The sequence below is a fragment of the Salinivibrio proteolyticus genome (genome assembly GCF_027286365.1).
Taxonomy (GTDB): domain Bacteria; phylum Pseudomonadota; class Gammaproteobacteria; order Enterobacterales; family Vibrionaceae; genus Salinivibrio; species Salinivibrio proteolyticus.
The window spans coordinates 403518-461188 of the sequence record NZ_CP114585.1 but is presented as its reverse complement, the minus strand read 5'-3'; the positions used below and the strand labels follow the sequence as shown (position 1 = coordinate 461188).

Sequence of the window (57671 nt, the reverse complement as noted above, 5' to 3'; positions counted from 1 at the left end):
CGGGTCAGTCGTCACCGCGACTATTTTGACATGGGCGAAATGATTTATGAGGCCTTGCCGTTGATGGGTCGACTACTCACTTACATAAAAGCGAGGTTAGGACAATGAAACAGGTTGTGATTACTGGCGCGACATCGGGGATTGGCGAGCAATTAGCGCGAGACTATGCACGCCAAGGGTGGCGCGTCATTGCGTGTGGCCGTAACCAAGACAAGCTAGATGCGATGCAGCGCGATCATGCTTCTCTCGAGCCGTTAGTGTTTGATGCCACAGACAGGGATCAAACCCACCAAGCGCTCGGTGCCTTATCAGCAAGCTCTGATTTGGTGATCCTAAATGCCGGTACCTGTGAATACATCGACTACGGAAAAATCGATGTACCCTTGTTTAAACGCGTATTCGATATCAACGTGTTTGGCGTCCTTAATTGTATCGAAGCCTTGCAGGCAAGCTTTGTGCCGGGCACCCATTTGGCGATCGTTGGTTCCTCGGCGAGTTACATGCCTTTACCTCGCGCAGAGGCATATGGCGCATCTAAAGCTGCTATCAGCTATCTAGCCAATACGTTATCGGTTGATCTCGCCCATCAAGGGGTGACGGTGTCACTCATTTCGCCTGGGTTTGTTAAAACGCCACTAACAGATAAAAACGATTTCGCCATGCCGATGCGCGTGACTGTCGAGCAAGCGTCGGCGGCCATTCAAGCAGGGCTTGAGAAACGCAAAGCAGAAGTTCACTTTCCGCGTAAGTTTACCTATTTCCTGAAAATTATCGCCTTACTCCCTACATCATGGCAGATCGCCATTGCTCGACGCATGACAAGGAAACAAGCATGAAAATTGCGATTATCGGCTCCGGTATTGCGGGCCTGACATGTGCCCATTATTTAAATAAGCGTCATGACATTCAGCTCTTTGAAGCCAACGACTATCTCGGTGGTCACACGGCTACCGTTGACGTAGAGGTTGAGAGTGGACGCTATGCGATCGACACGGGCTTTATCGTGTTTAACGATCGTACTTACCCGAATTATGAACGTTTACTGGAAGAAATCGGGGTAGGTCGACAGCCTTCTGAGATGAGTTTTAGTGTGCGTAACGATGAAAATGGTCTGGAATACAACGGACATAGCTTAGCGTCGCTGTTCGCGCAAAAACGTAATGTGGTGAATGTTCGGTTTTACCGTTTCTTAGCCGAGATTATGCGTTTTAACCGTTTGGCGCGTGAGGCTCATCAGCGCGGCCAAGCGTCAGATACATTGGCTATGCACACCTTGGGGGAGTTCCTTAACCAGCACGGATTTAGCGACTATTTTTGTCAAAACTATATCTTACCGATGGGGGCGGCAATATGGTCCTCCACACTTTCAGATATGCGCGGATTTCCTCTGGCATTTTTTCTCCGTTTTTTCCAAAACCACGGCTTGCTGGATATTACGAATCGCCCGCAGTGGTACGTCATTCCGGGTGGCTCGCGTGAATATGTTAGAAAGCTCATCCCAGCGTTTGCTGAAAAGATCCAATTAAACACCCCCGTTAGGCAAGTAACACGTCACCAGCACGGCGTTGTGCTCACCACAGAGAGTGGCGAGTATCAGTTCGATCATGTCATTTTTGCTTGCCATAGCGATCAAGCCCTGTCGATGCTAGCCGATCCTTCAACAGCTGAACGTGAAGTGTTAGGCGCAATTCCGTATCAAGATAACGAGGTGGTGCTCCATACCGATACCTCATTACTTCCCACTCGCAAAGGGGCATGGGCGAGCTGGAACTATCATCTGCCCGTGTCAGAAGATATAGACACGCAACCTGCAGCTTTGACCTACAATATGAATATATTGCAGTCAATTCAGGCGCCTGAAACCTTCTGTGTCACGCTAAATCAAACGGATCGAATCGAACCGAGTAAGATTTTACGGCAGTTTGTGTATGCGCATCCGGTATTTAATACCGAAAGCGTCGCCGCGCAGCAACAGCGCCATCGAATTAATGGCCAGCAACGAAGCTGGTTCTGTGGCGCCTACTGGTACAACGGCTTCCATGAAGATGGTGTGCGCAGTGCGCTCGATGTAGTTGAGGAAATGAGTTAGTGAGTACAGTGGCAGAATCACTTCAAAGCGGGCTTTATGTCGGCCAAGTTCGACACCGACGCTTTACGCCGATCAAACACGCCTTTAATTATCCCGTGTTTATGCCGCTGATTGATTTGGATGAGCTAAGCACACTGGCGGCGCGTGTGCGCGGCTTTCGACTCGGGAAGTGGGGGTTCGCCGCCTTTCATCATGCCGACTATTTCGCGGGGGAGTCGGACACCAAAGCGGCTTGTCTCGATAAACTCTATGCGCTAACCGGTGAGCGCATTACCGGCAAAGTCTACGCATTGTGCCAACTTCGCTATTTGGGCGTGTACTTTAGTCCCGTGAACCTTTATTACATCTATGACACAGATAATCAGTGGCGGTATGTATTGGCTGAGGTGAGCAATACCCCTTGGGGAGAAAAGCATTTTTATGCGATACCAGCGGGGAAGCGCTGGCAGCATGATAAAGCCTTTCATGTCTCGCCATTCAACCCGATTGAGCAACGGTATCACTGGCGACTCAAGCCGCTAGGTGAACGTGTGCATGTACATTTAGAAGCGCACCGAGATGATCGAGAGTTTGATGCCACGTTAGGCATGAAGCGGCGCCCCTTTACCACGCAAACCCTCAATAAACTATTGATCCGAACCCCGATCGAGACAGTAAAAGTTCTCATTGGTATTTATTGGCAGGCGCTCAAATTATGGATAAAGGGCGCACCGTTTTATCCGCACCCAGGTGCGAAGAAGGAGTAATTATGTCTGCGACGGACGTTTCTCAAACTCAACGCACGCTGACACGCAAAGAGCATTATGCTAAGCAGTTGGTTTACACGTTACTGGCACATGTTAAAGATGCCTGTATTTCTTTGGTCGACGAGCAGGGGCAAACCTTACAATGTGGTGATCCACAAGCTAGTCTTCATGCCTCTGTGCTCGTCCACGATCCGCGCTTTTACACACGTATGTTGACCGGTGGAAGTATTGCCGCCGCTGAAGCGTACGTCGATGGTTGGTGGGAATCTCCCAATCTGACCGATGTGATCCGAGTCTTTGCTCGCAACCTACCTGCCATCGATCGCATTGAAAAACACACCGGTTGGTTGGTGAATCTTGGCAACAAGCTGGCACACTGGCGAAACCGCAATGAAAAAGACACCGCACGTCGTAATATTTCAGCGCATTACGATTTGGGTAATGATCTCTACCGTCACTTTCTTGATGAGCAGATGCTCTATTCTAGCGCTATCTATACCGAGAACACCGTGGGCTTGGAAGCGGCACAAGTGGAGAAAATGGACCGCCTTTGTCGGCAACTCAAGCTCAAACCATCGGATCACTTAATTGAGATTGGGTCGGGCTGGGGAGCAATGGCGATCTATGCTGCCAAAGAGTATGGTTGCCGCGTCACCACTACGACGATTTCGGAAGAGCAGTATGCTTGGGCAAAAGCTCGGATCGAACAAGCGGGCCTGCAAAACCAAATCACTTTGCTAAAAGAAGATTACCGCGATCTTGACGGTGAGTACGATAAGCTCGTTTCGATTGAAATGATCGAAGCGGTAGGTAAAGAGTATCTCGATACCTTTGTGAAAAAGTGTCAATCGTTACTCAAACCTGAGGGATTGATGGCCATTCAAGCCATCACCATTGCCGATCAGCGCTATGAGCACTACAGCCGGAATGTGGACTTTATCCAAAAGCACATTTTTCCTGGTGGCTTCTTACCATCAGTGAATGTATTGCTGGATCATTTTACCGCGCAGACCGATTTTGTGATGCGTGATTTAAAAGATATTGGTATCGATTACGCCAATACACTCGCCGACTGGCATCAGCGCTTTAACCAAAACGCAGATACGCTACAAACCTTTGGCTATGATGAACGCTTTGCGCGTTTGTGGCGATACTACTTCTGCTACTGCGAGGGGGGATTCCGCGAGCGCACCATCAGCGCTGTGCAGTTGCTGTTTAGTCGCCCCGCTTGGCGTGAGGCCTAACATCATGCGCTTTGTGGTGATCTCTCTGCTTTTTAACGTGTTTTGGTTCACGGCGGCGTTGGGGCAAAGTAGCACCCAGTGGTTGCTAGTCGCCATGCTTGCCGCGGCGATTTTCTATCAGCGCGATGTCCTTTGGGCGATCATCACCTTAACGCCGATAGGCCTTGTCGGTGATAACCTGTTAATCCATTTTGGCTGGCTTGCCACTGAACCTGCATCAGCGTGGATGCCGGTGTGGCTGGTTCTACTTTGGTGCGGGTTCTGCGCATTCGTTTGGTTGTTGCGTAAGATCATTCTCGCCCATTCTCTATGGGCGATGAGTCTGATTGGCGCTTTGGGTGGCGCGAGCAGTTATGTTGCTGGAGAACGGCTTGGCGCGATTGTTTTTCCGCAACCTTGGCTCACCACAAGTCTCGTTCTAGTCGCAGTCTGGGCGGTGTACAGTGTGATTCTTATCCACCTAATGCGTTGGCTAGTGGATAAAACACAGCCAACGACGTTGGCCTCGGGAGGTGAGTGATGAAAGCTATTCTGCTCGTGGGCTGGCTTACCTTAATCCTCTCGTGGCCGGGTTCTGCCGAGACGGCATCTCCTAAGATGGAGAATGCATGGCAATCTTGGCCCCAAGTTGGTAAGGCAACACTCACATGGGGCTGGTGGACGATCTATCGCTCCGAGTTGCGTGCGCCTGACGGAGAGTATCAACCACAACAGCCACATGCATTGGTGATTACCTATGCTCGAGATATCAGCGACAAACGGCTGATGGAAGCGACGGACGATCAGTGGCAGCACCTTGGGTTCTCTGCATCGCAACGCGCAGTGTGGCTGGAAACAATCTCGCCAGCTTGGGGCGATATCAAGGAGAACGATCGTCTCGCTTTTGTCCGTACTCGGACCGGCGGTACATTTTATTACCAACGCGCGGACCAAAACTGGCAGCTAACACTTAACCTAACCGATACGGCATTGGCCGACGCCTTCTTGGCCATTTGGTTATCAGAAAATACCGATTACCCCGATCACCGTAAAGCATTATTAGGAGATCCATCATGACTCTACCGACGAGGCAGATCCGGCAGCGTATTCAGTGGGCCTTGCTCGCCGTAGCGGCGCTATTGTTGACGGCGTGTTCAGCGGACATTGAGGACTACAAAGCGCGTACTCCTGCGTTTGACTTGTTTGAGTATTTTGAAGGACACACAAAAGCGTGGGGTATGGTGCAAGATTTTTCTGGTGAGCAACGCCGGCGTTTTGAGGTAGATATCATTGGCACTGTGGACGGCGATACACTGACACTCGACGAGTCCTTTGTGTATGACGATGGCGAGACCCAAACGCGTGTTTGGACGATTACCCGCCACTCAGAAGGGACCTATTCAGGAACCGCCGGTGATATCGTGGGCACTGCGACAGGCGTTGTTGAAGGGAATGCGTTAAATTGGCGCTATGATTTGGTTGTGCCTGTTGGTGACAGCGAGTATCAGCTGCACTTTGACGACTGGATGTTCCGACAAGATTCAGACCATTTATTTAATGTCACCTCGATGCGCAAATGGGGGGTTGAAGTCGGGAAAGTGACGCTGTTTTTCCAACGTGTAAACAAGGAGGGCTAATTAGCCCATCCCTCTGGCTAAGCCGATCGCGCGTTGCAAGATCCACCGGAGCAACTTAGGGATCGGCGCTTTCAATTCATTCTCGGTATAGGCGATGATCGCGAGCGCGGCATCGGGTTTGGCATAACGCTTGAGTGCCTTAGTAATGATGCGCCTGTCATTCATGTGAGGCTGTTGGCTTGTCATCCCAGCCATATCTCGGAACAAAGGCTCATAGCCGTTGTTATACAAGAAATGCTCAATATCTTTATCCGGCAAGACGGTAAGCCTGACGCCCTCCGGCTGATTCTCAATCTGTCCGCGTGCTGTGGCGGCATACTTCTTCCCGGCCATATCACCATCGGCGACGAGGTGCCATTCAATCCCCAAGGCTTTGGCGGTTTTGATTAATGGACGTAGACCGCTTTGTGCAAATTCAATTAAGTGGACGCCTTCGGCAGCGAGGTCATAACCTTGCAAGCGAGCGAGCTCATTAAATAGCCAAATCTCCGTCTCGCCTTCAACCAACAGCCAGCAGCGCGCAAACAAGGCACTGGGGCGATGAAAGCGGACATGAAAGGTAACGCGACGGCGTTCATCTTTACTTAACAGCTGTGAGGGAACTTGGTGGCTGCGTGTCTCGGTCGGATGGCGTACCAATCTTCGGATATGATCAAGTTGAACCCCCGCCAAAAGATCACCGCTATTAGTGGTCAGTATTTTTTGCATCGGCATCAATTGGATCAGGCGCCAAGCTTGATTCAATAAGGTGGGGTGCAGGCGACCTTCGGGATCCTCAAACACCATGATCGGTCGCGCATTGCGCTTAAGCTGCTTTGGCCCTCGCGCTCGCACAAATGCGCTTAATAATCCCATCAGGATAAGGTCGCTTTGATTGGAGGTATTGTTAGCCACCGCCTCTAAGGGATGCATTTGATTATGGGTAAACGCTAACGCTCCGGGGGCATTGATGGGGTAAGGGGGGCGATCGTGCTCTTGTACGGCAAAGTAATGATCCAGCAGTTGCCGCATCGCATGTAGCCCGCTCTTAATCTCTCCTTTATTAACGTGGCCGGGCATCATTAACAATCGGCGATAGGTATTGTCGAGCCGTTGCTCAAGGCGGGTATTGTCTTTAGTTACTGTTTGTCCGGGGACCCGCATGCGTCTTGCATCGCGTACCCGAACCACAGGGTGGATCTGCATGAGATGCTGTGCCAGCACATCGCTCTCGATATCTTGAATGACATCGCCCTGACTGGATAGAAACTCGCGACGTACATGGACTTTGCTTTCTTCTGTGGTGGCGCTCAAGCGATAATCGAGAGTACGGCAACCCTCATGCTCGCCATTCCACACCGGCTTAAAGCGTCGATAGCGGCGTGCTTTGTGTTCGCCAGCAAAGCTTTCTTGCCAACGCAGTACGATTTGAAATTGTTGTTCAGGGGCAATCCCTAGGGTGTGGTCAACATGAAAGTCCGAGCGTTTGAAGCTGGGACGATCACCACTAGGATGCAAAGCGATTTCCAATGCGTCGAGCAAGGAAGATTTACCCCACGCGTTTTCACCGATTAGAACGGTGAGTTCATCAACTTGTAGTGACAGGCGCTTGATGCCACGAAAGCCTGCTATTTCAATCCGGTCTAGTCTCATCGTCACCTCTCATTTACTGTATGACAGTTCTTGTTGAAAGGAAATAAACCCGGTGACGATTTTGTGCTATATCGCTGATTTATTGTCTTTATCTTATCAACTGATAGTCGTTTTAAATTGGCTTTTGAAGTAGGAGTGCACTGAAAACCCTGCTAAAGTGTTAAGACTTTATAGGTCCCCATTTGCGTCGCACGTCGTCAGCTCCTTACGACGTTCCGTGATGTAGGTTAAGAGAAGCACTATGTTGTCGTTTGAAGCGTTACAGGTTTTAGATGCCATTGAGCGAAAAGGCAGTTTTGCCGCCGCAGCGGAGTCACTTAATCGAGCCCCTTCCTCACTGAGCTATCAAGTTCAAAAGCTGGAAGATGAGCTTGGACTAGTGATCTTTGATCGGTCCGGTCACCGCGCGACATTTACCGACGCCGGCCATTTATTGGTAGAGCGTGGACGCTTATTACTGAACGCGGCCGATGAGATGATTGCCGATGCGGCGTCGTTAGCTCATGGGTGGGAGCTCGAAATTCGGCTTGCCTACGACGGTTTGTTTAAAAGTGCGTTCTTTTTCCCGCTCATTGAGCGTCTTGCCAATAAAAGCAGCACGCGTTTGAAACTGTCAGAAGAAATTCTTGCCGGGTGCTGGGAATCTCTCGCGCAAGATAGAGCAGATGTGCTGATTGCGCCGATCCCAGCGTCAGTTCCTCAAGGGATCAAGGTACAGCCTTTGGGAGAAATGAGTGCGTACTGGGTTGCCACGCCTGACCATCCCATTCATAAAGAAGCGCGACCTGTCGATCCAGACATTCGGGCTGGTTATCGGGGAGTCGCGGTTGCCGATACCGCACGCGGCATGCAGCCGATTACCTATAATGTCTTGGAAGATCAACCGCGTTTAACCGTCAGCTCGATGCATGATAAGTATCAAGCGATATTGGCAGGTCAGGGGATTGGTACTTTACCGTGGTTTTGGATTCAAGATGACTTGAAAGCGGGTCGCCTCAAGCTATTGAAGGGCAGCACACCTTTCGAGTTAAAGATGGGACTCGCGTGGAAGCGCAACCGTATGGGCAATGCGAAATCTTGGTTGGTGCGGCAAGTCCCTAAGCTGCTTGCGCCCTATTTGCAAGCCGGTGACATTCCGATTGATACGCCGTAGTCGGTTATGCATCTTGGTTTTTATGTAGTGGCAGCAGCATATCCACCACGCCGTCTGCCATTTGCACATCAATACTAAAACCGCACTTTTGTGCTAATCCAATCATGCCTCGGTTCGCTGGCATCGTCATACCGGTAATGCGAGACAGGCCGGCCTGTTTGGCGTAATCGATGATCGCAGTCATCAAGATACTGCCAAGGCCAACGCCTTTTAAATCCGAGCGCACTAGCACGGCGAACTCGGCTTCTGTATTTTCAGGATCGGCCAATAAACGGACCACTCCCCAGATTTCTTCTTGTCCAGAAGGGGAGGTATAGGTCGCTACCAGTGCCATTTCTCGGTCATAGTCAATCTGAGTGAGGTTGGCCAGGGCCTCATGGTTGAGTTCACCCACGTCAGAGAAGAATCGCCGATAAAGATCCTCCTCCGATACTTGCTCTACAAACGCTTTGTGGGTTGGCTCATCTTCGGGAAGAATCGGACGTAATAGCAATGTATCGCCATTTTTTAAGGTGACCTGTTGCTCGAGTTCTTTAGGATAGGGGCGTATCGCCAAACGTTGATGCTGACTACCGGCGTAATCACGCAGTTGTAGGGAGGCGTCTAATACGGTGAGCTCGTCGCCCGCGACTAATAGTGGGTGAATATCCAGTTCGTCAATTTCAGGGCAATCAATAATCATCTGTGACAGTGTCACTAAAAAGCGGCACAAGCTGGGCACATCAATGGAAACGGGGAAGCCGCGCTGTTTGATTTTGCCAGACTTGATCGCGCCAATTACCAAATAGCGTGCTAACGCCATATTTAGCGGAGGGATCGCCACCGCAGCATCTTTGGTCACGTCCCAGTCCGAACCACCTTCACCCAGTAAGATAATGGTGCCAAACACGGGATCATTAGTGATTGTCACTCTTAACTCTTGCGCGCCGGCGCGGGGAGCCATGGATTGAATCAGTAAGCCTTGAATGCGTGCGTTTGGATACGTCATAGACACGCGGTCCAAAATGGCTTGTGAAGCATTCGCCACTTCAGCGGCTGTGCGCAAATTGAGCATCACGCCTTGTACATCCGATTTATGCTGGATATCTGGCGATCTCAGTTTTACTGCAACCGGATAGCCCACTTGCTCGGCAATTTGCGCCGCTTCGACCGGATCACTCGCCAGCCAGGTGGACATGACGTGCAAGCCATACGCTTCAAGAAGAGGACGGACTTCATGTGTGGTGAGAGTGAGGTGCTTAATATCTTCGGCTTGATCGATAAAGGCGCGAACTGCCGGCAAGTCGTAGTCTGTTTGTCCGGTGGACGTGGGCGTTTCCATCAACTGCTTTTGGTTACGCCGGTACTCTACCAAATGCATGTAGGCGGTAACGGCGCTTTCTGGCGTACGATAGGTCGGGTAGCCAGCATGGGTAAATGCTAGTCGAGCAACGGTGGCGTCATCGCCTTCGCCTTGCCAGTTGGTGAGAATATTAAAACGCCGCGCGCGCGGATTTTCCTTGAGAGCAGCGATAATGGCTTTCGCGGTAGCTAGCCCCGGCGCCGTGACGGAGGGTGAATGCATGATAAGTAGTGCATCGGCATCATCACTCGTCAAGAGAATATCAATGGCATCTTGGTATCGTTGTGTGTCCGCATCGCCCACGATATCGATCGGGTTGGTACGCGACCAACTTGCGGGTAATACCTGATTCAACGCTTCAATAGTTTTCTCACTAAGAGACGCCAATTTACCGCCCGAATCCATCAGTGTATCGACTGCCATGACAGCAGGGCCGCCGCCATTGGTAATAATGGCCAAACGCTCGCCACGTAAAGGAACGGAGTGCGACAAGGTTTCGACTGCGGCAAATAGCTCGTGAGTGTTATTTACGCGCAGCATCCCCGAGCGACGAATGGCTGCGTCATAGGCGGCATCGAGGCCCATGTTGGTATGGCTCAGTTGTTCCAAGGCCACCGAGCCACCGCGAGTGCGGCCACTTTTTAGCACCAAAATACGTCGGTTACGTGCCGCGGCGCGAGCAGCGGAAATAAACCGTCTCGCATCACGGATTGAGTCGACATAGAGCAGAATGGCATCGGTTTTACTGTCACGACACAGATAATCCAATAATTCGGGGAAGTCGATGTCGCAGGCTTCGCCGAGTGAAATAAAGGTCGAGAAGCCGATTCGCTTATTTTTGGCCCAGTCTAAAATCGTGGTACAGACAGCGGCGGATTGAGAAATAAAGGCAATGTTTCCTTTATTAGCAGACACAGGTGCAAACGACGCATTCAAATTCAGCCAAGGCAGAATCATCCCCAGACTGTTTGGTCCAAGCACCCGCATGGTGTAGCGCGCCGCAATGGCCTGCATGCGCGAAAAGTGACTTTCGCCTTGCTCATTAAATTGCCCGCGCATGCCCGCAGCTAGCACGATCACTAACTTGACGCCACGTTCGCCCAGCTGTTCGATGAGGCTAAGATTGTACTCGCCACGGGTACACAGGATAGCTAAGTCAGGCACTAATGGCAGTGCTTCGATGGTTTTGTAGGCCAGTATCCCCGCAACCGCTTGATATTTCGGCGTGACGGGCATGATTGGGCCTTGAAATCCCCCCGATTGCAGATTGCGAGTCACCACATACCCAGCGCGGTTAGCTCGGTCTGAGGCTCCAACAACCGCGATTGATTTGGGCTTAAGTAACTGATCAATCCCTGACATAACGCTCCCCCTTTGCGTGGCATGATAAGCCGAGAAACAGGACAGATTGTCAGCCAGTGTATCTATTCATGCTTGAATTCAGCGGTTTTTTTTAACGCAATGTGATCTGTGCGGAGCAGAATTTATTCAACACGATACACTGAAAAACAGGCAGGGGTGGCCATCTGTGAGCTGCAGCCGAAACCTTACGCCGCCACCTAAGTTTTTATTGAATGGTTGTTAGGTCGGGGGCACAATGACACAAACTTGGATAACTGACAGAATTGCAATGAAAAAATTGGCCTTATTGGCTGTTGCCGCGCTCTTGACGGGATGCAGCGGTGGCGGCGTCACTACCGAAATTTATAGTCAGACCATTGAGTCGACCGATACCCGTGCGACCGAACAGCCAGAGATGGCGAAAGCGGAGCCGATGCCACAAGCTCAGCCAAAGCCTGCGCCTAAAAAGCAAACGGTAAAACCCGCGAAACAAGGGCCGGGCTATACCATTCAAGTTGTGGCACTGAGTCACGATCGTGGATTTAGCGATTACGCTAAACGCTTACCCAGCGATCAGCCGCTTTGGAGCAATAAAAAAATGGTCGATGGTTTGCCTTGGTACACCTTGCTTTATGGCGAATACCCAACCCGAGATGCAGCCAAGCAAGCGATTCAGGCGCTTCCACAAACAGTGCGCCAATATGGACCATTTGTTCGCTCCATTGCGGATATCAAACGGTCGTCCAACCCACAAATGGTGCGCGTTAACTAAGCGCGGCCCATTTGCTGAACAGGCCGGCGATTTGCCGGCTTTTTTGTTTGTGGTGGGTAACGCATAGTTGAGCGCCTGATGTTCCGCACTCACTTGTATAATTGACAAGCAATCGGCTATCAAAGCGGACATAAAAGCTGTTTGGATAATGAAAGCTAGCGAACAATTGTCTACTATGGCTTAAAAGTCAGCAAAATACGTGCATGGCACGTCTTGTGAGAAAATGATGAGTAAAATAAACCTTCTTTTGCTGTGTGGTGGCGGTGGTGCTGAACATGCGATTTCTTTGATTTCGGCTCAGTACCTTGAGTCACAACTGGCAAAAATGCCGCGAGTGAAAGTCCATAAAGTGGAAATGACCGATCAAGGTTGGCATTTAGCGGATGGCATGCGCTGCCATTTGGATACCGATGGCATGCTGTGTAGCAAGGTAGAACACACCCAAATCCATTATGTGGTGCCTTGTATTCACGGCTTTCCCGGTGAGACAGGCGATATTCAATCATTATTAGAAATCACAGGTTTGCCGTATCTCGGCTGCGGACCTGAAGCGAGCCGAGTGTGCTTTAATAAAATCACCTCCAAGTTATGGTTTGACGCCCTCGGGATTCCGAACACACCTTATGTATTTTTAACCGATCAGAGCCCAAGTAGCTTGACTCGGGCACGTACTTTTTATGACGAGCAAGGGGCGGTTTTTGTAAAAGCGGCAAGTCAGGGATCCAGCGTGGGCTGCTACCGTGTGGCGAAAGAAGATGAGCTAGACGCGCGAATTGCAGATGCGTTTACGTTTTCAGACCAAGTACTTATCGAGAAAGCGATTAAACCACGTGAGCTTGAAGTCGCTGCATTCCACATGGGAGAGGATGTGATTGTCACCCCACCGGGCGAAATCAGCTGCCCAGAGGACACCTTCTACACCTACGAGGAAAAGTACAGCGACGGCAGTCACAGCAATACGCACATTGAAGCGGCAAACCTCACGAATGAACAAATAGAGGCGATTCAGCAGTATGCGCGTCAAGCGTTTGTGCACCTACGCTTAAAAGATTTGTCTCGTATTGACTTCTTTTTGAGCGACGATAACCAAATCTTACTTAATGAAATCAATACCTTTCCAGGAATGACCCCGATTTCGATGTTCCCCAAACTGGTAGAACATCATGGTTATCCTTTCCACGAATACCTCGCCCAATGTATTAGCAAGGCAACAGGCAAACGGGTGAGTTAGGCGCTACTCTGTAGACTTTTTATGTCGGTAACGTGCTTTGGCTTGCTCACTGGCTTCGCGGTTGCCGACATATTGCGCCGGCATAGCCGGACTTTTCCAACGGCCCAGATGTTGGATTTGCTTGATACTTAATCCCTGCTTTGCCAGAGCTTTACTGGCTCCCACGCGGGGAGATTGTCCAGAAAACACCACTGATTCCCCTAACACGTCACTGGCGCGGCGAAAAACGCGATAAATTGAAGAGGGGTCTAACGGCGTGTCGCCTAAGTGGCCATGCTTGTTAATTCGTCGCAGTAGGGGGCCTTGATGGATCCCACTGTACTTGAGCCAAATGGCGAGCGTCACTGCGGTTTGTTCAGAGAGCACAACCCGTTGCTCTCCAATCATCACATAGGCCTTTTCGCCGTCATAAAGAACATCTTCTGCGGCGAGTGCAGCGAGTTCACTGCGTTTGAGTAAGCCCTCGTAACACAATGACCAAATCAAAAGATCACGAATATCGCGTAGTCGGTTACTTGATTGGAAATGCTCTCTAAGTGCTGACAGGTGTCTTTTTCTAAATGGCGCGGCTTCTTTTGCTTCTGGGAGTTTCGCGGCAAGTAACCGCGCCATGGCATATTTCACTTCGCGATGCTTACTCGGATCTCGCTGACGGTGTAAGCGATGCACCAAGCCTACAGTGACAATAATTCGGCGAATCGCCGATACTTTTCGCTGTTGGGAGGTGAGTTCCGCAAATCGACGCAGCGTTGTCACTGCGCAGGGTAACGCCGTGACATGTTGGCTTTGGCAAAAAGAAACAAAAACTTGCCAGTCATTTCGATAGCTCAGTAGTGAGTTTCGACTATATCGAGATTCTGTCACGCTATCCCAATCTTCAATGGATAGTACGCCCTGATTGAACTTTTGAATGCTCGCACTTAAATGATTGTTATCAATGGGATTAATCTTTTTCATAATGCACTATAACTTTAATTGTATAGTCCTATATTATCATCAACCACAGAGTGAAACTTGAAACATATCGCACTTTATATACTCACCTGTCTGTCAAGGTCTGAAAATAAGTGAAAATCCTCGAACTCAACGTGATAATAGTCTAAAAATTTAATAGGTTCGTAACTCATAATAGGTATGATTGCTGTTGTGGGAACGGCATCAGGAGGAAACTATGACCCAACGCCTTTTTCACCGTGGTTACACCATTGAGAAAGTAGAAGGCTCTGGTGATATCCAAGAGGTGTATCGTGCGCGGATAGGCGGTAAAGTTGTGTCTGGCAGCTTAACTGGCGTCAAAAAGTCGATTGAGTGGTGGGTCGATACCAGCATGGTGACTGATCCTGCCGAGTTTGATGCGCTTGCTCGTAAACAAACCCGCCAAGTTGAAGAGTACAAAGGGTTTCGCCTGATGAATGACGATCCCGAGAAAGACGAAAAGGGCTGGTACATGATGGTTCGGGGAAATCTGATGAAAGGAACCTTACCCGCCCTCAAACTTTATATTGATCGCAACGGCGAAAAACTGCGCGCCTAATACACGCAATGTATACCAACCAATAAGATAAGCGGCTTTATCTGCAAAGCCGCTTTTTGTTTTGGTATAGTCTCACCAAGGTTTTCACATTACGTATACACCATGTCTGACAACAACCGATTAGTTTATTCTACCGAAACCGGTCGCATCAAAGAGGCACCGGAAAAGCCAGTTCGCCCAAAGGGAGATGGCATCGTTCGTATTCAGCGCCAAACAAAAGGGCGCAAAGGGAAGGGCGTTAGCTTAGTAACAGGGCTGGACCTTGAAGACGCGGCATTAAAACTACTCGCCGCCGAGCTTAAAAAGGTATGCGGCTGTGGTGGCGCGATTAAAGACGGCGTTATCGAGATCCAAGGGGATAAACGCGATCAAATCAAAGCCCACCTTGAGAAAAAAGGCCACACCGTCAAACTCGCCGGTGGATAAAAAACGGGCAGCGTATGCTGCCCATTGTCAGTGATTTGTCGTACAGCATGCTGACTAAGGATTACTCTCCGGATCAATCAACACGTCAAAGCGCTCATTACCGTGAAGTGATTCAAAATCAGCTTCCTCACGAGCCGCCTCACGCAGAGAGGCACTTTCCGCCACGGCGACTTCCAAGTCAGAGATCGCTTGCTCTTCCGCACCAAGACGCGCATAGGCACAAGCACGCTGGAAGAGGGCGTTGGCATTTTTGTCATCCACCTCTAAAACACGATTACTAATACTCAACGCCCAGTGGTATTCACCCATTTCCATCGCGGCATCCGCTTTATGAGTGAGGGCTTCTAGATCACCAGGGCGAATTTTTAAAATCTCATTGTAGATTTCCATCCGTTGTTCTGGCGTTTGTGAATGCTGTGCGCGTAACCAAAGGTTATGGATCTCATTAATCCGTTCAATTTCTTTGTTATTCTCGGCGATGATACGTGTTTTACGTTTCAAATCGCGCTCTAGCGCTTGGAACTTTCGCTCATATTGTTCAGCAATTTCCGATAACTGTTGATCAGCGAGTTCTTTTGTATTGTTCTTGATATCACGCAGCGATTGCCAACCAACTAGAGCGATCAATGATGCTGCGCCCGCAATCAAATAGAAAAAGTAGGTGACGGTGACATTGGCATAGTTAAGTGATTTGTCCGCCACGTCCAATTCACGGTCGGTAATCTCAACCACCATACGCTTTTCAAGAGCCTGGAAGTCTGTTCTGAGATTACGAATCTCATCCATAACATAGCGTTCCATCAATGGCTTGTCATAAATACTTTGTTCCGCATACGACTTAGGTTGTGCGGGGGCTTGTTTGGCTTCGCCTTCATCCTCGGCAGACACACTGAAGCTGGTCAATGCGACTAACAGCCAAGCCACTATTTGAGCTCTCATTTTTTCCCTTATTTAACGGTTCGCGTACAAACTAGCAAAACTGTAGCAAACCTTGCAGCACCTAAAAAGGTCAACAGGCGGAAACTGCTGAGATAACACTAAATATACCCATAAAAGATGATCATTTAGCTTATCACTGCGAGATTGAAGCACCTTAGGTCAAGCGGAGCATTTGAACTGAGTGGATTAAAGAAAGTGGTGATTAGCTATTTTATGGTAAATACACAATTACGTTGAATAGTCGCGTAAACACAGTGAAGGGGACAAAACGTATCGACGAGGAATGCAGGCGCTTGTCTTATTGATGCCGATCTTGATCTGAGGGATATGTTATTTAACATAAGATAGATAATGCGCACTTGATGTGTATTATAGTTCAACAGTGTCCGGCTTGAGCACTTTTAAAATAACGACACATCCGCGTCTCCCTAATACGTTCAGTATTGATTGCACTAGCATAATCGATGTTGTCGAGCGCGCCAATTGATCATCCTTGAGGTTTTCTATAGGGTTTAGGCAAACACCGTCCATTTTGGGTTTACTCATGATTAAAACCGCATTGGTTGGCTTCGGCTTTTCTGCCAACACATTCCATCTTCCTTTTCTTAACGCGATGTCGCAGTTTGATATTACGGCCGTTGTCTCCAGTAAGCCCGAGAACGTCAGGCTACATTTACCCCAAGCGACATGCTACGCAGATCTCAATACGCTGCTTGAGCATGAAAGTCCTGATTTGGTCGTCATTACCACACCCAATCATCTGCATTATGAGCACGCACGCCAATCACTCGAAGCCGGTTGCCATGTTCTGGTGGAAAAGCCATTTGTCACGCGCAGTGAAGACGGCCTTGCCCTGGCAAAATTGGCGGATGAAAAAGGCCTAACCCTCTGTCCTTACCATAATCGCCGTTGGGATGGCGACTTTCTGACTCTCCAATCACTGATAGAAAACGATGAGCTTGGTGATATTAAAGTCATGCATTCAAGCATTAACCGCTATCGCCCAGAAGTAAGGCAACGTTGGCGAGAACTGCCTGGCGAAGGGGCTGGTATTCTTTTCGATTTAGGTTCGCACCTGATTGATCAAGCACTAACCCTGCTTGGAGACCCAAACGCTATTTCGGCACAATGTCGCGCTTTGCGCCCGGGCTGCCAAACAACTGACTATTTTCAGCTCACGTTGCATTACCCAGATAGCGAAGTGATATTGAACTCTAGCCCATATCGGTCAGGTACCACAGAGCGCTTTACGGTACACGGCGAAAAGGCAACTTTCTCTTGCGACGGGTTAGATATTCAAGAAGACCAACTGCGTGCAGCCATGTCCATATTGGACAAAAACTTTGGTACTCAGTCGCATCAAGCAACACTAGAGAAAGGTGACAGCGTCACTAAAATGACTTGTCCATTACATACTGGCCAATACCAGCAACTTTTTACTTTACTGGCAGAGTCGATCACACATCAACGCCCTTCCCCGGTGAGCGCCGAATCAGCGACTAAGGTAATTTACGCGATTGAACTTGCTCAACGTGCATCGGAAACCGGCAGTCGCCAGACATGGCAATACTCGCTATAAAGGATATCTCCACTAACAATCGCCCCAAGAGTTATAACCGCTTGGGGCACCGCACTTTCTGCCCACCACATCTAAACACCGCATGGTGTGATACCTGTTGTCTTGGCTACTGAGATATCTTTGACCACCAGATAGTATGTTGAATTTGTGATTAACACATAAAGTTATAGTGCATTAAGTGAGTAAAATAAAGCCCGAACTCATATCGGGCTGGACGGCATCAAAAGAACCATTGGTAACCAATCATCATTAACAGTACCCAAAAAACCGATAATCGCCATTTAATGAGTGCGACTAAGCCAACGACTATCGGGATTAAATCAGCCCACTGGCTATACGCCGATACCCATACGGGTTGATAAAGCGCTGCCGCTAAGAGGCCGACAACACTGGCATTAATCATGATAATGGCCCCCGCCAATCTAGGCGGCGATTTAACGGCCTCCCACACGGGCAATACACCAAACATCAATAACGCGCCGGGTAAAAAGATTGCGACTGTGGCGATAATACTGCCCCATATTGGCGATAGTCCTTCAACCGTCGCGCCAAGGTAGCTGGCCATGGTAAACATCGGACCTGGCACTAATTGTGCGGCGGCGTAGCCTTCAATCAATGCAGAGTCTGTGACAACGTCACCCACAATGGGCTCTAACAACGGCAGCACCACATGACCGCCGCCAAATACAAAACTTCCCGCTTGGTAGAACAGGTTGAATACTTGTACCGGCAGGACACTATTGAAAAGCCAAGGAACCGTGAGTAAAAACCCAAACAGGCTGAGAATGATCCCGCTGCGCCGTTGCGCGTGCTCCATCGATATCGAAGCCGCCTGAACACTGGTTTGTTTAAAACCAATAGCACCGATCATGCCAGCGAGTAAGATGGGGAGTACTTGGTAAACAACGCCAGACGGCGACACTAGTAGCCATACTGTGGTGACAATTGCAATCACCGCTGTAGTGAACGAATGGATGAATTTTCGCCCCATCGATATTGTCGCGTCAATCACCACAACCACAGCCAATAACTTAGCCGCACTAATCAGTGTGCTTATCCAACCCGCCGTATCATTGCTGCTAAACATCGCTGCTGCGGTTAATAACGCGAAAGAAGGCAACGTAAACGCGACAAATGCCCCCAATGCCCCCAAATAACCAGCGCGCTGATAGCCGATATACATGCCAAGCTGACTACTACCTGGTCCCGGCAAAAACTGGCTGATCGCTAAACCTGACGCAAACGTCTCTGCACTCAGCCACTGCTTCTCTTTCACAAAAACACGCTCGAAATAACCGATATGCGCCGCAGGGCCACCAAATGACATACAGCCCAAGATAAAAAACTGCTTGAGTAATTCGATCATGTCCACCTCCAGCCTGAATTCTATCCATGTTAGCCCATGAATATAAACAGATATCATCGATTCATTAAATGAATGGAGTTAATACATACTTGATAGTGACTCCAACTAACTCCCTATCTGTAATTAAATTACAATAGTTGTAGTGAGCGCTTACAATTCACACTACCCATTGTTTATACTGGCAAACAATAAACTCAAATTATTGATAAATATTTATTTTGTTTTGTTGTAGATAACAGGAAGGCGATAGGTGAATCCGTTATTGGTCATATAAATATTGAAGCGATAAACGATTTTGGCAGTTGGTGGGTTGTCACGTTTTGAGAGCATTTTATGAAATAAGTGTAATAGCCACTTTGAGTATCTTAACTATCACGTGACGGCGTCACTAAATGATGCCCTGCTCTCCCGAGCTGGATTGAACTGTGGTACGCTTCTGGCTATCAACTTTCAGGGAAGCGTAAGTAATGCTTGATCACCTCCAACAAATTGTTGTTTTGGCTACCGTGGCTCAAGAACAACACTTCACCCGCGCAGCAGAACGGTTAGGGATTTCAAAGTCTCAAGTCAGCAAGCAAGTGCGTTATTTGGAAGACAGGTTGGGGGTGCAATTGGTGCAGCGGAATACGCGCTCTGTGTCGCTAACGGAAATCGGCGCACAATACGCCGACTATGGTGCGCAACTTATGGCAACGCTAGACGAAGCGGAAGCCATGGTGGCAGGTTATCGTGACGAAGTAACAGGTAAATTGCGTATCGGTGTCGCACAGTCATTTGGTAACACGCTGATCACTCGCAGTTTTGCCACATTTCGGCAAAAGTACCCTGCGCTCGATCTCGATATTACACTCTTTGATCATCGCCCTAATCTGGTTGAAGAAGGCTATGATTGCTGGGTCGCGATCCATGAACAACCGCCAGAGGGAATGGTGGCTCGCAAGCTCGCAGATTGCCAATTTAAACTGGTTGCCTCGCCGGACTATTTAGCTCGGCAAGGAACACCAAGTCAATTAAGTGATTTGAGGCATCATGATTGTATCACCTATCAAAGTCGCGAACGCAGCTATGATAAATGGCCATTCAATAAAGCAGGCAATGAGCAAGTCGTTCGCGTATCGGGCCGCTACAACATCAATAATGCCCCTGCCGTGCTTGAAGCTGTAAAAGCGGGGATGGGGATTGCCTATTTAGCGACCTACCTCCTCGATGATGAACTTCAAAAAGGTGAGCTGGTTGAGATCTTACCAGACTGGCATCCCTGCCTCGCGCTCCCGATTTATATCGTCTATCCTCGCCGCAAACATTTAGCCCCTAAAGTGCGCGAGTTTATCGACTTTATGCTCGAAGAAGTGGGCGATCCGCCCGTGTGGGATCGCCTTCACGCTAGCAATAAGTGACATTGTCACTCTTAATTTATCGATATCGTCGCTTGATCGCTGGCGGCACGTTGCGCATTGATCACCGGGTTCGCGTACATCTGACGAATATAATCGCGTGCTGCCTCGGGTGCTTGCGCCAACTTTTGTTCAAACAGCGCGCGCTCTTCGGCGGTAACACTGTCATGCGCTTCCCCCGCAGCGATATAGTTAGCAGGGTAAAGTCGATACAAACAGTGAATTTGGCGATCGATATCTGACGCTAGCGTCTCTGGTGTTGCTTGTGACACCGTCACGGGCGCACCGAAGGCGACATGAACTTGACGCTTCTGCCCCACAATGCCTTTTACAATGGTTTGAATATCTTCAAATTCACTCTTTTCATAAGCGCCCAAACGATTGACGGCATCTAGCTCAGTCGCTTTGTCTAAGTCGCAAGGATCATTTTGATATGAGATGGCCACCGGCACGATATTTAGGGCCTGCATGTACTCATCAAAGGATTGCTTGTTTTTGCGCCCTTCCATGTAGAACATCTTGAGGATGGCAGGATCGGTCATGTCTAATCCTGTTTTTGCACGCCCTTCACGCTGAGCAATCCAGATAGACTGGCCTTCATCTAATGAATGGCGTATGTACGCCGACAGCTGAGAGAGCGATTTCATCATTTCACGCGGCGCTCTTGCGGAGCGTTTGACGATAAAGCTCTTATTTAACTTCATCAGCTCGGTCGCACAGGGTTTTCGCAATAGATTATCACCAATCGCGATACGTACTGTATCTAAGCCTTGCTGATGCAAACACCAATTGACCAGCGCGGGATCCATCGCAATATCACGATGGTTAGAGACAAAGAGATACGCTTTATCCGGCGAAAGATGCTCGACCCCCGAAACAGTGACGTTGTCACATGATGTTTTGATCATCTTGCGCATGTAACTCGCGACATGCAGCTGTACGTCTTGTACAGTTTTAATGTTGCGCCACTTTTGGGTGAGGTAAAGTTTAAGTGCGGGCTTAAGTAACCACCCTAGCGGGCCCGAAGCATGAGGATAACGATAGGATAAGATCGCATTGATAAATTCATCGTCTTGGATCAAGCGATGAATCGCTGCAGGTACCTCATCATCATGATAAGGGCGGATGTCTTGGTAAGGATCGTTAACTGTTTGCACGTTTTTCCGTTTCATTTGATAAAAACCGCGCCATTCTACGCGGTCAAACAAGGATTCAAAGTTAATCCAGCGACATTTTATAGAGGTTGGAGGTCAGACCTATGCTGTACTCATGAGTTCCCTCAATCATATTGGGGCTTGACCTCTTGTTTAAAAGTGCTCAACATTGCCGGCTTATAAAAATGAGAGCCAGACATGAAGTACACCAGCGAATACACCGCCTATCACCAAGATCGCCTCGTGCTTACCCCGCGAAAGCGTCGCCATACCGCCACTTTCTTATACGTAGAAATCGGTTTAGTTCTCGTTCGTCTCGGTAAACACGATATTCCCGTGTACGCTGGCCAAGGCTTTTGGCTCCCGTTTGATTGTCTATACGCACTGATGATCACGCCACACACCAGCCTGCATCAGCTAACGGTATCGCCTAGAGTGACGATGTCACTTCCTCAGTCTGCGGGCCACGTGATACCTAGCACATTATTACATGCCGGACTCACAGCACTTGAGCCGTTATCCGGTGCGAACCAAAACACACCGGCAACGCGTCGCCTGCATAGGGTACTGCTCGATCTGCTAGTGACGCTATCACCCGCAATCGCAAACGACGCTAGCTATCAATGTGTAGCGGCCTGTGTTGATCAAGCGAATGCTGGACGGTCTCTCGAAGGTGACAACGCGCATTTTACCTTCCAGGCCTGCACTCAGCTTACCTATTCAGCGTTGTGCGAGTACCTCACCGTCCGCCATCTGAGGGCGCAGCTTAAATCCGGCAACAAGCTGGAAGCTGCAGCAACGTCGCTCGGGCTATCTTACGATGCCGCCCTTGCGCTATCCGACGAATATCACGCTGTACTCGCTTAATCAGAGAGCGAGAATGCTGTATCGCTGAGTTGCTTGGCAACACTGGGGGTCGTCAAGTCGTCGACTGACAGCCCTTTTGCCAGCCGATCGCGGATATACGTACTGCGTACATTGACGGATTCTGGCATTCCTAGCACGGACCAACGCGCCAGGATTTGCTCACTGTGCGCAAATTGGCCGAATTTTAATAAGTTATCTGGCCCGACGACGAAAGTCAGATCGGCGTGGCAATAGTGTGCCTGCAGCGCGGTCAGCAACATATAAGTTGTGACAGCGTCACCGTTTTTACCCAGCTCTGCTTCAAGGCGACAGCAGGTGGCCTGCGGCATGTTCAAATCGTGAATAAAGGCATCAACCCATTGGCAACGCTGTTCAAACGAGGCCATCGATTTTCCCCACGCATGCTTATAACTTGGTACCAGCAGTACACGATCAAAATGCGTCAACTGTTCGATAACAGAAGCATGCCCGCATGTGGGCGGATTAAACGCGCTGCCAAAAATGGCAATTTTTTCAGTCATATCATTCCTCTTTGCCACGAAGTTTACATGTATCTGCCTGATTGCGCGACCATCGGCGAAGCGGATCGACGTTATTGGCCATCTCATAACCAGTGATAACGGTTAATCTTGGCGTAGCTATACCCAAGCTTTACGAGATCATGCACAATAAACCCAATAAGAATCATCACGTCGGTCGCATGCAAGCGAAATCAAGAGGAACACAACATGGAACAACACATCCGCGAAGAAATGCGCGTTCAACCTTCTATCGATCCACAAGCAGAAATTACACGCCGCATTCACTTCATTAAGACCATGCTCACCCGCTCGGGAACACGCAGCCTGGTATTAGGTATTAGCGGGGGCGTTGATTCTTCAACTTGTGGTCGATTAGCCCAGCTAGCCGTTGAGCAATTGAACGAAGAGATCGGCGGCAATCACTATCAATTTATCGCGGTGCGTTTGCCCTATGGTGTGCAAAAAGATGAAGACGAAGCGCAATTGGCATTATCTTTTATCAAGCCAAGCAAGACGGTCACGGTCAATGTCAAACCCGGTGTTGATGGCACGCACAGTGCGGTATTAGATGCCGTCGCGGCGGTAGATCTGTTACCCGATAACGAAGGCACCCTTGATTTCGTCAAAGGTAACGTCAAAGCACGCGCTCGCATGGTCGCTCAATACGAGATTGCTGGACTAACTCAGGGATTAGTGATTGGGACCGATCATTCTGCGGAAAACATTACTGGTTTCTATACCAAGTACGGTGATGGTGCCTGCGACCTTGCTCCTCTATTTGGATTAAGCAAGCGACAAGTGCGCCAATTGGCTGCGGCACTGGGTGCGCCAGAGGTATTGGTCAATAAAATCCCGACCGCGGATTTGGAGGAGTTGTCACCGCAAAAAGCTGATGAAGACGCGCTTCAGCTGACCTATGAGCAAATTGATAACTTCTTAGAAGGCAAGCCCGTCGATGATGCGGTTAAAGAGAAGATCATTCAGGTCTATCAAGCCACCCAGCACAAACGTCAACCTATTCCGACTGTCTACGATATCGAAGCATGAAGTTGGTGATCGGGATGCCGGTCGGCTTGCTGGCCGGCATCAATTAGCTCATCCAACTCCGTCCATAAATTATCACATAGACCAGGTCGGTATACGGCCAGCCGAAAGCCGCCATGCTCTCGTTGGTATTGCTGAAAACGCGGTGGACTGTGTTCACTGCTTGCGATCACATTGGCAAGACGGTCACAGGTTTTAACAATCAGGGCAAGCCATGCGGCGTCATCGCTAGGATCCAGTGCGATCAAACGCTGGTTGAGTGCCCGCTTTCTCTCATGTCGGGTCGGTTTGCGCGGATCGGTCACCAGCATAACCGCTCGCGCTATCGTTGGTCCAAAGCGTTCGGCGATCTCTTCGACACGCGTGGCGGTGTCTTCAAGAATATCATGCAACTGAGCGACAATACGTGCGTCTTCACCATATGGTGCAGCAATACGCTCTACATGATCGAGATGGCAGCGATAAGGCTGCGCACCATATCGTTGCAGCGCATGCCTGACTCTTGCCCACTCTCTTGCTTGTTCGACCGCGTGACTCATCTCCGACTCCCTTGACCTCTCTACTATTAAATAAATCAGGGATCCGGTGAATTGTAAATAAAAAAGCAGCATATTCTGCTGCTTTTTCTTACTCTTCAGACGCTGAAGCCGCCGCTGCTTGTGCTCTGATCTCTGCCGCGACTTTCATGATGGCTTCACCACTACTCATGCCCTGTGCCATCAAAGCGTGAATACGCTCTGCAGCCTGTTGCTGCTCATCATGCGTCAATGTAATACCGTCGAACATAAATACGCTCATCTATTAGAAAGGCAGGCTATTTTAGGGCCTGCCTTTTGCGTTGTCATCGACTTTTCGTCACCGCGAGCTTAGAAAGTAAATGCGAGTTGGGCTGAGCCCCCATAGCTGTTGCTATCAATGATACTCGCCGCGATATCCACGTTGACCACCCCAAAGGGTGACAAGCCTAGACCCAGAGTAAATGCGTCTTCAACGTTATCTTTCATATCCGCGCGATAACCAGTGCGTAATTGGGCATGGCCAAAGGCATCAAATTCAGCCCCGATCCGGAAAAACTGGGTATCATCGTCAATATTCAGCGTGCCTTTAAACCCTTTGCTCTTGTTTAAGTCGATATCGCCGGCAATGGTGACAAAGTCGGAGACAAACGCCGAGCCAAGCGTAAACTGTGGCCCTACCTCATAGGTAAAGCTGTGACCCGTTGTACTACTTGTCACTGTGTCCACATCGTTACTGATCAGGTTTTTACCGGCCAAGCCGACGCGATAAGGACCAGTCTGCCACACTGCCCCAACATCAATGTTAAAGCCGTTATCTTCTTCACGGTAACGGCTATCATCCCAGTCATCGGTGTCATAAGAATCAACCGAGACGCCATAGTTGTAGGTTGTGATGCGTTGCAATTTTGGGGAGACACCCACCGCGATACGTTGACCGGCAATTTCCACGTTTGATGCAAGCGCAACACCCAGCTCACCCACCCCCACGGCAACGATGGTCGCGGTCGAACTGGGGTTAATCGACGGTGTGGTAATATCGCTGTCTTTAATATCCGGTAAGACTGCACCTTCGATGATTCCTGAGGTAAAGAGTGTCGCAGAGATAGAACCAGTTGGGATCCCCACAGCTGCACCGACCCCCGCATCCAAGTGCGCCTGATCGCCCTGCGCATTTCGCATTGCTTGCTGCGCAGCCGTTAGGTCGTTGTTATCGTAAGCATCAGAGATATCGTCTAAATTATCCAAGAGCTCATCTGGGTCACGCACTTCTGCGCCCAAATAAGGGAAAACCACCCCAAATGCGCTGTCAGGGTCAAGTGCCGCCAAGGCAGGGTTGTGAAATCCCGCAGATAAGTAGTCGCCAGCCGCAACTGCAGCGCCACCCATCGCATTTGTTCGCGCATCGGTAGGATTGGTCGCTGCCACTGCAGACCCTGAGCATGCTGCAAGTGCAAGCACAAGTAGGTGTTTTTTATCGTGCATTAGGTTGCCTCGCTTTCCTCTTCGTTTTATCTAAAGAGCGTAGCGGCTTGGCGATCAGCGCGATCAAGTAAGGTCAAAAGATGTGAACAATGTCAGGTTTAAGCCGTGTAACACCTTGGTCAGTCGGGCTTTATTGCGCGAAGCGCATCCGGATCCAAATCCGGTAAATCAATCGCCCGACCAATTCGCTGTACTTCCTCAACAGACAACGCACCTTGCCAGCGTCTTTCAATCAGCGCCACACTAAACCAATACTGGCCGTTCGGTACATCCAGCACTGGCAACGTCGTGGGCAGGCGTTTGTGCTTTTCGACCGACCATATCGGTGCACCATCTGGCTGATTGTGGGGATAGAGGTTGAGCGTGAGAAACGGGCGCTGACAGGTGGAGTCTAAGCTGTCAGGCGGGGCTATCCGCCAACTTCGCGTGTCTTTCCAACTGATTTTTTGTAAAGGTTGAGGCTGAGTCATCAATAACCAGCTGGTCCATGTTTCTCCTTCCACTGACGTCACCTCAAGCTGATAGAGCCCTTCTTTCATTGGTTCGGAAAGGCCATCTTGCTCTAGCAACCACTGGTGTTGGTTTTGACCACTCAAACGCTGCGAAATAATGGTTTCATCAGGCCAATGTTTAAGCGAAAAACGGGCGATACCGGGCTGAGATTCCCCACGAACTTGCAAGCGATAATAGACACGGCTGGTCGTCTGCACCGTTTCACGGCGCAGGGATAAATTGCTCAGCCAATCTGGCATCGTCTGCTGACTCAAGCTCCGCCCGCAATCTTCGGTTATCGCCAACGCAAGCAGCTGCGCCAAGTGTTGCTGACGCGAAGCGGATAGATTTGGCTGCTGCCAGGCTTCAATCATGGCATCCATACTGCCTGCTGTGTTCCCTTCCAGCAGGCGTTGATGGGCGCTGGTCAAGGCATCATTGCCATCAAACCAAGCCGCTTGGGTACCACCTGCTATCAAGGCAGCAGCGAATAAACCGTGCGTGAGCCGTAAACGCATTATGCTTTCATGCGATAGCCAACGCCACGCAATGTCTCAATATTGACTGAGGGCAGCTTTTGGCGAAGTTGCAAAATGTGCGTGTCGACCGTGCGCGTGGTCGGGTAATGGTTGTAGCCCCAAACCTGATCCAGTAGCTCATCCCGTGTGAACACTCGTCCCGCATTTTTAGCTAGAAAGTGGAGCAAATCAAACTCAGTTCGTGTCAGTACCACTTCTTGTTCGCCACACATTACTGCGCGACTTGCAGTATCAATGCGCACATCGTTGACAACAATTTCATCACTGGATGCATCGACTTCACCAACAGGGTTGCGCAGGTGAACACGAATACGTGCCAGCAATTCTGCTTCAGCAAAAGGTTTGGTGATGTAGTCAGTGGCGCCAGAGTCAAGGCCGCCGACACGGTCACGCACGGAGACCATCGCGGTCAGCAAAATCACAGGCACCGTTTTGAGCTTGTTCCAGTCAGGCAACCAATCAATTGAGTCGCCTTCGGGTAACTGGCGATCGAGGATCACCAAGTCTGCATCACGCCATAGCTCTGCCACTTTTGTCGCGCTATCGGCGTATAAACAGCGGTAACCGGCCTGCTCTAAACTGGCAAGTAGGCCATCAGCCAAGTTGGCATCATCTTCAACCAGAAGTAACGTCGCTTGCGTCACAATGAATCTCCAAAGTAAATGTAGTGGGCGGGCCCGATAAGCTTAGCTTACCCCCCATCCGCTCAATCATAGATTCCACGATAGTTAGTCCGAGGCCTAAGCCACTTTGACTAACAAAGGGTTTACGAATATGTTTCCAGTCCTTGGCAGTCAGGTCGCCCTGATCCTGAATCGCGATCGTAAAACGATCTGACAATACCTGTGCGCGCACTTCAACCGGTGCCACACCGTATTTGACCGCATTAGCGATCAAATTGTTCAATGAGGTTGCTAGCCAATACACATTGGCACTGACGGCGCCATCTTGCGAGACATACATAGTGACATTGTGCTCGTCACAGATGTAACCCAACCATTCTTTTAGTGAAGGGATCGTCTCTTTATTCAACGGTTTTTGGTTCGATTGTAAATAGTCTTTGCTCGCTTCCGCTAACTGCTTTAAGCGACGTGCATCCTCACACAAGCGCCGAAACTCGTCATAAAATGACTCAGGCAAGGTATCAAACTTGCGCCTAAACCCTTCTACAGTCATTGAGAGGCTGGCAATCGGCGTACGCAGTTCGTGGGTGAGGATCTGTAGCACCAGCATCCGCTCTTGCATCAACCGGCGCTGAACCGTCCAACGGTTAAATGCCCAACCTCCGAGCGCCGCAAGGTTGATAACAATCAAGGCACCGACTAAATAGGGCCAATACGTCGGCGCTTTTTCTTCATTCCAACAAATGTTTCCCACGCGCGCCAAACAAAAATCTTGCTCGCCCATCGCGGACAAACGCAAATCAAACTCTGCTAATAATGGCTGCCATTGTGTCGAAGGGTACAAGTGATAATAGCTACCGACACGAACCCACATTTCATCACTACTGAGTAACGATTTCGCACCACTATTCAGCGCTTCAACAGCAGCAGTATCCATACGCTGTAACCGCCCCAACAAAGTATCCGGCTGTGCCGTTGGCCGTTCTTGAATATGAAAAAAACGGGTCAGCTCACTGCGCCGAGACGGAAATTGTTCGACATATTTCGCCGCATAACTGCCTCCTCCAGGATGGATAAACCCTGAACGGGAAAACCAAGCAACCGGCAACTGGGTATGATTACACATGGCTCGCGTGAACACTAAAGGCTCAGTCACTTTGGGGTGTACAGGCCACGGCCCTTGGCACTTTTGTGCGGCTTGGTACAAGCGACGAATATCCTTAAGCGGGTAATTAGCGGTTTGCGGCAATAAACTGTCGGGACTGAGTAAGACCTTGGGGAAGGCGCGGTTAATGCCAATGAGGTTATATCGCGCCACCGGATCGGCAAGCAATAGCTGTGCTCTGAACGCTGTCATTTGTTCAGAGAAAGAGCTTGCAGCACTCGTTGGCAGCGCCATAAGCGCCAGAGTCATTAACAGCAGGATTCGCATAGTTGCAAGCTTATCACCCAACGTAAATAAAATGTCAGTGCAATGTAAGTTCGGCCTATTACACACGATGAAAGCAATCGGTAACGATGACACCGCAAGCCAACGTGACCCCTCTCGCCAAAAAAAAGAGCCAGCCTTCGCTGACTCTTTATACCTATATTGATGCTTTTTGCCAATCAAAGCGCTTTAAATATTGCCTCAACGCTTTGTTTCGCATCACCAAACAACATCGCACTGTTCTCTTTAAAGAACAGCGGGTTTTGCACCCCAGCATAGCCGGTATTCATAGAACGCTTAAATACCACCACGTTGCGTGCATTCCACACTTCAAGCACTGGCATACCTGCAATCGGGCTTGACGGGTCTTCGGTCGCGGCAGGGTTAACCGTATCGTTCGCGCCAATCACCAAGACAGTGTCCGTTTCCGGGAAATCATCGTTGATTTCATCCATTTCCAACACGATGTCATAAGGGACTTTCGCTTCGGCTAACAATACGTTCATGTGGCCAGGCAAACGGCCCGCGACAGGGTGAATACCAAAACGTACGTCAATACCCATCCCGCGAAGCTTCTCGGTCACTTCATAGACGGGATACTGCGCCTGAGCAACCGCCATGCCGTAGCCTGGAGTGATAATGACGCTTTTTGAGTCTTTCAGCATCTCAGCAACATCTTCGGCGGTCACTTCGCGGTACTCGCCCATATCTTCGTCACCGGATGACGCCGTGCCATCAGAGCCAAACCCACCCGCAATCACACTGATAAACGAACGGTTCATGGCTTTACACATGATATACGACAGAATCGCACCCGACGAACCTACCAGCGCACCCGTCACGATCAGCAGATCGTTTGCCAGCATAAAGCCTGCGGCAGCAGCCGCCCAGCCTGAGTAGGAGTTAAGCATCGACACCACAACCGGCATGTCTGCACCACCAATCGAGGCCACAAGGTGATAACCGAACGCTAACGCAATCACGGTCACAATCAACAGTGCTGCCGTTGACCCTCCCGCATTCACAAAGCTAATCAGCAACAAGAAGGAGACGACAACCGCGGCTAGATTCAACTTGTGACGGTGTGGCAACATCAATGCTTTGGAAGAAATCACACCACGCAGTTTACCAAAAGCGACAATGGAACCGGTGAAGGTAATCGCGCCGATAAATACACCGAGGAAAATCTCAACCAAGTGGATATTAAGCATCGCACCGGTCAATGGTGGATGATCAATATAGGTATTAAAGCCCACTAATACCGCAGCCAGACCCACAAAACTATGTAGCATAGCCACCAGCTCAGGCATTTCGGTCATTTCAACACGCTTGGCATAATAAATACCAATCACACCACCAATGACCATAGCAAGAATAATCCAGCCAACGCCCTGTACTTCAGGCCCCCAAATCGTCGCGACTAACGCGATCGCCATCCCGGTAATACCGTAATAGTTGCCGGCCCGCGCTGATTCTTGCTTGGACAGCCCAGCCAAACTCAGAATAAAACACAACGCCGATACAATGTACGCAGCTTGTACCAATCCTTCAGACATTGTTTCTCCTTATCCTTTACGGAACATTTCAAGCATGCGCTTTGTAACAGTAAAGCCGCCAAATATATTGATACTCGCGATCAACACGGCTATGAATGCGAGGAAGGTGACAAACCCAATGCCTTGTCCGACTTGCAGTAATGCGCCCACAATAATAATCCCGGAAATCGCATTGGTCACCGACATCAATGGTGTATGCAGTGCGTGAGTGACATTCCAGACCACGTAGTAGCCGACCACACAGGCCAAAACAAACACAGTGAAGTGGGAAAGAAACTCGCTCGGCGCATAGTTCGCAATCCAACCAAATGCCCCAGCGGCCGCGGCCATTAAACCATATTTGGTTGCACGAGAGGTTTTCTTAGGCTCGGCTTTTGGCGTCGGCTCGGCTTTGGGTGCTGCTTTAGGTTGCGCCGAGACCTGAATCGGTGGCGCAGGCCATGTAACTTCACCTTCTTTGATGACGGTCACGCCACGGATCACCACATCCTCAAAGTCAATGGCGATATTGCCATCTTTCTCTTTGCAAAGAAGTTTAGTGAGGTTAACCAAGTTGGTGGCATACAGTTGTGATGACTGCGTCGGTAAGCGGCCTACCATATCGGTGTAGCCAATCACTTTCACCCCGTTGGGTGTTGTGATCACTTTATCCTTTTCCGTGTATTCGCAGTTGCCGCCGTTTGCAGCGGCCAAATCAACAATCACGCTACCCGGTTTCATACTGTCGACCATCTCTTTGGTCACCAGTTTCGGGGCAGGTTTGCCGGGGATGAGCGCGGTCGTGATAATAATATCGACATCTTGCGCTTGTTCAGCGTAGAGTTTTTCGGCAGCTTTATTAAACTCATCAGACATTTCTTTGGCATAACCGTCGCCACTGTCTGCATTGTCTTGTTTAAAGTCAGCCTCTAAAAACTCGGCGCCCATACTTTCGACTTGTTCTTTCACTTCAGGGCGTACATCAAACGCACGGACAATCGCCCCCAAGCTACCTGCGGCACCAATGGCGGCAAGCCCGGCCACGCCAGCGCCCGCAACAAAGACTTTCGCGGGTGGCACTTTACCTGCTGCAGTGATTTGTCCGGTGAAGAAACGGCCAAACTCATGCGCAGCTTCGACCACCGCGCGATAACCGGCAATGTTGGCCATCGAACTTAGCGCATCCAGCGATTGTGCACGAGAGATCCTTGGCACCGCATCCATCGCCATCACATTGATTTTGCGAGCCGCCAAACGCGTCAACAAGTCTTCATTTTGCGCTGGCCAAATAAAGCTGACTAGCGTCGCTCCTTCTTTAATGAGCGCAATTTCGTCTTGACCGGTTTCTTCAACCACACCCGGTGCATTCACTTTAAAAATGACATCCGATTGCCAAACGGCTTCGGTATCGACAATACTCGCCCCGGCTTGCTCAAAGGCAGTATCTTCAAAACTCGCTAGCTCCCCAGCGCCTTTTTCAACTGCTACTTCAAAGCCGAGTTTTATCAACTGCTCCACCGACTTTGGTGTCGCAGCAACTCTCGTTTCATTAACGAGCCTTTCTTTTGGAACACCAATCTGCATAGCTATTCCCTGACTATTGGCTTATGAGAAATTTTTTGTAACGAACCACAGGTCAAATATCAAGCACCTGTAGGCATAATACTGACAAAAAAAGGCATACCTTGATAAAACCCATAAAGACTGCGAAAAATCGATAAAAAATAACGCCGCAAGCACCACATAAGGCACGTGCGACGTGGGTGCAGTCTGTTGTCAGCGTCCGATGCTTAGCAACGCAACATCACTAACTTAACGAGTTTGAGCGACAATCACCACAGGGCAAGAATCGCAATTCTGGTGTAAATGTGATCAGTACTACATTTTATCTTTTTTTGTTTCGAATATTTATGCATTAGTTTTGGTATGACGCAGAAGCCCATGCCAGTAGTAAGGTCAAAATAGGCGATCGCCATTCTGGTCAATCATCATTTTGGCTTTGACTAGCATCAAACTGTTGGCATCTTCCTGATTCCCCAATAAATCTGAGCGAATAAACTGATGCGTGAGCGTTTCTTGTCCCTGCTGCTTGCAAATTCGCCCACACACTCGGTACTGCCCGTTTTCTGGCGTTGCTTCGGGATAAATTAGATAGCCTTTGTACTCAGTCGGGGGCACTGTTGGGGCTGATGCCTTGCAAGAGGCATCGTTTCGTGAGAATAACTTAGAAAACCATCCCATTGTGTTTGTCGCTCCATTAAAATACGTTTAGCGTCAATAGCTAACCTGCCATGATCCAAGCCAAAGTACTAGTCGCACACCAGTTTCTTTACGTTAACCGTCGCGATAGAACAAAAAAAACGCCATATCGTTATGATATGGCGCTTTATTTTTATCAGGTCATCTTATCGGTTTATGCCAATGTCACGTTGCAAATGTGCGGGTAAACGGCTTGCATCATAAGCATGTGCATTGGTGTTGCTGGTGAACAACACATCCATGGCATGAGCGATCAGTCCTTTGATTGTCACCGCGTAAGATCGACGTGTGCGTGGCATGTTTGCCGTAACAGTTGTCATACGATCCTCGCTTTGTTTTCTGAATCACTCGCGGCGCATTATAGAAACAGTGACTTAGATTCTACACTGATGATAATTCAACCTAGCCATTAGTTTTATTTATCCGAAACACGGCTATCCACCGCAATGATTTTTGTTAATTTTCGGTTAAATAAAGAGCTAAGATAAATAATGGGGGATACGGCAGATTTTAAACAACGTCGATTGCTGAAGCTGCCTTCTGAGACATGCTATATCAGGCTTTTTTGCGTATAAATCGACGAAAACGAACAAACTTTACTCACTTTTAGGAAAAAGCTGGTAACATTGCCGTTACACATGTGATTAGGGTGCTGTCCATGCTAGCATTTCTTGCTCGACATTCTGCGTTGTTTCTTTTTATTGCCGCTTTAATCGGTTTTGCGTTTCCTCACCTTTCATTGGCACTTTTTCCCTACCTGCCCTATGTGTTATTCGCATTAATGTTATTTACCTTACTCGGGATCAACCAGTCCCTATTGGTAAGGGCTCTCGGGCAATGGCGCGTTTGGCTTTACGCATTTGTTCATGCCGTGGTTCTGACCATCATCACCTGTACGATTGCATGGGGACTGGGCGCCTCCGATAACATGCTACTCGCGATCAGCGGGATCTGTGCCACTGGCTCGTTATTCGCGACACCTGCCATTATTCGCTCATTAGAAATGGACGCATTAATCGCCATGGCATACACCATTGCGTCAACCTTGCTAATGCCCATTGTACTCTTTATCAACCTCAGCCTATTGAGTGGCGAAGCGTTCTCACTCGACTTACACAGTTATATCGCAAGGCTCGTGATCTTTATTTTTGGTCCGATGGGGATGGCCGCGCTATTTCATGCATGGATTAAGCCTGAGAAGTTAAAACGTATTCATGGAAAACTGGCGCAGTTCACGATTGTATTGGTGTTTAGCTTTCCACTAGGCCTGGTGGGTCCGATTGGCGCTATGTGGCAGAAGGATAGCGGTTACGCCTTGGAGCTGTTAGCAATTTCAGTCGCATTATGCATGCTTTTCTTTGCAATTGTGTATTGTATCTATCGGCGGTACGGGGAAGAAGCCAGCATGATTGCCGCAGTCACCGCCGTGAATCGTAACGTGTTACTCACTTATACGGTAGCTGGCGCTGCATTGGGGCCGGTATTTTTACCCCTCATTGGTGCCATTCAGCTACCTATTTATTTACAACCGTTACTGGTGCGTTGGGGAGTACGTTTAAAGCGCGCATCCCACAACGCCACCACGGATAACTCGCTTAAATAACGGGCACGAAATACACTAACGATGCCCACGCGAGTAGCCAAAAGGTGATTAAACCCACATCGAACCAATCACGCATTTCCATACGAACCTCACTCTCTATTCGTGTGCCGATAAACTGCGTTCCTAGATACATATCGACCATGGAGATGAAAACTTAACCTTGCGGCAACAAAGTGCCGTGGTTACCCTTCATCTGATAGTAAGCAAGGGATGGGCCAAGTAAGTGATTATGATTGCCAGCAGCTCTCGCACTGCTGAGGTGATGCGAGATAACACACCAAAGGCTGGTCAGGGAGCTGCAATACATCTTGCGCTCGCGCGTATTGCATGAAGCATTCCGCCATCGATAAACCAATCGAGCGACGACGCCCGGTTTGAAGTGCATCGTAGCCCTCTTTACCTTGCGCGGTATATGAAGATGACACACCAACGTATTGGCGCTCATCATCAATCGCAATCCAGTGCTGACCGCGCTTAATGTCTAATTGGGTGATGCGCGCGCCTATTGGCTGCCATGCTTCATAGCGATAGCGCAGATCGGCACAATAGGGAAAACTGCCCGAACCGAGTCCAATCACCCCATTATCCGTGGCATTATTAATCGCACCTTCCAGCGCATTGCGGATTTGCGCGCCAGTTACCCGATACGCAATTACATCAATCGCAAACGGAAGTAACGAACCAGCGATAAGTGCGGCAGAGAGCGGACCTGCATTTAAGCTCACCCGAACGCCGCCGGCATTATGGATGGCAAAATCTGCCTCGATACCCTGTTCACGCGCCGCCCATAGAAAGCTTTCCGTCACCAATGGCGCGACATCACTGCCGCCTTGCTGATCCGGCACGCGAACATGACGCAACCGCTGCGGCACATGCGTGACAATGTCACTTTCCAACTGTGCTACCCGAGGGCGATAAGTTTGCTGCAAATACTGCTTGAGGGTGAGATCACTCGGCAAAATCAGAAGATTTTGCTGTTGGCTCAAATAGTCACGTGCCGCTTGGTATGAAGAAGCGGTCAGTTTATGCTCACGCGACGCATCCATCGCCAAACTGCGGCCTAACAATAAATAATTTTGCCCCTCAAAATGGGTCGGGCGCCCTTTGGCATCTAGCGTTAACGTAAAACGTCCAATTGCCTGAGCGTGGCAACCGGCTTGGACAATCCAGGTATCATTCACTCGATAACCGTAAGAGTCTTGGTTGTCGAGGCCAATGTTTTGAAAATCACCCTGCAGGACGTGGGTGTGCCCACCCACAATCACATCAATGCCAGAGACAGATTCAGCCAATGATTTATCTTTGTCATACCCTAAGTGGCTGAGCAGGATCACGGTACCGACCCCTTGCGAACGCAAGTATGCCACTGTGTTTTTAGCAATTTCTGTCGCGGGCAAAAAGGGCGTGTCATGATCAGGGTTAGCCAGTGCAGCCATTTGCTCGACCGCAAGACTAAAAATACCCACTTTACGCCCTGCTATCGTCTTGATCATCACGCTGGCGCGTTTCTGTTCGGGCAAATACGGTAATAACGCGGGCTTTTCACTGACGCGCTTTTCTTTGTCTGCAGCTTCATTGGCAACGTGCCAATTGCCGGCCAGCAAGGGAAAGGTAATACGATCAAGAAAATCAGCAACCGGACCATTACCCTGATCTAACTCATGATTCCCGATTGCCATCGCATCAATGCCCAACTGATTGAGCATATCGGCATTGGCTTGCCCCTTAAATAGGGAATAGTACAAGGTACCTTGAAAGCAATCCCCCGCATGCAAGAACATGAAAGCGTGGCCTTTCTGGTCCGCCTCAGCACGAAAACGCTTAACGGCAGATGCAATACGTGCAAAGCCACCGCAGTTCGCATAAACACGCGTCTGTGTGCTATCCAAGCTCAGCGAAACAGGTGTCGATTCAAAATGCGAGTGGGTGTCGTTGATGTGTGCAATGGTTAAAGCGATAGATTGAGGTGCTGTCATAATAATCCGTGTTACAACACAAAATGTGATGGTACAAGATTATCATCTGAAGGAACAAATCAGGTTAAGTTTCTGATAAATTATCGCTCATATAACAACAAGGATGCTATATGACAACTCAAACTCCTTCCGTGGCTTTTATTGGCCTAGGCGTCATGGGGTTTCCCATGGCCGGACATCTACAAAAAAATGGCTTTCCAACCACTGTCTATAACCGTACAACGGCCAAAGCAGAACACTGGTCAGAACAATATCAAGGGGCCTTCGGTACGACACCAGCGGAGGCTGCCGCTCACGCCGATATTGTTTTTATGTGCGTCGGTAACGATGACGATGTGCGCAGTGTCGTGTATGGCGATATAGGTGTACTTGCCAACATGAAAAAAGGCAGTGTGCTGGTCGATCATACCACGACATCAGCCGAACTGGCCTTAGAGCTCGCTGACGTCTGTGGCCGACAGGGTATCCAATTTTTAGATGCTCCTGTGTCGGGCGGACAAGCAGGCGCGGAAAATGGCGCATTGACCATTATGGTTGGAGGTGAGCCATCCGTTTTTGAACGTGTTGAACCCGTCATGCGCGCTTACGCCAAGGCAAGCCAACACATCGGCCCCCATGGCAGTGGACAGCGCTGTAAAATGGCCAATCAAATTTGTATTGCGGGCGTTTTGCAGGGCTTGTCAGAAGCGATCGCATTTGCCCAGTCGGCCAATTTAGATATCGACAAAATGATTAGCGCCATCCAGCACGGTGCAGCAGGCTCGTGGCAGATGAGCAACCGCGCCCACACCATGGCAGACGATCAGTTTGATTTCGGTTTTGCCATTGACTGGATGCGCAAAGACCTTGGCTTTTGTTTAGAAGAAGCCGCCAAATTAGGCGTGGATCTCCCTCTCACCCAACAAGTTGATCAGCGTTATGCACAACTTCAACAGCGCGGGTTTGGCCGCTGTGATACCTCTGTTTTAGTCAAGCAATTTGATTCGGACGATCACTCCTGCCAATCCTAAATAGCACCGAGCGTGTCTGGCTCAAGCATGTGCAGGGCCAGGCACTGCGGTTTTTCCCTGAGCCTCTTATTGCTGCAGTTGGATCAGCTCTGTCGCCATCGACGAGACAGACTGCGCGCCGCGCTCAATTTCTTCCATCGATGCCGCAACCTGCTCGATTTTATCTTTCCCCGCATCTGATGTGCCTTGGGCTTCTTGTATCGATATTCGTATTGCCTCAATATGGCTACGGTTATTTTCAACGACATTAGCAATCTCGCTGGTTGAGGCGCTGGTCCTTTGCGATAGCTGGCGCACCTCATCGGCAACAACAGCAAATCCCCGCCCTTGCTCACCTGCGCGCGCAGCCTCAATCGCTGCGTTCAGTGAGAGTAAATTGGTTTGCTCTGCGATATCACGAATGGTGTGGACGATTTTTTCAATATCAGCAAACTGCGCATTTAACTTTTCAATGCTGACGGTGGCTTGGCCAACCTGCTGTGCAATCAATGCTGATGTCTTGAGCGCTTCTTGCAAATAGTTAAGCCCCTCTTGGCAGACCTGTGCCGTTTGCTCAGACGTACTGCTAGCAATTTCCGATGCTTCCTTAATGGTGCACTGAATCTCTTGTTCTCGCTCAATGCGTTGAGTGACATCGCGCGCAAACTGAATCACATTGATGATATTTCCTTGACCGTCTCGTATCGGGTTATAGCTTCCTTCGACCCAAATAATGTCACCGGTTTTTGAGAGTACACGATACAGTCCAGATTGAAACTGTCCTTGGGCAAGTTGAGGCCAAAACTGTGGGTTTTCCTTATTAAAGGTACTTTCGCACAACACACTGTGAGGCTTACCCTGCAATTGGTCAGCCTGATACCCCACTAGCGAGAGAAAATTGCGATTAGCCGTTTTTATCGTTCCATCAATATCGTACTCCACCACCCCTTGTGAGCGATCGAGTGCTTGCATGATTGAACCCGTTTTATCGGCTTCCTGCTTTCGTTGCGTCACATCCGCCGCGATCTTGATGGCACTGATCACCTTTCCTTGTTCATCTCGCACAGGAAAATAATTGGCTTCTAGCCATAACGTGTTCCCCTGCGCATCAATGCGCTCAAAGATGCCGGAGAAGTTCTCGCCTTGCTGAACTTTCTGCCACAACAAGCCGTAGTCTGGGTGGTTGGCAACATGAGGCGGACAGAACATTCGGTGATGCTGCCCCTGAATTTGATCCAAGCGATAGCCCACTGCACCGAGAAAGTTCTCGTTGGCCCGAATAATTGTGCCATCTGGTTCAAACTCGATGACAGCATTACCGTCCCATATCGCATTGTACTTTTGCTGTAATACCGTGATTTCGCTCTCTGTCAGACTCTTACTTTTATTCCATCGCAACATAGTCGCCTTCTCTCTTAGCAAAGTGGCTAACCAGAAAATGAGCGCTGTTCTACATCACTTGGCACAACCGCCCACACAAACAAATTTAGTCTAGCAAAGCTTTCACGTCTGACCTTATTTGTATTCATTTGTGTACATAGAACGACGATACATCTCCGCAACCGCTTTCTACTCCTGCTTTTGTCTCAAAAAATGATAGGATGACGAGCAAACATGACGGTCACTCGAAAACGTATAAAAGATAAAACGCTGTCCGCGAGTGACTGCGGATGAGAAAAGGCAATTTTTCAAATGATTAACAATAAGATTCAATGGTTTCCGGGCCATATGCACAAGGCGCGGAAAGAAATCGAAGAAGTCGTTCCTAAGATCGATGTGATCATCGAAGTACTCGACGCACGCATTCCCTTTAGTAGCGAGAACCCGCTGATCCGCACACTACGTGGCGATAAGCCTGTTATCAAAGTACTGAACAAACGCGATCTTGCTGATCCTGCCATGACAGATATCTGGATGGCACACCTAGAACAAGAGCAAGGCGTTTCTGCTATGGCCATCACCACGCAGCAGCAAAGTGAAGTCAATCGAATCATGGAGCGGTGTCGCGCGCTTGCTCCTCATCGCGAAGCCATGGGCAAAAACATTCGCTCGATGATCATGGGGATCCCTAATGTGGGGAAATCAACCATCATCAACAGCCTTGCCGGTCGAGTAATTGCTAAAACAGGTAACCAGCCCGCTGTAACGCGCCAGCAGCAGCGAATTAACTTGCAAAATGGCGTGGTGCTTTCGGATACACCGGGAATTCTATGGCCAAAAGTGGAGAATCCACATAGCGGTTTTCGCCTCGCGGCAACCGGCGCCGTTAAAGACACGGCGATGGACTACGACGAAGTGGCGTTTTACACCGTCGAGTACCTAGCCAGCGCCTATCCAGAGCGTCTGCAAGAGCGCTATCAGCTGGACGATTTACCCGAAACTGAAATCGAGTTGATGGAAGCGATTGGTGCGAAACGCGGTTGTTTGCGTGCTGGCGGGCGAGTCGATATTCATAAAGCGTCAGAAATCCTGCTTCACGACCTCCGTGCCGGCGCGCTAGGGGGGATCACTCTGGAAGCACCCGATATGATTGAAACTGAATTAGTGCAAGTGGAAGAAGAAACCGCACGCCGCGAGGCAGAAAAAGCGGCGAACAAAGAAGCACGGCGTAAGCGCTATTTAAAGAATAAACGCTAAACACTATCCCGCATCTACCTTGTTAGATGCCGGAGAATCCGCACACAATAAGGCCCGATTGCATCGGGCCTTTTTAACGACACATCCCTTTAAACGTGTCACGACAAGATTTGTTTGATATCGGAAGAAATATCACTGATCAATTGCCGAGCGCTCTCATCTCTTTGTTGTACCAAACTGATAAACAGTAAATCTGTGATCACATTTTGCGCCGTGCGGGACGCAATAGACGAACTGCGATGCTTGGTTTCGTCAGCAATGGTATCGAACGTAATGTCTGCGATGTGTCTGATACGACTTCGGCCGGGTCCTAATAAGGCGATCACCTTGGCACCTTGTTCTTTAGCCGCCTCCGTGGCGACTAAAATCTCTTTTCGTTCCCCCGAAAATGAAATGACAATTTGCACGTCATCCACCCCCAATGTGCGCGCGACGGCAATTTGTACATGACTGTCTTGTTCACACAGCGCCGTGATCCCTAGTTTCAATAATTTAAAACTCAGATCTTTCGCAGTCAGCGCCGAGCTGCCAATCCCCACCAATTGTACCCGACGTGCTCCATTAAGCCACGCTACCGCTTGATGACAGGCTTCATAAGAAAGGGCATTGGTGGTTTGAAACATGGCCTCCGTTTTCGCTTTCACTAATTTTTGGGAAATCACCGTCATGGGATCATCAGCCAAAATATCACTGTGCATTGGTGTCGATTGCATCACTTGCTTACGGCCAATCTCTTCATTCAGCGCCAACTTGAACTCACTGTATCCTTTGTAACCCATTTTTTGGCTGAATTTCACAATGCTCGATTGACTCACCCCCACCTGGTTAGCCAGCGCTTGGCTCGTTAGCTGCGCCGCTTTCTCTGGATGCGCGATAACCCAATCGCCAATCAGGCACCCCTGCTGCGACAATTGTGTCCGCCGAGCTAAAATTTTATTGATAATTGACATAACGCCTCAACGACATAAATAAATTATTCCAATATTGGAATTACATCGAATATCCCTAAATTGCTGAAAAAGCATCATTCACCCGCAAATTAAGCGCTATTAACCCCAAATATTATCGACATTATTCCAGAATAACCGTGTATAAAGAATAACCATAACAGTGATTTTGATCACTATATTGGAATATTTTATTCCATAGAATCGCCGTCAAATAACAGCTGATGTGAGAACAAGGCATGACAATTGATTTAAGCGGATTGGTCACAGAAAGCCGCAACCCGGCCAGTGCAGAGATAGACACACTTTCAACGGTCGAAATGCTACAAGTGATCAACGATGAAGACCAAAAAGTGGCGCTTGCGGTGAAAGCCGTCTTGCCACAAATTGCGCAAGTGGTGGATGCAATTACGCATGCATTTGCACACGGCGGACGCTTAATCTACATGGGTGCGGGAACATCTGGCCGCTTGGGTATCTTGGATGCCAGCGAATGTCCTCCCACCTATGGCACACATCCGGATCAAGTCATTGGGCTTATCGCGGGTGGCCATAAAGCCATTTTAAAGGCGGTGGAAAACGCGGAAGATAACGAGCAACTTGGCCAAGACGATTTACGCTCACTCAACCTAACCGATAAAGATGTGGTTGTCGGCATTGCGGCGAGCGGTCGTACACCCTATGTACTCGGCGGATTAGCCTATGCGAAAACCATTGGCGCCATGACAGCATCGATTGCTTGTAATCCTCATTGCCAAATGTCTGAGGCGGCAGATGTTGCCATTCTGCCCATCGTGGGGCCTGAAGTCGTCACCGGCTCTTCGCGCATGAAAGCCGGTACCGCGCAAAAGCTCGTCCTCAATATGTTGACATCTGGAGCAATGATCCGCAGCGGTAAAGTGTTTGGTAACCTGATGGTTGATGTTGAAGCCACTAACGCCAAACTGGTCCAACGCCAAATCAATATTGTGGTGGAAGCCACCGGTGCCTCAAAAGCGGTAGCTGAACAGGCCCTCTGCGCATGCGATCGTCATTGCAAAACTGCCATCTTGATGATTTTGGCCGACTTAGATGCCGAGCAAGCAAAAACTCGCCTCACCGAGCACAACGGTTTTATTCGTGCAGCCCTCCATCGTGATTAACTATTTTTAGCTCCAGAGGATCGCCCCCATGGCCAAAATCACTGCAAATACCGTCGCGCAACTGCTGTCCGCCGTTGGAGGGAGCAGCAATATCAGTCGATGTGGTAACTGTATGACAAGACTGCGGTTATCCCTTGCCAATAACATATAGCTGCATTTTCCCGGGCATACTGGTCTTTGTTGCTGGACTGCTTATCGCTTATGTAGTTGGCTTTCTCGCGACATACTTCTTTGGCTGTAAAGATGTCGATTTAAGCTAGTTCATTCCCCCATCCACATGAACCAGCTTGCGCCCTTGTCTTCCTCAAGGGCGCACCTTTTTCTACGTCCGCGTGCGCGTTTACACTGATAAAAAAAGAGGGCCTAGCAATATGCGCTAAAAGCCCTCTTCCGTTATACAACCCGCGCTAAACTAAGAACGCGTTACGTCCACTAGCGCATCGGCCAGTGTATCAATATGGCGCTCCGCTAAGCCGGCAATATTGATGCGGCTATCTCCAACCGCATACACGCCATGCTTATCACGCAGTTGATTGACTTGCTCTGAGCTCAATCCCAACACAGAGAACATCCCACGGTGCTGCTGAATAAAGTCAAAGTAGCCATCACCGGTTCGATCGCGTAACGCTGCCGTTAGGCCTTCACGCAGGCGGTTAATGCGCGTGTTCATCGCTTCGATTTCTTCGCGCCACTGCTTCGTGAGGGCGTCGTCGGTGAGAATGGTTTCGACGATCGCCGCCCCATGATCCGGTGGCATGGTGTAGGTGCTGCGCGCCAGTTGCAAAATACGCCCTTTGGCATTTTGCGCTTCCTTGGCGGATTTACCCACCACAATGGCAGCACCGGTGCGCTCACGATATAGGCCGAAGCTTTTCGAGCAAGAGGTGGCAATCAGCATCTCTTCAACGTTATCGGCTAACACACGTAGACCACGCGCATCTTCATCTACGCCATCCCCAAATCCTTGATACGCAATATCCACAAACGGGGTAAAGCCATTACGATTAGCCAGCTCAGTGATAGCTTTCCACTCTTTCAGGCTAATGTCCGCCCCCGTTGGGTTATGGCAACACCCATGCAGCAACACCACGTCGTCAGCGCCGGCTTGCGACAATGCATTCAGCATGGCATCGGTATCCACCATTTTGGTGTCTCGATTGAAATACGGGTAGAACTTGACCGTTAGGCCTGCCGCTTCCATGACAGGTTTGTGGTTCACATAGCTTGGGTCAGTCAGCCATACCGTGGTCACCGGCTTGGCGAGATGCATCAGGTCAGCCAGCATCCGCAAGGCACCGCTCGCACCCGGGGTTTGTACCGCGGCACAGCGATGGTAAGCATCCGTTCCCTTCAGCAATAGATCAATCATGGCTTGGTTGAAGTTTTCATTGCCGGCAAGACCAACATAGGCCTTGGTTTGCTGGCTTTGCGCCAATGATTGCTGCGCGGTTTTAACCGCTTGCATAATCGGTGTTTGCCCGTGACTGTCACGATATACACCAATGCCCAAATCCATTTTGTGCTCACGAGGATCGTCACGAAATGCCAATGACAAAGAGAGGATCGGATCCTGCTGGGCAGGCGAGAGCAGATCTAACATAGTATTACGTCCTTTTAGGCTTGGATGCTCAAGATACGTAATACCCTACCCCATGCGGGAAAATTGGCAACCTCTCAGCGCTGATTCTCTTGCCACTGCTGGGCTCGCTCGGATAAAAAGTGTACGCATTGGTTGTCACTCCCTCGCCAGACTAAGTTAGGATCGGCGCGAGATTGTATAAACTTCCCATCAATCAGCACATCAACGTAAGCCAATATTGCTTGTTGTTCCGGCGAGAGCTCCGCCAAGGTATAGCCACTCCATAGCCAAACATCCTTGTCTGGTGCATGCTTAGCCACTTTTTGTAACAATAATTTTACACCGGCGAGGTTCGCAGGATGCAGGGGATCACCACCACTCAGTGATAAACCACGCCTTGGAACACGGGTATCCGTGAGATCGTGCATGATTTGCTCACACATTAAGTCCGTGAATGGATGGCCGCTAGTAAGCGACCATGTTGATTTATTGTAACAACCACGACACTGATGCTCACAACCCGAGACAAACAATGTGCACCGTGTGCCGGGACCATTCACGACATCGACAGGAATATATTTGTGGTAGTTCACGCCCCTCTCCTACATGTGTTTGACGCGACGAATCACTTCTTGCTGTTTACCCGGATTAAATGGCCGCGTATCAGGACTGCCCAAGTAACCACAGACACGGCGCGTGACCGATACTTTGGCAGGATCATGGTTGCCGCATGCAGGGCAGGTAAAGCCTTTACTGGTGCAATCAAATTCCCCTGTAAATCCGCACTCGTAGCACTCATCAATAGGCGTATTAGTCCCATAGTAAGGCACACGTGTGTAGCTATAGTCCCACACATTCTCGAGCGCTTCGATGTTGTGCTGCATGTTGGGGTACTCGCCGTAACAAATAAATCCGCCGTTTGCCAAGCGTGGATAATCCATTTCAAAATCAATCTTGTCGTAGGGCGTCACCTGCTTTTCCACGTCCAAGTGGAAACTGTTGGTGTAGTAGCCTTTATCTGTGACCCCTTCAATCATCCCAAAGGCTTTAGTATCGAGTTGGCAAAAACGACTGCACAAGTTTTCACTCGGTGTGCTGTACAAACTAAAGCCGTAACCCGTTTCCTCTTTCCAGCGCTCCGTCGCATCATGTAAATACGCGACTATTGCCTTGGCTTTTTTCTGTTTAATCACGCTGTCGTAAAGATGAGGCTCACTGCCGTATAGAGCATTGATGGTCTCATGTAGTCCGATATACCCTAAGGAGACAGATGCGCGACCATTTTTAAAAATCTCGCTCACGTCATCATCCGCATTAAGACGCACGCCACAGGCCCCTTCCATGTACAAAATCGGCGCAACACGGGCCTTCACCCCTTTGAAACGTGCGATACGGGTATCCAAGGCTTGGCGGGCAATATTAAGCGTCGCATCTAGGCGCGCAAAGAATGTCTCTTCGTCACCTTCAGCCTCAATCGCCAATCGAGGTAAATTAACACTGACCACCCCCAAATTATTGCGTCCTTCGTGGACCCACTCACCATTTTCTTGATAAGCGCTTAAAAAGCTGCGGCATCCCATGGGCGTTTTAAAAGAACCGGTTACCTGAACGACTTGCTCATAGTTGAGAATATCGGGATACATGCGTTTGGACGCACACTCCAACGCAAGCTGTTTGATGTCGTAATTCGGATCTGAAGGATGACGGTTGAGCCCTTCGCGAATACAAAACACAAGTTTAGGGAAAACCGCCGTTTTGCGATTTTCGCCCAAGCCCGCAATACGATTGGCAAGGATGGCTCGTTGCACCGCACGGGCGGCCCAGCTTTGTCCGAGTCCGAAGCCAAACGTTACAAATGGCGTCTGCCCATTGGCGGTATGCAAGGTGTTCACTTCATACTCCAGCGACTGAAACGCATCGAAGCATTCTTTTTCGGTACGTGCCATAGCGTATTGATCCGCCTTGGCAATGGACCAGGTTTGCGCCACTTTTAGGTGTTTGTGATAGCTGGCTTCGACATAGGATGCCAACACTTCATCGATACGATTGATCGTGGTACCACCATAAATATGACTGGCCACTTGCGCGATAATTTGTGCCGTTACCGCTGTTGCAGTCGAGATGGACTTTGGCGGCGCAATTTCCGCGTTACCCATCTTGAAGCCTTTTTGCAACATGCCCGCCAAGTCAATCAACATACAGTTAAACATCGGGAAGAAAGGCGCATAATCGAGATCGTGATAATGGATTTCTCCCGATTCATGCGCACGTACCACCGCACTGGGTAGCATATGTTGTTTGGCATAGTGCTTGGCGACAATACCGGCCAGCAGATCACGCTGAGTTGGGATCACTTTGCTATCTTTATTAGCATTTTCGTGCAACAGCTCGGTGTTCGTTTGTCCTACCAAGCCTTGCACTTCGTGATTCAATCGGCCACGGCGTTCACGGGCAATATCGCGATCGTGACGATACTCAATGTAGGCACGTGCAACCGCTTTATGCGGCCCAGACATCAGCGCATCTTCCACGGCATATTGAATGTGGTCGATATCCACTTCTTTCTCGCCAGCGAACTGGGTTGCGATCTTATCGGCCAATGATCGAATCGCCTGATCCGATAACGAACGCGTCCCCTGCGCACGCTGTGCCGATTCTCGTGCACAAGTTACCGCTTGAACAATCCGGTCTGCATCAAATGAGACGCGTGTTCCGTCGCGCTTTATTACCGCTGGCATATGCCCTCCATCACCATATATTGGATTTAAACCTAGCAAACAACACAAGATGTGGCATTTAATAGCAAGTGGGGTCGCCATTGTGTTGATACAGATCATCGAAGTTTCGAATAGAGAAATTCGGAGGAATAAACGCGTACAAGGTCATCAATGTTGTGATGAATTGTTGTGACTTTTGTTAGTTAAAATCAAACCTTGTCCGCATTTTGTGGGTTCGATCAAATGTGACTTACAGGCTTCAAGTAAGATCACAGTTATGAAGTCATAATTGAGGTTTACGCCACTGTGATCCGGCGGTTTGGAATCGTAGTGATGCTTTGGGCGATAACGTGCCCGAGCTTTGCGCTGACGATAGCAACATGGAACTTTGAATGGTTAACCCTAAAAGGCGATCAACGCGCTGGAGATCGTGGTGACGAAGACTACCATCAACTCGCCTCCGTTTTTGAACAGCTCTCGCCGGACGTGCTCGCGTTTCAAGAAGTTGATAGCCCGGCGGCACTTGCTCGCGTGGTTCCCAGCGATCAATACACCTATTACTTTTCTGACCGCTACCCCGCGTTGCGTGATAAGCCCAATAGTCAACAGCTGACTGGCATTGCGGTACGCAATGGATGGACCGTTTCGGATCCAAAAGATCTTCGCGCGATCGCGTTACCCAGCTTTTTTGGTGTCCCAGCGCTACGCTATGCCACCTACGTGATTATTACGCCTCCTGAACAAGCGCCGTTTCATATGCTGTCTGTGCATCTGAAATCAGGTTGTTTTCATCAATCACAAGGCACCCGAAGCTGCGATAAACTTAACAAGCAGATGCGCGTTCTAGCCGATTGGGTAAGTGATCGTCATCATGCGGGCGAACACGTCGTTGTCGCGGGCGATTTTAATCGCTACATTGGTGAGAGTGATGATGCCGTTTGGCGAGATTTTCAGGCGCGTCTGGTTGAAAAGTCCCCCACACCGCCCCATTTAATAAATGTCACCGCGTCTGTCCGAGCGCGTTGTAAGGCAAGACGGTACAACCATCGAACCCAATCGTGGAATCAAGTCATGTATAACCGCTTGGTGGATCACATCTTAGTCAGTGAACCTTTGGTCAAGCAGTGGCAATACAGCTACCAGCATCACTTTGATTACCATACCGTGATGCGTTACCGTTTAAGCGACCATTGTCCCGTTGTGGCGCAGTTCACTCCGCCAGCAACGTCGCAACGTTAACCCAAAGCACATCATTGCTGTGGTTAACTTGTCACAATACTGACATCGAGCCGCCATAGACTAAATACACCGATGGCAATCAACCATCTAAATCGTTTAATGTGGTCAATTAGTAAAAAGACGCAACCTGTCATCTGGCACCCTGAGTCAGCTAGCTGCCATGTACAAACTAAAAGGGGAAACCGCTAAGCCTTGAAAACAGGCGCAGCACAAGGAGAACCATCATGGATACATTACAACAGCACGTGATCCCAACCGATGACGATCTGCTTGCCGACCATCTCGGCAATGCTACCGGCTTCGAGGAAGACGACGTATTTGGCGATGATGTAGAAGACGCATCCCGCTAACGGATATCATTGCGTCACTCGTCACCAGTGACGTACGAATCTTTCAGTTTTAACGCAGCGCTGACAACATTCCCGCCGCCACTTTGCTAGGTTGTCAGCAAATTCACCGACTTAACGATGCGTCATGAAAAAAATCCTCTCGATGTCTATGTTTTTTGCTTCAATCCTGTCTTTCAATGCATTTGCTGCGCCGGAATTGATTGCCAAATCCACCCTCGATTTTGGTGATTTTGAGAAGACCGCCAATATCGAGATCCAAGGAAACATTCAAGAAGATGTGCTGCGTTTAGCAGAGCGTGGCGTTCAAGATCAAGACGCAGACTATTTCGTGATTGAACACATTAACGAAGACACACAAGAAGAAGTGTTAGTCGTCTCGGTGAGCCTGTACCGTGAACATGCCACCGACAACCAACAAATGGTTGAAGACCGCCTCGGCTAGCAGATTATCCAAACACAGGCGAGTAGCTGCTGGCCTGTGTTTTCCCACCTGACGTCCGTGCACGCCATTTGCTACACTTGCCGCTCTTAATAAAACTAAAACGAGCAATGTCGTGATTGGAACCTTAGATAAAATGCGCACAGAAGCCGGCGCAGAGGTACAGTACTTTCTGCGTGTCGGTAACGAAGAGCTGCATCTCAACCCTCTCCTTGGACAAACCCTAACCCTGACCCACACTGGCAATATCTTTTGCGATGCGTGTGGACGAAAAACAAAAAAGAGTTACTCGCAAGGCCATTGTTATCCGTGCATGAAAAAGCTCGCCCGCTGCGACATGTGTATTATGAAACCTGAAACCTGCCACTATGCACAAGGGACGTGTCGCGAGCCAGAATGGGGAGAGCAGTTCTGCATGACAGACCACATCGTCTATCTGGCCAACACGTCTGGGTTAAAAGTCGGAATTACTCGCGCTAACCAAATGCCAACTCGCTGGCACGATCAAGGCGCCACGCAGGCTCTTCCGCTGTTTCGGGTAAAAACACGCCATATTTCTGGGCTGGTTGAAGTCGCCATTGCACAACATGTCGCGGATAAAACCAATTGGCGCGCGATCTTAAAAGGCGACAATGGTCAGCTCGATCTCCACGCCGAAGCGACGCGACTTACTCAAGCGATTGAATCGGAACTCGCGGATATTCGCCTACAGTTCGGTAGCGATGCGGTTCAGCCCGCCGAGCTGGATGCATTGAGCTTTAGTTACCCTGTCACTAAGCACCCTACCAAGATCAGTTCGCATAATTTTGATAAACACCCTGAAGTCAGTGGTGTGTTACAAGGGATCAAAGGTCAGTATCTGATCTTTGATACGGGCGTGATCAATGTGCGCAAGTTTACCAGCTACGAGGTCAGCGCGTCGCACAGTTAATCACGCGTCCAATCCGCGACACTGTGCAAGTGATGATTAACGCTTGCACAGTGTGCCTTTCTCACGACCTCCAGAGGAAGATGCCGTTCATTTCAGTCAGATTATTGCGGTTGAATACCGGTAATATCTGAGATCAACGCAATATGTTGGGCACTTAACGGCAGTGACCAACGAACATCGCCAGCATCAGCCACCAACACATTGGCATCCGCAATCATCTGTAACGAATCAGATTGAACCTGCATACTCAATTTCATTGCGGGCAATTTGATCACCACTTCATGCGCGGTCACGATTAGCTTACCGTGTTCGATATCGATCACCATCTCCCTCAATCCTCCAACGATTTATCGGCGCGCTTATCGGTGAGTACCGCCATCGTAAGTCGGCTTACACACACGTCTCGACCTCGCTCATCGTGAATAGTGATATTCCACACCTGGGTGGTTGCCCCAAGATGTACAGGACTTGCCACGCCAGTCACTGTCCCTTCTCGCATCGCACGCAAGTGATTGGCATTGATATCTAACCCAACACAATACTTACCTTCGGGCACACACATGTTTGCCGCCAACGACCCCAGCGTTTCTGCGAGCACCACAGACGCGCCACCATGCAACATGCCTAAAGGTTGATGGGTATGGGGAGCCACAGGCATGGTCCCAGTGAGGCTCGATTCATCAAATGCCGTATACTCTATGCCCAAGTGAGCAACCAGGGTATTGCTCGAAGAAGCGTTCAAAGCCTCCAATGACATCGCTTTTTTCCAAATGCTCACACTTTGCCTCTATTTTTCATCGTCGCTGTGGATGTTTGTCATACTGTTGGGTGGGGATCAAGCTACATGTCATGACAGCCCGATATTGAAAACGGCGCCCAGTCGATTACTATACGTTAGTTTTTTCAGTAGCTTGCCATCATCAACGAGTATAACCATAAAGGGAGCCCTCATGCTACGCATCGCAAAAACCGTGTTCTTGTCAGCAAGCCTCACGATATTGCTCTCAGCATGCGCACACTCTCCCACCGGGCGCAATCAACTATTACTGTTTTCCGGTGACCAAATGGCCAATCTTGGTCAACGCTCTTTCGAAGAGATGAAACAGTCTCAGCCAATTAGTTCCGACCAAGCCATCAATGCCTATGTACAATGTGTCACCGATGCTATTTTGGCCGTCGTGCCCCCACAGGCGGATTTCTCCGAATGGGAAGTAGTGGTGTTTGACAGCGAGCAGGTCAATGCCTTTGCGTTACCGGGGGGTAAAGTGGGCGTATACACGGGTTTACTCAATGTGGCAGACACTCCGGATCAACTCGCGGCAGTCATCGGGCATGAAATCGGACATGTGCTAGCCGATCACAGCAACGAACGCCTATCTCGCTCTCAACTTGCCACGCTGGGACTCACCATCACAGGTATGTCAATGTCTGACAGCCCATACGCTGCGATGGCAATGGCCGGTTTAGGGCTTGGCGTGCAAGTGGGGATATTACTGCCCTACAATCGCGCGCAGGAGTCTGAATCTGACAAAATTGGCCTACAGCTCATGCATCAAGCTGGCTTTGATCCGAGTGCGAGTGTCGCCTTATGGAAAAATATGGCCGCGGCTTCAGAGGGTGCGCCACCAGAGTTACTCTCGACCCACCCATCGCCTGACACTCGTATTCAAGCGCTAGAAAAAGGCGTAAAGGCGCTTCCTCAGGTGCCTCATCGTTTGACACCACGCTGTCAAAAGCCCAGCCAGCCTCATTAGTGTAAACATTTGATTAACATCGTGAAGAGCGTCACATACTGCCCTAAATCACGCTGATGCAAAGGATCTCAGCGAGATTAGGTTACAGGTGTCACACAATAAATTAACTTATATGTTACGCTTAAGTTTTAGGCCATACGCAGCGAACACCACTTGTGATGAAGCAGTTGTTGATGTTTCTGTTAAGCGTCTTGCTTGTGCCGGTAGCCTTTGCCACGCCACAGAGCCAAGTCGACCTATTCGATCAGATGTTTGAAAAGAATACGCTGGCGATGATGCTGATCGTGCCAGACAGTGGTGAAATTGTGGCTGCCAACCCCGCCGCGAGTCGATTTTATGGCTATTCAATCGCAGAACTAACCCAAATGGGTATCAATGATATCAACGATTTACCACCAGAGGCGGTTGCTGAAGAGCGCAAACTCGCCAAACTTGAAAACCGAAATTATTTTGTTTTTCGTCATCGCACGGCCGACGGCTCGTCCCGCACCGTAGAAGTCTCATCGGTGCCTGTCGACTATCAGGGTTCGACATTACTGTTCTCAATTATTACTGATATTAGCGATCTTCGCGCCACGCAAGAGTCTCTTTGGCACTATCAAAACCGGCTCGAACAAATGGTCGCGACACAAACCGAGCAAATCGAAAAGCAAAAGGATCACCAACTCGTCATTACGTCACTGATCATCTTTCTTTTGGGTGCAGGGCTCGCGGTCATGTGGTTAGTGCTAAGCAAATCCAGACGGACGGAATACGAGCTAAAACTCGAACGGCGACGTCTCGATGAAATTATTCGCGGCACTCATGTGGGTACGTGGGAATGGCATATTCCCTCTGGGGAGCTGGTGATCAATGAGCGTTGGGCCGAAATCTTGGGTTACCAGAAAGAGGAGCTTACCCCAGCTTCTTTTGAAACCTGGAAGAAACTCTGTCATAGCGACGATTTCAGCCGCGCATCCAAAGAGATAGAAGCGGCGTTCAGTGACAATAATCCCTTTTATGAGTGTGAATTCCGCATGCTACATAAAGATGGGTTCTGGGTATGGATTTTGGCGAAGGGCAAGATTATGGAGTGGGACCGGAACCACCAACCGCTGCGGATGGCCGGCACCCATCAAGACATCAATGAGACCAAACGCTTATATCTTCAATTCGAGCATATGGCGCATACTGACACCTTAACAGGTGCTTTAAATCGTGTTGCGTTTAAACAACGTGCCGATGTCGTCATGGCTCAAGCACGTCAGCAAAGCGCTCACTTTGCGCTTTTGTTTATCGACCTTGATGGCTTTAAGAAAATAAACGATACCTATGGTCATGATGCGGGAGACTGTGTACTCATTGAAACCACCAAACGAATGGGCCATAGCATCCGTAATTCCGACACACTAGCACGACTCGGCGGGGATGAATTTGCGGTGATTCTCGAGTACACCAGTCAGCCTGACGATGCTGCGCGCGTGGCAAGCAAAATTATTGCCAGCCTTGATAAACCATTTGACGTGGGAGACGGACAACAGGCGCGACTCTCTGCCAGTATAGGTATCGCTTGCTACCCTGAACATGGCGAGTCTGTCGAACAACTACTCAATTGCTCTGACGCCGCGATGTATTACGCTAAAAAGTCGCTATCTGGCGGCACCTACGCTTTTTGTGAGCCGGAACATCTATCATCGGCACCCCGCGACGATCAAAACTAAGCAAGGTTATGACGATGCAGTTCGAGTCGGTGCAGTGGCTCGGGGCGTTTGACTTGCTAACGCTTCATTGGTCACATCTTGAATCGAAATAAACATATGATTCACCTCACCGCGTGTATTGGCCATGGGGTGCATAGTGACGTTTTGATACATAAAGGGAAGCTGCCCGGTAATCGGACGCACGTGACGGCAACGAAACAAGTAAGGGCGCTGCTGCCAGACAATAAAGCTGCGGCAGCGTAACTCAAACACCGGCTGTGATTTGGCGCGAAACCAAGGCTCGTTGATTTCCGGAAACACCTCGAATAAGGTGCGATTTTGCACATCCTTAGCGTGTTTGCCGCTGTGGTGAACCATAAAGCCGTTCCACATCTGAATTTGGAAATCTTTGTCTAATACAATCAAGCCCATATCGATGTGTTGCACCATATCGAGCATCCAATGGAATTGATCAAAATCTTCTGTCATGCCTTACTCCTCATCCATCAGATAAGCCAACTTCGCATCCAATAAAGGTAGCGATTCATCCAGTAATAACAGCAATAGATCGCACTTAATCTCGGTGCCATCAATCTGGTAGCTCACTTCAATGGTCACCGTACGTTTCCAAGAGCCTTTCATCGCGGCTATCAAATGGTCCGCTTCGACATGTTGTCCCATTAATGCCGGATAGCTTTGCGAAAACTCGAGCGCAGCTTGCTCACCAAGCCCTCGCAAAAAGGCACTAATCAAGATATTGCTGATGTCGACCAACAGCTCAAGTTCATTATCGAGCGAGCCATCATCGGGATAATCCAACAAGTCAATCATGTCACTGATACTGGAATCGCTGATCAGCATTAATGCTTCACCGGCAATCCCTTCGCCACTAAAACCTTGGCATACGCCGTTCATGGTATCTGACTGTGCCAAGTGGCGAATCGTCATGGTCAATTCAGTGACCTCAAACACGTTAACCTGCGGCAGAGGCATGTGAACAAAGACACCACAATGACGCGCGAGTTTATCTGCCGCCTGCCCCATGGCGATGTTGACCACTTCCATATATATATCGCGCCGGCTCAATTTCTCCTTCGGTGCATGGGAGCGCTCGGTTTCCGAGGCGGTTGCGGTGGGAAGATAGGCCTTAATTAGAGCCTCAACGCGCTCGCGGCTAATAGGTTTTTTAACAAAGTCTTTCGCTCCCCGTTCAAGCACTTGCTGCTGAGCGAGCGGCTGAATATCACCAGACACCACCACGACGGGGACTGTCATCCCAGCGGCTTGCATCGCTTCAAGGGTTTGATAACCATCCAATTCCGGCATGGTTAAATCAAGGAACATAATATCGATCGACTGACTGTTTAAAACATCTAAAGCCACCTTGCCATTCTCGGCAAAGTGCACCTCAGCATCTAAATCTTTGGGTAAGGTTCGCGCGAGCTGCTTCCGCGCCAGTGCGGAATCATCAGTGATCAGAATTTGTGTGGTCAAAAGCCTCTCCTTGTCGACTTCTTAACTGAGAGTGTGGCTGGGTCAACACAGTAAGCATAAACCAAGATGAACAGGGATGAGGGCAAACCAGTCAAAATACTGTCTTTATCGGTCACCGGTTTGAGTTTCAGCCAAGTCACAGAGTGCTTGAAGACGATCCGCGCGACTGATCAAATGAGGGTGTTGTAAGTACAAATGATGTAGGCAGACCAAGCATAGCTGAACACAATCGTTCACCTTTTCACTGATCGTTTCTGGGTCTTCAAAAAACTCGCCCGTCAGCAACGCCTGCCAATCCTCTGCGAGTGCACTAATCATAGAAATATCTAACGGCGCATTCACAAGATGGCGCGCCGCAGGTTCAATGCGCTCCATGTCATCACTGGCAGCAAAAATGTTTCGCAACGCAATAATCGCATCCACCAGCGCCCCTTGCGTGTTGGGACGTTTTGCCGCGGCATATAAGCGGGACATGGCTAAACGAATGCCGCTCGAATCCGTATCATCGACCAACATGCTCCATCGCTCGATGTCCACCAAATCGAGTTCACCTATCGCGATAGGATCGCTGGTTTCGGCCACTGAGCCAAAATCTTGCCGTCGGTTGTCCAGCGAAAAAGGATCAATGCGCCAGACCCACTCGGGTGCGACAAAGGGTTTGTATTCTGTGAGGTAGCAAAGCGCCATACACAAAGTGATGTTGAGCTCCGTAGTTTGCTGATCGGTATTGGCATCCATCGCTTCATCTGGCCAATCGTCATCTTCGAGGAAGTCACCAAAGTTGATCGCAAACGCATAGCCCGACTCCAACATAAAACCGTTATTGCGTCGCTTGGCCATTAACCCCGGCGCTTGAAGTACGTATTCAGCAATGCTTGGCGTATAACGGCGAATGCTTCCCCATTTGGTATCCAATTCCGCTAAGTTGGTGAGTACCGCATTACGAAATCCAACAAACATCGGAATATGCGCCACTTCGCCATCGGCAAGACTTCGGGCGATATCCAACATTTCTTGTACAGTGCTGACAAAGCGATCCGCAGAGACTATCCCGCGAATCCGCATCAAGTCATAACTGTTGATTAAAATCGATACCGGCAAGCTCGCCAAACTCACTACACCACGATGCCCGGTCGCATCTTTGTAGTCACCGAACGTTTGCTGAGGATCATTACCTATGGCGTCAAACAAGCGCTCGAGGGACGGATCGGCCAAAATACGCTTTTGCACAATCTTACTGATTGGAAACTGTTCGATAGCAGCCGTTAAGTAACCTGCCCCACGATAGAAAAGATGAGGACGGTGGCCCGCTTTGATCAAAAAGAGTGGATAGAGCTCACCGGCAAGCTGACAAAAAGCACTGATAAGCGGATCAACGCTATTAACACGCGTTGCCAACTCTCCACCTTGTTGTGCGCGCCACACATTGAAAATATGACGACCATTTTGCATCACATGGGGCAAACGATAGAAGAAAGATTGCTCGCTCTCCCCCTGCTCCACCGCAGACACACGTAGCTGTCGACACAACTCGACATATTGGTTGAGTGTGTCGCGCTGTGTGCGGCTTAGCCCCAATTTTTGCATCAAGATCAGTCGGCCTTCCGCCTCTGTGACATTGAGAATGTAGCTCACCACCCGGTGACCCATGGTTTTCACAAAGTGCGGAATAGCCGGATAGGACATCATGCTTATCCGCCTATTTTTAATCGAAAAATCAATCCAGTGTTTATCACCGTTATCGGCAGAAAACGGCACCCCTTCACCGTGACTATCGTTAACATCGTACTCGTCACATCGTCTCGTGAAAGCTAAGTATAGCTATCTCAACAAGTAACGGACGAATGACAAAAACAGAAACAATTTTGTGACGACTCAATGCGGGGAATGCTTGACCAAGCTGTAGCACGCATCTATTCTAGCGTACAAGTGTACGCTTAAATAAAGATAACGAGTTATGGATACCAAGGCTTCAACCTCTCCCCCTCAGAAACCACGCTTAATCTGGTTAAACATTAGCGTGTTTACCCTCACTTTTTTGATTGCCGCAATTGGTACGCCATTGTGGGCATGGCATCATGGTTTTGATTGGATGCAGATCACTGCGCTGATTGTCGCATTCAGCTTTTGTGGCCTATCGATCACCGCCGGTTATCACCGGTTGTGGGCCCACAAAACCTATCAAGCCCATCCAGCTTTGCGCTTTATCTTCGCTATTGGTGGGGCATTTGCGCTGCAAAACAGCGCGCTTCATTGGTCATCAGATCACCGCATTCACCACCGCCATGTCGATGACAACGATGTTGACCCGTACTCGGCCAAACGCGGCTTTTGGTTCTCACACCTTGGTTGGATGCTGCGCGAATACCATCCCAACCGTTACGGCGATTACAGCAACTGCCGCGATCTACAAAAAGATAAGATCGTGATGTGGCAACACAAGCACTACCTTGCGCTGACACTGGCCACCAACTTTGGCTTCCCTATCGCGTTTGGTTTGCTCCATGGCGATCTTTGGGGCGCGATTTTACTGGTCGGCTTTACTCGATTGGTGCTAAGCCACCACACCACCTTTTTCATTAACTCACTGGCGCATGTGTGGGGCAGCCAGCCTTATACCGATAAAAATACCGCGCGGGATAATGGCGTGCTTGCCTTAATGACCTTTGGCGAGGGCTACCACAATTTTCACCATATTTTTGAGAACGACTACCGCAACGGCATTCGCTGGTGGCAGTTTGATCCCACTAAATGGCTGATCAAAACCGCATCTTGGCTGGGCCTAGCGGAAAAGCTGCGCGTGACCCCCGAAGAGAAGATTGAAAAAGCGCGTGCGACCATGCAATTGCAGCGCGTCACACAGCAGCTCAGTGACAAACCACACGCATCGCATCGTCTGCAAATTCTGCAACAAGAGTATGATGCCTTGGTCGCCAAAATGGCGGACTACTATACGCTGAAAAAACAGCTGTTAGCACTCGAGCGTGACAAGCTGCGCGAAAAAGTCGAAAACGCCGAGCTAACCCAGCAATACAAAGATTTAAAGGTGCGTTTTCAGCAACAAAAACGTAGCTGGCAGGTGCTCACCGCCAAATACGCCAGCTAGCCGCGACGAACAAGCGACACACGACAAACCGGCCACTTGGGCCGGTTTTTTATCGGATAAGAAGGCGCCGCTGGCAAGATCTGTGTATGCCAGTTAGTTAGACGGGGTAAGGAAAGAAAGCAGGATCGACTCTAGCTCATCCCAAGGTAAGGCGTCGGTATCGATCACTTCGATGCGCGACTCGGCCTGTTCAATCGACATAGGCGTCACAGTAACCACCTG

57 protein-coding genes and 1 pseudogene (2 of these 58 cut by a window edge) are annotated in these 57671 nt (G+C 49.5%); 29 read left to right on the top strand and 29 right to left on the bottom strand.

Annotation, left to right across the window (positions count from 1 at the left end):
• The 8 genes in view from N7E60_RS16015 to N7E60_RS15980 are tightly spaced (at most 8 nt apart) and all read left to right on the top strand, a layout consistent with a single transcriptional unit that may run on beyond the window.
• Positions 1-108: the 3' end of a nuclear transport factor 2 family protein gene (locus N7E60_RS16015; RefSeq protein WP_269598650.1), read on the top strand. The gene continues 333 nt to the left of window position 1, outside the view; the window shows 108 of its 441 coding nt (coding positions 334-441); its start codon lies off the left edge, out of view; it ends in the stop codon at positions 106-108.
• Positions 105-836 carry an SDR family NAD(P)-dependent oxidoreductase gene (locus N7E60_RS16010; RefSeq protein ID WP_069586455.1) on the top strand — a complete coding sequence of 244 codons (732 nt, stop codon included), beginning with the start codon at positions 105-107 and terminating at the stop codon, positions 834-836. The genes N7E60_RS16015 and N7E60_RS16010 overlap by 4 nt, the downstream gene beginning before the upstream one ends.
• A complete protein-coding gene (locus tag N7E60_RS16005) occupies positions 833-2089 on the top strand; it encodes an NAD(P)/FAD-dependent oxidoreductase (RefSeq protein WP_269598649.1) in 1257 nt (418 codons plus the stop codon). Before N7E60_RS16010 ends, N7E60_RS16005 begins: the two co-directional genes overlap by 4 nt.
• A gap of 8 nt (positions 2090-2097) precedes the next feature.
• Positions 2098-2835, top strand: a complete 738-nt coding sequence (locus N7E60_RS16000; RefSeq protein WP_269598648.1) for a DUF1365 domain-containing protein — start codon at positions 2098-2100, stop codon at positions 2833-2835.
• 2 nt (positions 2836-2837) lie between these two features.
• A complete protein-coding gene (locus N7E60_RS15995) occupies positions 2838-4079 on the top strand; it encodes an SAM-dependent methyltransferase (RefSeq protein ID WP_269598647.1) in 1242 nt (413 codons plus the stop codon).
• Positions 4080-4083: 4 nt separating this feature from the next.
• Complete coding sequence (locus N7E60_RS15990; RefSeq protein ID WP_269598646.1) at positions 4084-4599, top strand: DUF2878 domain-containing protein; 516 nt, start codon at positions 4084-4086, stop codon at positions 4597-4599.
• Positions 4599-5135 (top strand): chalcone isomerase family protein, encoded by a 537-nt coding sequence (locus N7E60_RS15985; protein WP_269598645.1) that lies wholly within the window; start codon positions 4599-4601, stop codon positions 5133-5135. Before N7E60_RS15990 ends, N7E60_RS15985 begins: the two co-directional genes overlap by 1 nt.
• Positions 5132-5695 (top strand): DUF3833 domain-containing protein, encoded by a 564-nt coding sequence (locus tag N7E60_RS15980; RefSeq protein ID WP_269598644.1) that lies wholly within the window; start codon positions 5132-5134, stop codon positions 5693-5695. The genes N7E60_RS15985 and N7E60_RS15980 overlap by 4 nt, the downstream gene beginning before the upstream one ends.
• On the opposite strand, the gene N7E60_RS15975 is transcribed toward N7E60_RS15980, so the two are convergent.
• The gene (locus N7E60_RS15975) at positions 5696-7327 is read right to left on the bottom strand and encodes a DUF2813 domain-containing protein (protein WP_269598643.1); all 1632 of its coding nucleotides are present in this window, start codon (positions 7325-7327) and stop codon (positions 5696-5698) included.
• 241 nt (positions 7328-7568) lie between these two features.
• Here N7E60_RS15975 and N7E60_RS15970 point away from each other — a divergent pair, with 241 nt between their 5' ends.
• Positions 7569-8480, top strand: coding sequence for a LysR family transcriptional regulator (locus N7E60_RS15970; RefSeq protein ID WP_077457448.1), 912 nt, complete (start codon positions 7569-7571; stop codon positions 8478-8480).
• Positions 8481-8484: 4 nt separating this feature from the next.
• Here N7E60_RS15970 and N7E60_RS15965 read toward each other — a convergent pair whose 3' ends face one another.
• The gene (locus N7E60_RS15965) at positions 8485-11184 is read right to left on the bottom strand and encodes a bifunctional acetate--CoA ligase family protein/GNAT family N-acetyltransferase (RefSeq protein ID WP_269598642.1); all 2700 of its coding nucleotides are present in this window, start codon (positions 11182-11184) and stop codon (positions 8485-8487) included.
• 268 nt (positions 11185-11452) lie between these two features.
• Between N7E60_RS15965 and N7E60_RS15960 the strand changes: the two genes are divergently transcribed.
• Positions 11453-11935, top strand: coding sequence for an SPOR domain-containing protein (locus tag N7E60_RS15960; RefSeq protein WP_069586462.1), 483 nt, complete (start codon positions 11453-11455; stop codon positions 11933-11935).
• Between the two features lie 226 nt (positions 11936-12161).
• Positions 12162-13166, top strand: coding sequence for a D-alanine--D-alanine ligase (locus N7E60_RS15955; protein WP_269599024.1), 1005 nt, complete (start codon positions 12162-12164; stop codon positions 13164-13166).
• A 3-nt stretch (positions 13167-13169) separates the two neighbouring features.
• On the opposite strand, the gene N7E60_RS15950 is transcribed toward N7E60_RS15955, so the two are convergent.
• On the bottom strand, positions 13170-14123 hold the full coding sequence (locus N7E60_RS15950; protein WP_269598641.1) for a tyrosine-type recombinase/integrase: 954 nt from the start codon (positions 14121-14123) through the stop codon (positions 13170-13172).
• 214 nt (positions 14124-14337) lie between these two features.
• Here N7E60_RS15950 and N7E60_RS15945 point away from each other — a divergent pair, with 214 nt between their 5' ends.
• Together N7E60_RS15945 and yciH are read left to right on the top strand one after the other, a co-directional pair.
• A complete protein-coding gene (locus tag N7E60_RS15945) occupies positions 14338-14700 on the top strand; it encodes a DUF3319 domain-containing protein (RefSeq protein WP_077457440.1) in 363 nt (120 codons plus the stop codon).
• Between the two features lie 102 nt (positions 14701-14802).
• Entirely contained in the window at positions 14803-15126 is a 324-nt protein-coding gene (yciH, locus tag N7E60_RS15940; protein WP_069586466.1) for a stress response translation initiation inhibitor YciH, read from the top strand.
• Positions 15127-15180: 54 nt separating this feature from the next.
• Here the strand turns inward: yciH and N7E60_RS15935 are convergent, their stop codons facing one another.
• Positions 15181-16065 carry a TPR end-of-group domain-containing protein gene (locus N7E60_RS15935; RefSeq protein WP_077457438.1) on the bottom strand — a complete coding sequence of 295 codons (885 nt, stop codon included), beginning with the start codon at positions 16063-16065 and terminating at the stop codon, positions 15181-15183.
• Between the two features lie 544 nt (positions 16066-16609).
• Between N7E60_RS15935 and N7E60_RS15930 the strand changes: the two genes are divergently transcribed.
• Positions 16610-17644 (top strand): Gfo/Idh/MocA family oxidoreductase, encoded by a 1035-nt coding sequence (locus N7E60_RS15930; protein ID WP_269598640.1) that lies wholly within the window; start codon positions 16610-16612, stop codon positions 17642-17644.
• A gap of 220 nt (positions 17645-17864) precedes the next feature.
• On the opposite strand, the gene chrA is transcribed toward N7E60_RS15930, so the two are convergent.
• Positions 17865-19010 carry a chromate efflux transporter gene (gene chrA / locus N7E60_RS15925; protein ID WP_269598639.1) on the bottom strand — a complete coding sequence of 382 codons (1146 nt, stop codon included), beginning with the start codon at positions 19008-19010 and terminating at the stop codon, positions 17865-17867.
• 467 nt (positions 19011-19477) lie between these two features.
• Between chrA and N7E60_RS15920 the strand changes: the two genes are divergently transcribed.
• Complete coding sequence (locus N7E60_RS15920) at positions 19478-20407, top strand: LysR family transcriptional regulator (protein ID WP_077457754.1); 930 nt, start codon at positions 19478-19480, stop codon at positions 20405-20407.
• 11 nt (positions 20408-20418) lie between these two features.
• Here N7E60_RS15920 and N7E60_RS15915 read toward each other — a convergent pair whose 3' ends face one another.
• Positions 20419-21561 carry a 1-acyl-sn-glycerol-3-phosphate acyltransferase gene (locus N7E60_RS15915; protein ID WP_077457772.1) on the bottom strand — a complete coding sequence of 381 codons (1143 nt, stop codon included), beginning with the start codon at positions 21559-21561 and terminating at the stop codon, positions 20419-20421.
• A 195-nt stretch (positions 21562-21756) separates the two neighbouring features.
• On the opposite strand from N7E60_RS15915, the gene N7E60_RS15910 reads away from it, so the two are divergent.
• The gene (locus N7E60_RS15910) at positions 21757-22425 is read left to right on the top strand and encodes a hypothetical protein (RefSeq protein WP_269598638.1); all 669 of its coding nucleotides are present in this window, start codon (positions 21757-21759) and stop codon (positions 22423-22425) included.
• On the opposite strand, the gene N7E60_RS15905 is transcribed toward N7E60_RS15910, so the two are convergent.
• Entirely contained in the window at positions 22422-22946 is a 525-nt protein-coding gene (locus N7E60_RS15905) for a nicotinate-nicotinamide nucleotide adenylyltransferase (protein WP_269598637.1), read from the bottom strand. The genes N7E60_RS15910 and N7E60_RS15905 overlap by 4 nt on opposite strands.
• Positions 22947-23153: 207 nt before the next feature.
• On the opposite strand from N7E60_RS15905, the gene nadE reads away from it, so the two are divergent.
• Positions 23154-23993, top strand: a complete 840-nt coding sequence (gene nadE, locus N7E60_RS15900) for an ammonia-dependent NAD(+) synthetase (protein ID WP_269598636.1) — start codon at positions 23154-23156, stop codon at positions 23991-23993.
• On the opposite strand, the gene N7E60_RS15895 is transcribed toward nadE, so the two are convergent.
• From N7E60_RS15895 to N7E60_RS15850, 10 genes are all read right to left on the bottom strand, one after another.
• Positions 23975-24529, bottom strand: coding sequence for an HD domain-containing protein (locus N7E60_RS15895; protein WP_269598635.1), 555 nt, complete (start codon positions 24527-24529; stop codon positions 23975-23977). The two genes, nadE and N7E60_RS15895, sit on opposite strands and share 19 nt — an antisense overlap.
• An 88-nt stretch (positions 24530-24617) precedes the next feature.
• Positions 24618-24776 carry a YoaH family protein gene (locus N7E60_RS15890; RefSeq protein ID WP_077457744.1) on the bottom strand — a complete coding sequence of 53 codons (159 nt, stop codon included), beginning with the start codon at positions 24774-24776 and terminating at the stop codon, positions 24618-24620.
• Between the two features lie 80 nt (positions 24777-24856).
• Positions 24857-25990 (bottom strand): conjugal transfer protein TraF, encoded by a 1134-nt coding sequence (locus N7E60_RS15885; protein ID WP_269598634.1) that lies wholly within the window; start codon positions 25988-25990, stop codon positions 24857-24859.
• 119 nt (positions 25991-26109) lie between these two features.
• Positions 26110-27000 (bottom strand): DUF2861 family protein, encoded by an 891-nt coding sequence (locus N7E60_RS15880; RefSeq protein WP_077457740.1) that lies wholly within the window; start codon positions 26998-27000, stop codon positions 26110-26112.
• Positions 27000-27665: a response regulator transcription factor gene (locus N7E60_RS15875; protein ID WP_077457738.1), complete on the bottom strand. Its 666-nt coding sequence runs from the start codon at positions 27663-27665 to the stop codon at positions 27000-27002. Before N7E60_RS15875 ends, N7E60_RS15880 begins: the two co-directional genes overlap by 1 nt.
• Positions 27637-29043: an ATP-binding protein gene (locus N7E60_RS15870; RefSeq protein WP_244323568.1), complete on the bottom strand. Its 1407-nt coding sequence runs from the start codon at positions 29041-29043 to the stop codon at positions 27637-27639. The genes N7E60_RS15875 and N7E60_RS15870 overlap by 29 nt, the downstream gene beginning before the upstream one ends.
• Before the next feature lie 209 nt (positions 29044-29252).
• On the bottom strand, positions 29253-30629 hold the full coding sequence (gene pntB, locus N7E60_RS15865; RefSeq protein WP_269598633.1) for a Re/Si-specific NAD(P)(+) transhydrogenase subunit beta: 1377 nt from the start codon (positions 30627-30629) through the stop codon (positions 29253-29255).
• A gap of 9 nt (positions 30630-30638) precedes the next feature.
• Complete coding sequence (locus tag N7E60_RS15860) at positions 30639-32192, bottom strand: Re/Si-specific NAD(P)(+) transhydrogenase subunit alpha (RefSeq protein WP_077457732.1); 1554 nt, start codon at positions 32190-32192, stop codon at positions 30639-30641.
• Between the two features lie 372 nt (positions 32193-32564).
• Positions 32565-32849, bottom strand: a complete 285-nt coding sequence (locus N7E60_RS15855; RefSeq protein WP_269598632.1) for an HlyU family transcriptional regulator — start codon at positions 32847-32849, stop codon at positions 32565-32567.
• Between the two features lie 164 nt (positions 32850-33013).
• Positions 33014-33187, bottom strand: coding sequence for a hypothetical protein (locus tag N7E60_RS15850; protein ID WP_167315127.1), 174 nt, complete (start codon positions 33185-33187; stop codon positions 33014-33016).
• A 338-nt stretch (positions 33188-33525) separates the two neighbouring features.
• On the opposite strand from N7E60_RS15850, the gene N7E60_RS15845 reads away from it, so the two are divergent.
• On the top strand, positions 33526-34470 hold the full coding sequence (locus N7E60_RS15845) for a hypothetical protein (RefSeq protein ID WP_269598631.1): 945 nt from the start codon (positions 33526-33528) through the stop codon (positions 34468-34470).
• A 227-nt stretch (positions 34471-34697) separates the two neighbouring features.
• Here N7E60_RS15845 and N7E60_RS15840 read toward each other — a convergent pair whose 3' ends face one another.
• On the bottom strand, positions 34698-36446 hold the full coding sequence (locus N7E60_RS15840; protein WP_269598630.1) for a bifunctional metallophosphatase/5'-nucleotidase: 1749 nt from the start codon (positions 36444-36446) through the stop codon (positions 34698-34700).
• A 110-nt stretch (positions 36447-36556) separates the two neighbouring features.
• Here N7E60_RS15840 and N7E60_RS15835 point away from each other — a divergent pair, with 110 nt between their 5' ends.
• On the top strand, positions 36557-37456 hold the full coding sequence (locus tag N7E60_RS15835) for an NAD(P)-dependent oxidoreductase (RefSeq protein WP_269598629.1): 900 nt from the start codon (positions 36557-36559) through the stop codon (positions 37454-37456).
• A 66-nt stretch (positions 37457-37522) separates the two neighbouring features.
• Here N7E60_RS15835 and N7E60_RS15830 read toward each other — a convergent pair whose 3' ends face one another.
• Entirely contained in the window at positions 37523-38836 is a 1314-nt protein-coding gene (locus tag N7E60_RS15830) for a methyl-accepting chemotaxis protein (RefSeq protein WP_269598628.1), read from the bottom strand.
• A gap of 291 nt (positions 38837-39127) precedes the next feature.
• Here N7E60_RS15830 and ylqF point away from each other — a divergent pair, with 291 nt between their 5' ends.
• On the top strand, positions 39128-40072 hold the full coding sequence (ylqF, locus tag N7E60_RS15825; protein ID WP_269598627.1) for a ribosome biogenesis GTPase YlqF: 945 nt from the start codon (positions 39128-39130) through the stop codon (positions 40070-40072).
• 98 nt (positions 40073-40170) lie between these two features.
• On the opposite strand, the gene N7E60_RS15820 is transcribed toward ylqF, so the two are convergent.
• Positions 40171-41022: an SIS domain-containing protein gene (locus tag N7E60_RS15820; protein ID WP_269598626.1), complete on the bottom strand. Its 852-nt coding sequence runs from the start codon at positions 41020-41022 to the stop codon at positions 40171-40173.
• Positions 41023-41258: 236 nt separating this feature from the next.
• On the opposite strand from N7E60_RS15820, the gene murQ reads away from it, so the two are divergent.
• Together murQ and N7E60_RS15810 are read left to right on the top strand one after the other, a co-directional pair.
• Positions 41259-42161, top strand: a complete 903-nt coding sequence (murQ, locus tag N7E60_RS15815; RefSeq protein WP_269598625.1) for an N-acetylmuramic acid 6-phosphate etherase — start codon at positions 41259-41261, stop codon at positions 42159-42161.
• Positions 42162-42189: 28 nt separating this feature from the next.
• Positions 42190-42306 (top strand): annotated as a pseudogene (locus N7E60_RS15810) (PTS transporter subunit EIIB); the annotation flags it as partial.
• Positions 42307-42573: 267 nt separating this feature from the next.
• Here the strand turns inward: N7E60_RS15810 and N7E60_RS15805 are convergent.
• The 3 genes from N7E60_RS15805 to nrdD all read right to left on the bottom strand — a co-directional run bounded on the left by N7E60_RS15805 (position 42574) and on the right by nrdD (position 46478).
• Positions 42574-43761, bottom strand: a complete 1188-nt coding sequence (locus N7E60_RS15805; RefSeq protein WP_269598624.1) for an amino acid aminotransferase — start codon at positions 43759-43761, stop codon at positions 42574-42576.
• 74 nt (positions 43762-43835) lie between these two features.
• Entirely contained in the window at positions 43836-44333 is a 498-nt protein-coding gene (gene nrdG, locus N7E60_RS15800; protein ID WP_096632648.1) for an anaerobic ribonucleoside-triphosphate reductase-activating protein, read from the bottom strand.
• Between the two features lie 9 nt (positions 44334-44342).
• On the bottom strand, positions 44343-46478 hold the full coding sequence (gene nrdD / locus N7E60_RS15795) for an anaerobic ribonucleoside-triphosphate reductase (protein ID WP_269598623.1): 2136 nt from the start codon (positions 46476-46478) through the stop codon (positions 44343-44345).
• Positions 46479-46790: 312 nt separating this feature from the next.
• Here nrdD and N7E60_RS15790 point away from each other — a divergent pair, with 312 nt between their 5' ends.
• From N7E60_RS15790 to N7E60_RS15775, 4 genes are all read left to right on the top strand, one after another.
• Complete coding sequence (locus tag N7E60_RS15790) at positions 46791-47696, top strand: endonuclease/exonuclease/phosphatase family protein (protein ID WP_167315113.1); 906 nt, start codon at positions 46791-46793, stop codon at positions 47694-47696.
• 224 nt (positions 47697-47920) lie between these two features.
• The gene (locus tag N7E60_RS15785) at positions 47921-48046 is read left to right on the top strand and encodes a hypothetical protein (protein ID WP_269598622.1); all 126 of its coding nucleotides are present in this window, start codon (positions 47921-47923) and stop codon (positions 48044-48046) included.
• Positions 48047-48170: 124 nt separating this feature from the next.
• The gene (locus N7E60_RS15780) at positions 48171-48488 is read left to right on the top strand and encodes a hypothetical protein (protein WP_269598621.1); all 318 of its coding nucleotides are present in this window, start codon (positions 48171-48173) and stop codon (positions 48486-48488) included.
• Positions 48489-48621: 133 nt separating this feature from the next.
• Entirely contained in the window at positions 48622-49416 is a 795-nt protein-coding gene (locus tag N7E60_RS15775) for a DUF2797 domain-containing protein (protein ID WP_269599023.1), read from the top strand.
• Positions 49417-49517: 101 nt separating this feature from the next.
• Here the strand turns inward: N7E60_RS15775 and N7E60_RS15770 are convergent, their stop codons facing one another.
• The gene (locus N7E60_RS15770) at positions 49518-49742 is read right to left on the bottom strand and encodes a DUF3389 family protein (protein ID WP_077662452.1); all 225 of its coding nucleotides are present in this window, start codon (positions 49740-49742) and stop codon (positions 49518-49520) included.
• Between the two features lie 5 nt (positions 49743-49747).
• Positions 49748-50194, bottom strand: a complete 447-nt coding sequence (locus N7E60_RS15765) for a hotdog fold thioesterase (protein WP_069586919.1) — start codon at positions 50192-50194, stop codon at positions 49748-49750.
• A gap of 172 nt (positions 50195-50366) precedes the next feature.
• Between N7E60_RS15765 and N7E60_RS15760 the strand changes: the two genes are divergently transcribed.
• A complete protein-coding gene (locus tag N7E60_RS15760) occupies positions 50367-51170 on the top strand; it encodes a M48 family metallopeptidase (protein ID WP_269598620.1) in 804 nt (267 codons plus the stop codon).
• Positions 51171-51343: 173 nt separating this feature from the next.
• A complete protein-coding gene (locus N7E60_RS15755; protein ID WP_269598619.1) occupies positions 51344-52870 on the top strand; it encodes a sensor domain-containing diguanylate cyclase in 1527 nt (508 codons plus the stop codon).
• Between the two features lie 6 nt (positions 52871-52876).
• On the opposite strand, the gene N7E60_RS15750 is transcribed toward N7E60_RS15755, so the two are convergent.
• The 3 genes from N7E60_RS15750 to N7E60_RS15740 form a co-directional block, all read right to left on the bottom strand.
• Positions 52877-53338: a PAS domain-containing protein gene (locus tag N7E60_RS15750; RefSeq protein ID WP_069586922.1), complete on the bottom strand. Its 462-nt coding sequence runs from the start codon at positions 53336-53338 to the stop codon at positions 52877-52879.
• A 3-nt stretch (positions 53339-53341) separates the two neighbouring features.
• Positions 53342-54343: a response regulator gene (locus N7E60_RS15745; protein WP_069586923.1), complete on the bottom strand. Its 1002-nt coding sequence runs from the start codon at positions 54341-54343 to the stop codon at positions 53342-53344.
• Positions 54344-54448: 105 nt separating this feature from the next.
• Positions 54449-56032, bottom strand: a complete 1584-nt coding sequence (locus tag N7E60_RS15740) for a hypothetical protein (protein ID WP_269598618.1) — start codon at positions 56030-56032, stop codon at positions 54449-54451.
• 268 nt (positions 56033-56300) lie between these two features.
• On the opposite strand from N7E60_RS15740, the gene N7E60_RS15735 reads away from it, so the two are divergent.
• Complete coding sequence (locus N7E60_RS15735; protein WP_069586925.1) at positions 56301-57449, top strand: acyl-CoA desaturase; 1149 nt, start codon at positions 56301-56303, stop codon at positions 57447-57449.
• Between the two features lie 93 nt (positions 57450-57542).
• Here N7E60_RS15735 and N7E60_RS15730 read toward each other — a convergent pair whose 3' ends face one another.
• Positions 57543-57671 carry the 3' portion of a CobW family GTP-binding protein gene (locus tag N7E60_RS15730; RefSeq protein ID WP_269598617.1) on the bottom strand. Its footprint extends 846 nt past the window's final position, so 129 of the gene's 975 nt are visible here — the last part of the coding sequence; its start codon lies off the right edge, out of view; it ends in the stop codon at positions 57543-57545.

Bases quoted from the DNA above. Each gene is read 5' to 3' on its own strand.
- N7E60_RS15905 (WP_269598637.1), bottom strand. From the start codon at position 22,946: ATGACTGAAAAAATTGCCATTTTTGGCAGCGCGTTTAATCCGCCCACA.
- N7E60_RS15850 (WP_167315127.1), bottom strand. From the start codon at position 33,187: ATGACAACTGTTACGGCAAACATGCCACGCACACGTCGATCTTACGCG.
- N7E60_RS15975 (WP_269598643.1), bottom strand. From the start codon at position 7,327: ATGAGACTAGACCGGATTGAAATAGCAGGCTTTCGTGGCATCAAGCGC.
- N7E60_RS15735 (WP_069586925.1), top strand. From the start codon at position 56,301: ATGGATACCAAGGCTTCAACCTCTCCCCCTCAGAAACCACGCTTAATC.
- N7E60_RS15990 (WP_269598646.1), top strand. From the start codon at position 4,084: ATGCGCTTTGTGGTGATCTCTCTGCTTTTTAACGTGTTTTGGTTCACG.
- N7E60_RS15920 (WP_077457754.1), top strand. From the start codon at position 19,478: ATGCTTGATCACCTCCAACAAATTGTTGTTTTGGCTACCGTGGCTCAA.
- murQ (WP_269598625.1), top strand. From the start codon at position 41,259: ATGACAATTGATTTAAGCGGATTGGTCACAGAAAGCCGCAACCCGGCC.
- N7E60_RS15790 (WP_167315113.1), top strand. From the start codon at position 46,791: ATGCTTTGGGCGATAACGTGCCCGAGCTTTGCGCTGACGATAGCAACA.
- chrA (WP_269598639.1), bottom strand. From the start codon at position 19,010: ATGATCGAATTACTCAAGCAGTTTTTTATCTTGGGCTGTATGTCATTT.
- N7E60_RS15890 (WP_077457744.1), bottom strand. From the start codon at position 24,776: ATGTTCGACGGTATTACATTGACGCATGATGAGCAGCAACAGGCTGCA.
- N7E60_RS15910 (WP_269598638.1), top strand. From the start codon at position 21,757: ATGAAGTACACCAGCGAATACACCGCCTATCACCAAGATCGCCTCGTG.
- N7E60_RS15860 (WP_077457732.1), bottom strand. From the start codon at position 32,192: ATGCAGATTGGTGTTCCAAAAGAAAGGCTCGTTAATGAAACGAGAGTT.
- N7E60_RS15955 (WP_269599024.1), top strand. From the start codon at position 12,162: ATGAGTAAAATAAACCTTCTTTTGCTGTGTGGTGGCGGTGGTGCTGAA.
- N7E60_RS15785 (WP_269598622.1), top strand. From the start codon at position 47,921: ATGGATACATTACAACAGCACGTGATCCCAACCGATGACGATCTGCTT.
- N7E60_RS15780 (WP_269598621.1), top strand. From the start codon at position 48,171: ATGAAAAAAATCCTCTCGATGTCTATGTTTTTTGCTTCAATCCTGTCT.
- N7E60_RS16010 (WP_069586455.1), top strand. From the start codon at position 105: ATGAAACAGGTTGTGATTACTGGCGCGACATCGGGGATTGGCGAGCAA.
- N7E60_RS15840 (WP_269598630.1), bottom strand. From the start codon at position 36,446: ATGACAGCACCTCAATCTATCGCTTTAACCATTGCACACATCAACGAC.
- N7E60_RS15960 (WP_069586462.1), top strand. From the start codon at position 11,453: ATGAAAAAATTGGCCTTATTGGCTGTTGCCGCGCTCTTGACGGGATGC.
- N7E60_RS15980 (WP_269598644.1), top strand. From the start codon at position 5,132: ATGACTCTACCGACGAGGCAGATCCGGCAGCGTATTCAGTGGGCCTTG.
- N7E60_RS15950 (WP_269598641.1), bottom strand. From the start codon at position 14,123: ATGAAAAAGATTAATCCCATTGATAACAATCATTTAAGTGCGAGCATT.
- N7E60_RS15935 (WP_077457438.1), bottom strand. From the start codon at position 16,065: ATGAGAGCTCAAATAGTGGCTTGGCTGTTAGTCGCATTGACCAGCTTC.
- N7E60_RS15945 (WP_077457440.1), top strand. From the start codon at position 14,338: ATGACCCAACGCCTTTTTCACCGTGGTTACACCATTGAGAAAGTAGAA.
- N7E60_RS15995 (WP_269598647.1), top strand. From the start codon at position 2,838: ATGTCTGCGACGGACGTTTCTCAAACTCAACGCACGCTGACACGCAAA.
- N7E60_RS16005 (WP_269598649.1), top strand. From the start codon at position 833: ATGAAAATTGCGATTATCGGCTCCGGTATTGCGGGCCTGACATGTGCC.
- nrdD (WP_269598623.1), bottom strand. From the start codon at position 46,478: ATGCCAGCGGTAATAAAGCGCGACGGAACACGCGTCTCATTTGATGCA.
- N7E60_RS15985 (WP_269598645.1), top strand. From the start codon at position 4,599: ATGAAAGCTATTCTGCTCGTGGGCTGGCTTACCTTAATCCTCTCGTGG.
- pntB (WP_269598633.1), bottom strand. From the start codon at position 30,629: ATGTCTGAAGGATTGGTACAAGCTGCGTACATTGTATCGGCGTTGTGT.
- yciH (WP_069586466.1), top strand. From the start codon at position 14,803: ATGTCTGACAACAACCGATTAGTTTATTCTACCGAAACCGGTCGCATC.
- N7E60_RS15740 (WP_269598618.1), bottom strand. From the start codon at position 56,032: ATGATGTCCTATCCGGCTATTCCGCACTTTGTGAAAACCATGGGTCAC.
- N7E60_RS15845 (WP_269598631.1), top strand. From the start codon at position 33,526: ATGCTAGCATTTCTTGCTCGACATTCTGCGTTGTTTCTTTTTATTGCC.
- N7E60_RS15930 (WP_269598640.1), top strand. From the start codon at position 16,610: ATGATTAAAACCGCATTGGTTGGCTTCGGCTTTTCTGCCAACACATTC.
- nadE (WP_269598636.1), top strand. From the start codon at position 23,154: ATGGAACAACACATCCGCGAAGAAATGCGCGTTCAACCTTCTATCGAT.
- N7E60_RS15895 (WP_269598635.1), bottom strand. From the start codon at position 24,529: ATGAGTCACGCGGTCGAACAAGCAAGAGAGTGGGCAAGAGTCAGGCAT.
- N7E60_RS15750 (WP_069586922.1), bottom strand. From the start codon at position 53,338: ATGACAGAAGATTTTGATCAATTCCATTGGATGCTCGATATGGTGCAA.
- N7E60_RS15775 (WP_269599023.1), top strand. From the start codon at position 48,622: ATGCGCACAGAAGCCGGCGCAGAGGTACAGTACTTTCTGCGTGTCGGT.
- N7E60_RS15820 (WP_269598626.1), bottom strand. From the start codon at position 41,022: ATGTCAATTATCAATAAAATTTTAGCTCGGCGGACACAATTGTCGCAG.
- ylqF (WP_269598627.1), top strand. From the start codon at position 39,128: ATGATTAACAATAAGATTCAATGGTTTCCGGGCCATATGCACAAGGCG.
- N7E60_RS15970 (WP_077457448.1), top strand. From the start codon at position 7,569: ATGTTGTCGTTTGAAGCGTTACAGGTTTTAGATGCCATTGAGCGAAAA.
- N7E60_RS15805 (WP_269598624.1), bottom strand. From the start codon at position 43,761: ATGTTAGATCTGCTCTCGCCTGCCCAGCAGGATCCGATCCTCTCTTTG.
- N7E60_RS15965 (WP_269598642.1), bottom strand. From the start codon at position 11,184: ATGTCAGGGATTGATCAGTTACTTAAGCCCAAATCAATCGCGGTTGTT.
- N7E60_RS15835 (WP_269598629.1), top strand. From the start codon at position 36,557: ATGACAACTCAAACTCCTTCCGTGGCTTTTATTGGCCTAGGCGTCATG.
- N7E60_RS15755 (WP_269598619.1), top strand. From the start codon at position 51,344: ATGTTTCTGTTAAGCGTCTTGCTTGTGCCGGTAGCCTTTGCCACGCCA.
- N7E60_RS15830 (WP_269598628.1), bottom strand. From the start codon at position 38,836: ATGTTGCGATGGAATAAAAGTAAGAGTCTGACAGAGAGCGAAATCACG.
- N7E60_RS15760 (WP_269598620.1), top strand. From the start codon at position 50,367: ATGCTACGCATCGCAAAAACCGTGTTCTTGTCAGCAAGCCTCACGATA.
- N7E60_RS15770 (WP_077662452.1), bottom strand. From the start codon at position 49,742: ATGGTGATCGATATCGAACACGGTAAGCTAATCGTGACCGCGCATGAA.
- N7E60_RS15855 (WP_269598632.1), bottom strand. From the start codon at position 32,849: ATGGGATGGTTTTCTAAGTTATTCTCACGAAACGATGCCTCTTGCAAG.
- N7E60_RS15880 (WP_077457740.1), bottom strand. From the start codon at position 27,000: ATGCGTTTACGGCTCACGCACGGTTTATTCGCTGCTGCCTTGATAGCA.
- N7E60_RS15885 (WP_269598634.1), bottom strand. From the start codon at position 25,990: ATGCACGATAAAAAACACCTACTTGTGCTTGCACTTGCAGCATGCTCA.
- N7E60_RS15870 (WP_244323568.1), bottom strand. From the start codon at position 29,043: ATGGCGCTGCCAACGAGTGCTGCAAGCTCTTTCTCTGAACAAATGACA.